Below are 55,430 nucleotides of genomic sequence, written 5' to 3'. Positions count from 1 at the left end.
AGTGCGCTCCCTGGCCGGTGGCATGGGCCGGATGGCCGCGCGCAGTTGCCAAGGTCAGCCATGATACCAGCAGGCCGGCCACGGTCAAGAACAGTAGCCATGGCAACGGCCCCCGTTCGGACAGGCCGGCCGCCAGCGGCGTGGCCAACGATGACAAGCTCATCTGGATGGCGCCCAGCAGGGCGGCCGTGGAGCCGAGCGCCTTGCGCTGCGAGCCCATGGCCATGGCCATCAGCGCCGCTTCCGCGATGCCCAGGCCAAACAGGGCCAGGAACATGCCGGGCACGACGGCCGTGATGCCGGCACCGGCCCACGCGCCCAGCAGGGCCAGCATGGCGCCGCACAGCATGGCGGCGCTGCCGGCAGCGCTCAGGCGCGCCACGCCGTACTTTTCCACCAGGCGCCCGCTGGCCATCGCGCCCAGCAGCACGGCCACGCCCGTGGCGCCGAAAACCAGGCCGAAGCTGCCGGTGGACAGGCCGAAATCGCGCTGGTAGACGAGCGAGGCGCCGCCGATATAGGCAAACAGGAAAAAGAAGCTGGCGGACAGGGCCAGCGCCGGCAGCAGGAAGGCGCGGTCGCGCGCGATGCGCGCATAGGTGCGGTGCATGCCTGCCGGCGAGACGCGGTTCGCCAGCGGCAGGGTTTCTGGCAAGAACAGCGCGCTGTTGAACAAGGTCACGCCGCCCAGCACGGCCAGGGCCAGCATCACGGCGCGCCAGCCGTAATGCGCGTCGAGCAGGCCGCCGACGGCGGGCGCCAGCACGGGCGCCAGGCCAACGATGGTCATCAACAGGGCAAACAGCTGCGCCGCCCGGACGCCATCGGCCACGTCGCGTACCATGCTCATCACCACCACCAGAGTCAAGGCCGCGCCCAGGCCTTGTACCAGCCGCGCCAGCAGCAGGGTGCTCAATTGATCCGCCTGCGACGCCCACACGGCGGCCAGCATGTAGACGGCAATGCCGGCCAGCAGCGGACGGCGCCGCCCCAGCATGTCGGTCAGCGGTCCGCACAGCAGTTGTCCGGCGCCCAGCGCCAGCAGGAAAACGGTCAGGCTCAATTGCACATTCCCATACGAGGTGTGTAGTTCGCGCGCCATGGCCGGCATCGAGGCCAGGTACATGTCGATGCCGGCCGGACCGAGCACGGCCACCAGGGCCAGGGACGCCGCCAGCCCGAGACTGGCGGCGGGGAGAGTGGTTTGCTGCTGCATTGCGATTCCTTTGATGGTCAAAAAACACGGCATGGACACCCTTGTCTTTTTTATTGTACACTTACTGCCTACCGGTAGGTAGCCACTATTTTTGCACAATTTATAAAGGATCCGTGATGACGATGCGAGACGAGATAAAAATGGCTGCGCCAGCGGCGTGGGGAGCACGCACATGACCGAAGTGGGAATCGCCCTCAGCGGCGTGGCCCTGGCCTTGCTGTTCGCCGCCTGGAGCTCGCACCGCGCCCGCTGCGAGCGGCGCGACGTCGTGTGCCTGACGATACTCGGCACGGCGCTGGGCTTGCCGGGTGCAGCCTTGCTGGCGTTGTAGGCGGGATTAGCACAGCGTAATCCGACACCACCGCGTACGCCAACCATGTAGTCGGATTACGCGCTTGCGCGCTAATCCGACCTGCGCAGCGATGTGCCTGCGGGCATAAAAAAAGCAGGCCGCGTGGCCTGCCTTTGTCGCTGGCACGCCCGCGGAAGCGGGCGCCTGGCAATTACTCTTCTTCGTATGAGCTGATTGGTGCGCAGCCGCAGAACAGGTTGCGGTCGCCGTACACGTTGTCGGCGCGGCCGACCGGTGGCCAGTATTTGCGCTGGCGCAGCGAGGCGACCGGGTAGGCGGCGATTTCGCGGCTGTACTTGCGTTCCCAGTTGTCCGACATCAACACCTGTGCCGTGTGCGGCGCGTTCCTCAGCGGGTTGTCGTCGTGGTCGAATTCACCGCTGGCGACCTTGGCGATTTCCGCGCGGATGGCGATCATGGCGTCGATGAAGCGGTCGATCTCCACTTTCGATTCGCTTTCCGTCGGCTCGATCATCAGGGTGCCCGGCACGGGGAAGCTCATGGTCGGCGCATGGAAGCCGAAGTCCATCAAGCGCTTGGCCACGTCTTCGTTGCTGATGCCGGTGGCGTCCGTGATCGGGCGCAGGTCCAGGATGCACTCGTGCGCGACCAGGCCGTCGTGGCCCGAGTACAGCACCGGGTAGTGCGGCGCCAGGCGGCGGGCGATGTAGTTCGCCGCCAGGATCGCCGTCTCGGTGGCTGCGGTTAATCCCTCTGCGCCCATCATGGCGATGTACATCCACGAAATCGGCAGGATGCTGGCCGAGCCGAATGGCGCGGCGCTGACGGCGCCGATGCCGGCAACGTCACGCTGGTAGCCCGAGGAGCGCTGGTTTGGCAGGAATTTAGCCAGGTGGGCGCCGACGCCGATCGGGCCGACGCCTGGTCCGCCACCGCCGTGCGGAATGCAGAAGGTCTTGTGCAGGTTCAGGTGCGAGACGTCGCCGCCAAACGAGCCGGGAGCTGCCACGCCAACCAGCGCGTTCATGTTGGCGCCGTCGATGTAGACCTGGCCGCCGTGCGAATGAATGATTTCGCACAGTTCCTGGATGCCTTCTTCAAACACGCCATGCGTGGACGGGTAGGTGACCATCACGCAGGCCAGGTTGGCGCTGTGCTTTTCCGCTTTCGCCTTCAGGTCGGCCAGGTCCACGTTGCCGTTGGCGTCGCAGCTGGTGACGACCACCTGCATGCCGACCATGTTGGCCGACGCGGGGTTGGTGCCGTGTGCCGACGATGGAATCAGGCAGATGTTGCGGTGGCCTTCGCCGCGCGATTCGTGATACGCCTTGATTACCAGCAGGCCAGCGTATTCGCCTTGCGAGCCGGCGTTCGGCTGCAGCGAGACGGCCGCGTAGCCCGTCAGCGCGCACAGCATTTCTTCCAGCTGCGAGATCATTTCGCGGTAGCCGACCGTTTGCGCATCCGGCGCGAACGGGTGGATGTTCGAGAACTCGGGCCAGGTCACGGGGATCATTTCCGACGTGGCGTTCAGCTTCATGGTGCACGAGCCGAGCGGGATCATGGTGCGGTCCAGCGCCAGGTCCTTGTCGGCCAGGCTGCGCAGGTAGCGCAGCATTTCGTGTTCCGAGTGGTAGCTGTTGAAGACCGGGTGCGTCAGATACGCGCTTTCACGCGCCAGATTCGCCGGCAGCGCGCTGGTCACGGCCGCTTCAACGGCGTCCAGCTCCGGGAAGGCAGGCGCGTTGGCCACGCCTTCGGCGAACACGGTCCACAGCAGCGCGATATCGTCGCGCGTGGTGGTTTCGTCGAGCGACAGGCCGACATGGGTGGCATCGACCTTGCGCAGGTTGACGCCGTGCTTGATGGCCGTCGCGTGCAGTTTGTCGGCATCGGCGACGTTGACGGTCAGGGTGTCGAAGTAGCTGGCGTTGGCGATGCCGTAGCCCAGGGTCTTCAGGTTGGCCGCCAGCACGCCCGTAAAGCGGTGCACGCGCCGGGCGATCTGCAGCAGGCCGGCAGGGCCGTGGTAGACGGCGTACATCGACGCCATCACGGCCAGCAGCACTTGCGCCGTGCAGATGTTGGACGTCGCTTTTTCGCGGCGGATATGCTGTTCGCGCGTTTGCAGGGCCAGGCGGTACGCCTTGTTGCCTTGCGCATCGACGGTCACGCCGACCAGGCGGCCCGACATATTGCGCTTGAACTCATCGCGCGTGGACAAATAGCCCGCGTGCGGGCCGCCGAAACCGAGCGGCACGCCGAAGCGCTGGCTGTTGCCGACGACGACGTCGGCGCCCCATTCGCCCGGTGGCGTGAGCATGGTCAGGGCCAGCAGGTCGGCCGCGACGATAACCATGGCGCCATTCGCATGCAGTTTTTCCACGCCGGCGCGGTAGTCGCGCACGACGCCGTTGACGCCAGGGTATTGCAGCAGCACGCCGAAGCAGGCGTCCAGCGACTCAATCTCCGCCGGGTCGAAGGTACGCACGTCGATGCCGATCGGCTGGGCGCGCGTCTGCACCACTTCCAGGGTTTGCGGCAGCACGTCGCTGGCCACATACAGCACGTTCGACTTCGACTTGCCCACGCGCTGGATCAGGGTCATCGCTTCGGCGGCGGCCGTGCCTTCGTCCAGCATCGAGGCATTCGAGATGCCCATGCCGGTCAGGTCGGTGATGACTTGCTGGAAGTTCAGAATCGCTTCCAGGCGACCTTGCGAAATCTCTGGCTGGTAAGGCGTGTACGCCGTGTACCAGGCCGGGTTTTCAAAGATGTTGCGCAGCACGACGCCAGGGGTGAAGGTGTTGTAGTAGCCCTGGCCGATCAGGGATTTGAGCACCTGGTTCTTGCCGGCGATGGCTTTCAGGCGCGACAGCGCTTCCTGTTCCGGCATCGGCTGCGAGTACGCGCCCAGCGGCAGGGCGCCCTTGTTGCGGATGTTGGCCGGTACCAGGGCATCGATCAGCGCGGCGCGCGATGGATAGCCGAGGGTCGCGAGCATGGCTTGCTGTTCGGTGTGGGAAGGGCCGATGTGGCGGGCGATGAAGGCATCGCGTGCTTCGAGTTGGGTCAGGCTGGTGCGGGTCATGATATAGAGGCCAAAAAAGACTGAAAAACCGGGATGCGGCGCGCGGGCGCGGCGCCGGGGCATAGCTACAAAATTAAATGCAAACGGGCCGCAATGGCGGCCGTGAGTCAAACGCGATTACGCGCCGGTGGTGGCGCCATAGGCGGCGGCGTCGAGCAAGCCGTCCAGGGCCGACACGTCGGCTGGCTTGATCTTGAACAGCCAGTTGGCGTAGGCGTCGGCGTTGATCGACTCTGGCGAGTTGACCACGGCGTCGTTGACGGCCACGACTTCGCCGGCGACCGGTGCGTAGATGTCGCTCGCTGCCTTGACCGATTCCACCACGGCGGCGTCGTCGCCGGCGCCGTAGGTATTGCCCACGCTTGGCAGTTCGACGAAGACGATATCGCCCAGCGCGTCCTGTGCGTATTCGGTGATGCCGACGGTGACGGTGCCGTCGCCTTCAAGGCGTACCCATTCGTGGGAAGCGGTGTACTTCAGGTCTGCAGGAATGTTCATGTGTGGCTCCAGATGGTAAGTGTTCGTTATTGATTATGTTTATGCAGTCTTGCGGGCGGCTCTAATACGCTTACGCAGCCAGGATTTTACCGTTACGCACGAAAGGCAGCTTGACTACCGAGGCGGCCAGCTGCTTGCCGCGGATTTCCACGTGCACGGTGTCGCCTACAGCGACGCCGTTCGGCACGCGCGCCAGGGCGATCGCTTCCTGCATGGTCGGGCTGAAGGTGCCGCTGGTGATTTCGCCCGCGGCGTCATTGCCGGCGACGATGACTTTCTGGTGCGCGCGCAGCACGCCGCCTTTTTCGCGCAGGATCAGGCCGACGAATTGCGCGTTCTGGCCCTTGGCCAGCAGGGCGGCCTTGCCGGTGAAGTCGCGTTCGCTGACCAGGTCGATGGTCCAGGCCAGGCCCGCGTCGAGCGGGTTGACGCTTTCATCCATATCCTGGCCGTACAGATTCATGCCCGCTTCCAGGCGCAGGGTGTCGCGTGCGCCCAGGCCGGCCGGCTTGACGCCCGCAGCTGCCAGGGCATTCCACAGCGCTTCAACCTGCGTGGCGGCCACGCCGATTTCAAAGCCGTCTTCGCCCGTGTAGCCGGTGCGCGCCAGCATGACTTCGCCGAAAGCCGTGTCCTTGACGATGACGACATTGAACGGCTTGATGGCTTCGGACGCGGCTTGCGTTTCCGGCAGCACCTGCCATACCTTGGCGCGCGCGTTCGGGCCTTGCACGGCCACCAGGGCCATGGCGTCATTGCCGTCGCGGCGCTGCGTGATCGTCAGGCCGCTGTTGCTGGCGGTATTTTGCTGCTGCATCCAGGCCACGTCTTTTTCCGCCGTGCCCGCGTTGACGACCAGGCGGAACCAGTTTTCGTTGAAGAAGTAGACGATCAGGTCATCGATGACGGTACCTTCGGCATTCAACATGCACGAGTACAGCGCCTTGCCCGACACTTGCAGCTTGTCGACGTTGTTGGCCAGCAGGCCGCGCAGGAAAGCGCGCACGTTCGGACCTTCGATATCGACCACGCACATATGCGACACGTCGAACATGCCGGCGTCGCCGCGCACGGCGTTGTGTTCTTCGATTTGCGAGCCGTAGTTGACGGGCATGTCCCAGCCGCCGAAATCAACCATGCGGGCGCCGAGGGCACGGTGGGCGTTATTGAGTGGGGTCGCTTTGAGCGTCATGGATTCCTCGGGACGAAGGTAAAAGGGGAGTTAACAAAACATAGAATAGCCAAACACGGCTTTCCAGCGTGATCACTGACCCCCCTGTCCTTTGTACCTGAGAGATTACGGGGGCTTGCCCCGTGCGCCCCTTCGGTGGGCCGCCGGCAATAGCCGCGGCCGCTCTCCAGAGTTGAGCTAAAACGTGTCGCCAAAGCAACAGCTTCAGTCCGCCTGATCGGTCCTTTTGCCTGAGAGTTTTTGGGTAGTGCCCCTTCGGCGGCAACGCTGGCGTTGCCCTCTCCCGATCAAGTGGGAGGAATATATGCCAGCAGGGTGCTTCTGTCAATCTGTAAAGGCGTGTCCCGGGCGCCCGAAAGCGCCTGTTTGCGGGGCTGGCAGGGGTGCGCGAACGCTGCAAAAGGGCGCCCGGCCGCGCAGGAATGCGCTATCATGAAATCCTGGCTTTCTTGCGGGTGCCTGCCATGAATACTACACAAAGCGAGACGCAAAACAACACTGAACAGCACGGTTACTTCACGCTCTCGGGCGACGTCAACAGCGATATGGTGCGGCGCGTGTTCAACGCCGTGGCCGACATCACGGAAGACAAGCTCACTACCGCGCATATCCTGATCCAGTCGAACGGGGGCTATGTCAGCGATGGCATCTGCCTGTACAACCTCCTGAGTAAATTGCCGCTCGACATCATCACCTATAACGCCGGCGCCGTGGCGTCCATCGCCGTGACCCTGTTCCTGGCGGGACGGCAGCGCCATGCCAGCGATACGGCGCGCTTCATGGTGCACAAGTCGCATGCGACGGCGTCGCCCGGTTCGCGCCCGGATGCGCTCAGCATCATCGTCGAAGGCTTGCGCGCCGACGACATGCGCACCGAGCGCATCCTGCGCAACCACGTCCGGCTGACGGAAGAGCAGTGGCAGGTGCACGCGTATTCCGACCTGCACCTGACGGCAGAGCAGGCGCTGGCGGTGGGCATGATCGATGCGGTCCGCGACTTCGCGCCGCCCAAGGGCAAGCGGCTGACGAATATCTGAGGCCGGTGCAAGGTGGCGGCGGCATGTTTCCGTGCATTTAATTTCCGCATGGAAATTTTGTAATGGAATGTAATTCTTTGCTGCTCTGCATCAAAAGGCGCGCGAAACGGGGCCATGTCGTGGCATAGTGCAGTCTGATCATGAAATAAGCGCTGGTACGATGACTTGGTGGAACGGGATTTCTTTTGCGGCCGACATGTCCCTGATGGGCCCGGCGGGAGTGGCGATTGCCCTGTGGCTGCTGGTGTCGCGCCAGTGGAAGCTGGTGCTCAGCTGGAGTCTGTGGTATGGCGCCGGCCTGGCGCTGGTGGTGCTGTCGAAGCTGGCCTTCATGACCTGGGGCGTGGGCAGCAGCAGCCTGGACTTTACCGGTTTCAGCGGCCATGCCATGCGCGCCGGCGCCGTCTTTCCCGTCCTGATGTATGTCTTGCTGCAGCGCGCCGCGCCGCGCTGGCGCCACGCGGGCGTGCTGGCGGGCGTGGCCTTTGCCGTACTGGTGGCCATTTCGCGCGTGGTCGTGCATGCGCACAGCGTGTCGGAAGCCGTCAGCGGCTGCGTGCTGGGCCTGGCGGTGGCACTGGGCTTCATGTGGAATGCCCGCGGCGCCGTGAATATTGCCGTCAGCCATGCTCTGGCCCTGGCCAGCCTGCTGCTGATGGTGATGCTCAGCTTCAAGGCGGAGCCGCTGCCGACCGAGCAGTGGCTGCAAAAACTGGCCATGAGCCTGTCCGGCCACGAGCGCGTTTTTTCCCGTGCGGACTGGAAACTGGCGCAGGATGGCCGTCCCGCCCGCTGACACAGGGGCGGGGGCTGTCTGGCGCTGCTGTTTTTTGGCCAGAAAAGCATCAGGAAATGGTATGATAAAGCACTCCCTGCGCACCCCGCGGTGAGTGGCCAGACTGCCGCCGCAAGGGCGGCATGGTGGCCATGCGCTGCATATGAACCGGGTTCACCCATAAATTAACCGCCAGCATAGGCCAGGAACTCTAAAACACGTGCGTCTCTCTTCCATCAAGTTGTCGGGATTTAAGTCTTTCGTCGATCCCACCAATTTCCAGGTGCCAGGCCAGCTCGTGGGCGTGGTTGGCCCGAATGGCTGCGGCAAATCGAACATCATCGACGCCGTGCGCTGGGTGCTGGGCGAATCGAAAGCGTCGGAGCTGCGCGGTGAATCGATGCAGGACGTCATTTTCAACGGCTCCACGCACCGCAAGCCGGCCGGCCGCGCTTCCGTGGAACTGGTGTTCGACAATAACGATGGCAAGGCGTCCGGCCAGTGGGGCCAGTACGCCGAGATCGCCGTCAAGCGCACCCTGACGCGCGACGGCACCTCCACCTATTACATCAATGGCCAGCCGGTGCGCCGGCGCGACATCCAGGATATTTTCCTTGGCACCGGCCTCGGCCCGCGCGCTTACGCCATCATCGGCCAGGGCATGATTTCGCGCATCATCGAATCGCGCCCGGAAGAATTGCGCGTGTTCCTGGAAGAAGCGGCGGGCGTATCGAAATACAAGGAACGCCGCCGCGAGACGGAAAACCGTTTGCAGGACACGCGCGAGAATTTGCTGCGCGTGGAAGACATCTTGCGCGAACTCAATGCCAACCTGGAAAAACTCGAAGCGCAGGCGGCCGTGGCCACGCGCTTCCACGCCTTGCAGGCGGACCAGGAAGAAAAGCAGAAGCTGCTGTGGCTGCTGCGCAAGAACGAGGCGCAAAACGAGCAGACGCGCTATTTCCGCGAAGTGGAACAGGCGCAGACAGACCTGGAAGAGCAGACGGCCAAGCTGCGCAATGTCGAGCTGACCCTCGAGCAGATGCGCCAGGCGCACTTTGCCGTGGGGGACCGCCTGCATACGGCGCAAGGCCATTTGTACCAGACGAATGCTGAAATCGGCAGCCTGGAAGCGCAGATCAAGTTCGTCATCGAATCGCGTGCCCGCCTGCAGGCGCAGCTGGCGACCCTGACGGCCCAGCGCGACCAGTGGACGCAGCAGGGTAGCGACTACCAGGAGCAGATCGAAGAGGCGGAATTCCACCTCGAGGAGCTGGCCGCCAAGGTCGAGCAGTCGCAGATGATGGCCGAGCAGAAGGGCGAGCAATTGCCCGAGCTGGACGCCGCCTGGCGCGCCGCGCAAAACAAGAGCACGGAATCGCGCGCGCGGATCATGCAGGCGCAGCAGCAGCTGGAGCTGGAATCGGCGCACCAGCGCAATGCCTCGAACATTCTGTCCAGCCTGTTGACGCGCCGCGAGCGCCTGCAGCAGGAAAAGAACAGCCTGAGTTTGCCCGACAGCAGCCACCTGGAAAACCTGAAACTGCAGCTGGAAGAAAAGCAGCAGGCGCTGGAAGAGCAGGGCTTCTACCTGGAAGAAGCACTGGAGCAGCAGCCCAAGCTGGAGCAGGAACGGGCCGAAGCACAGACGCAAGTCAACGCCGAAACGGCCGCCAACGCCCAGCTGGAAGCGCGTCTTTCCGCTTTGAAACAGTTGCAGGAGCGGGTGCAGACCCAGGGCAAGGTTCAGCCATGGCTGAAAAAGCACGAGCTCGACACCTTGCCGCGATTGTGGCAAAAGCTGCAGATTGAGGCGGGCTGGGAAGCGGCCATGGAGTCGATCCTGCGCGAGCGCACGTCGGCCCTGCAATTGTCGAATATCGACTGGGCCAAGGCCTTCTTTGCCGACGCGCCACCGGCCAAGCTGGCCCTGTACGCGCCATCGACCGTGGCGCCGCTGCCCGTGCCGGAAGTGCCTGGCCTGAAACCGTTTTTGAATTTGCTGAAACTCAACGACCCGGGCTTGCGCGGCTTGCTGCAGGACTGGCTGCACAATGCCTACGCCGTGGAAGACGCGGCCGAAGCCCTGGCGGAACGGGGTAAACTGCCGCCGGGCGGCTATTTCGTCACGCGCGCCGGCCACGTGGTCACGGCCACCAGCGTGCGCTTTTATGCGGCCGATTCGGAGCAGGAAGGCATGCTGGGCCGCCAGCAGGAAATCGACAATATCGGCAAGCAGCTGCGTGCCCAGCAATTGCTGGCCGAAGAGGCGCGCGCCCGTTCCGTGCGGGCCGACGCGGCAGTGGGCGCCCTGACGCGCAACCTGTCCGATTTGCGCCTGCGCATACAGCAGCTGACGTCCTCCGTGCATACCTTGCAGCTGGACGTGGTGAAACTGTCGGAAGTGGAAGCGCGTTTCAATCAGCGCAGCACGCAGATCGGTGCCGACCTGGCGGAAATCGCCGCGCAGGAAGCGGAACAGCAGCAGATCAAGGCGGAATCGGAAGAAAAATTCGAACAACTGGACATGGAGCTGGGCAACTTGCAGGAAGCGCACGAAGACGGCCATACGGATTTCCTGCAGAAGGAACAGCGTCTGGCCGAGGCGCGCGAAGCCTTGCGCGACCTGGAACGCGCCGCCAAGGATACGGAATACGCGGAAAAAGCCCACCGCGCGAAGATCGAGGAATTGCGCCGCAACATCGCGACGGCTAGCACGCAGGCGCAGCAAGTGTCGGAAAGCCTGCAGGCGGGACAGCTGGAACTGGCCAACCTGGAAAGCGGCGCTGCCGCCGACGGCTTGCAGGATCTGCTCGAGCGCCGCACCACGCAGGAACGGGCGCTGGCGGACGCGCGCCATGAACTCGATCAAATTACGCAGCAGCTGCGTTTGTCCGAAGATGCGCGTACGCAATCGGAACGCAGCCTGCAGCCGCAGCGTGACAAGATCATGGAAATGCAGCTCAAGGAGCAGGCCGCGCGCCTGAACCAGGAGCAATTCGCCCAGCAACTGCTGGAGTCGGGCGCCGACGAGGCCGCGCTGACGGAAAAATTGCACCCGGACATGCGCCCCTCGTATCTGCAGGGCGAAGTGACGCGCCTGACGAATGCCATCACGGGGCTGGGCGCCGTCAACCTGGCCGCGCTCGACGAGCTGGCGCAGGCTTCCGAGCGCAAAAATTTCCTCGACGCCCAGAATGCGGACCTGACGGAAGCGATCAACACGCTGGAAGACGCGATCCACAAGATCGACAAGGAAACGCGCGACTTGCTGCAAGACACGTTCGACAAGGTCAACCATCACTTTTCCGAGCTGTTCCCGATTCTGTTTGGCGGCGGCCAGGCCAAGCTCACCATGACGGGCGACGAAATTCTCGATTCCGGTGTACAAGTCATGGCGCAGCCGCCTGGCAAGAAAAATGCCACCATCCACCTGTTGTCGGGTGGAGAGAAAGCGCTGACCGCGACGGCCTTGGTGTTTTCCATGTTCCGCCTGAATCCGGCGCCGTTCTGCCTGCTCGACGAAGTCGATGCACCGCTGGATGATTCGAACACGGAACGCTTCTGCCGCATGGTTAAGCGCATGTCCGACCAGACCCAATTCCTTTTCATTTCGCATAACAAGATTGCGATGGAAATGGCCCATCAATTGATCGGTGTGACGATGCAGGAGCAAGGCGTATCGCGCATCGTGGCGGTGGACATGGAGTCCGCCGCAAATTTTGCTACCGAGGCACAAGCAGCATGACAGACCTTCAAATTACTTTGTTCGGCGCCGGCGGCGTCTTTATCGTCGGTGTTTTCTCCTACAACAAATGGCAGGAATATAAGGCCAAGAAAAGCGTGGAGCGGGCCTTTTCCACCGATCACGATGACGTGCTGATGCGCGAAGGCGAAGCGCCTGTGGCCGATGTCCAGGAACCCGTCCTGCGCCAGGAACCGCGTTTCGATGCGGCGCCGGCCGCCAAGGCCGAGCCGTCGTTTGGCGCACCCCCGGCCGCCGCCGTAACGGACGCGTCCGTGCACGCGGAACCGTCGCTGGGCGATGCCGCCGCGCCTGTGGTTTCGCCTGCCGCTGCGCCTGCCGCTGCCGCAGCGGCCGCTCCTGTGCGCGAAGAAGTCAGCGCCGCCAGCGAACAGGCTACCAGCCTCGTCGATCCGCTGATCGACTGCCTGCTGCCCTTGTCGCTGGAAGCGCCGGTACGCGGCGACAAGATTTTGCCCGTGCTGCAAACGCTGCGCCTGGTGGGCAACAAGCCCGTGCATTTCATCGGCCTGCATGTGAATGGCGACTGGGAACCGATCACGCATGGCGGTGTCTACACCAAGATGCAGGGCGGTGTGCAGCTGGCCAGCCGCAGCACGGCCCTGAATGAACTCGAGTACTCGGAACTGGTCACGCGCCTGCGGGGCGTGGCCGACGATATCGGCGCCGAGCCGGAAGTGCCGGACATGATGGAAGTGATGGCAGAAGCGCGCAATCTGCACCGTTTCGTGGCTGGCCACGACGCGCAGCTGGGTGTCAACCTGCACACGAATGGCGCGCCATGGGCCATTTCCACCTTGCTCGTGGCACTTGAAAAACAAGGTTTCGACGTGCGTCCCGACGGCCGCTTCGTCATGCCGGACGGCGATGGCAGCTATCTGTTCTCGTTGTCGACCAATGTCACGCTGGCCGAGGAAACCACGCCCCGCTTGACCCTGCTGCTCGACGTGCCTTGCGTGGCGCCCGCGCGCGACGGTTTTGGCGCCATGATCGCCTGTGCTAAATCGCTGGTGGGCCGCCTGGACGCGACCATCGTCGACGACTACAACCAGGCCCTGTCCGACGCGGCGCTGGCCGAGATCGCCGGCCAGGTGCAAGAGTTTTACCAGGAAATGGACGCGGCCGACATTCCGGCCGGCTCCACCCGCGCCCTGCGTTTATTTAGCTGAAGAATCCCGCAACAATGACTGATCTGACCAACCAGGACGCCGCAGCGCGGGTCCTGGCACTCACTGCCGAACTTAACCGGCATCTGCACGCCTACCACGTGCTTGACAATCCCACCATTCCTGACGCCGAGTACGACAAGCTGTTTATCGAACTGCAGGCGCTGGAAGCGGCCCATCCCGAGCTGCTGCAGCCCGATACGCCCACCTTGCGCGTGGGCGCGGCGCCTCTGCCGCAATTCGAGCAAGTCACGCACACGGTGCCGATGCTGTCGCTGAACAATGGTTTTAGCGACGACGACATCGTCAATTTCGACCGCCGCGTGCGCGAAGGCCTGGGCCTCGATGGACAGGACGTCGCCTATGCGGCCGAAGTGAAATTCGACGGCCTGGCCATCAACCTGCGCTATGAGAACGGCCTGTTCGTGCAAGCGGCCACGCGCGGCGATGGCGCCACTGGCGAAGACGTGACGGCGAATATCCGCACCATTTCCGGCATCCCGCTGCGCCTGCATGGCAAGACCGTGCCGGCGCTGCTCGACGTGCGCGGCGAAGTCATGATGTTCAAGGCCGATTTTGCCCGCCTGAACGAACGCCAGCGCGAGGCCGGGCAGAAGGAATTCGCCAATCCCCGCAACGCGGCGGCCGGCAGTCTGCGCCAGCTCGATTCGCGCATCACGGCCCAGCGCAAGCTGCGTTTCTATGCGTACGGCATCGGCGCCCTCGATGGCGCCGCCATGCCCGCGTCGCATTCGGCCTTGCTGGACTGGTACGAACTGCTCGGCATCCCCGTATCGAAAGAGCGCAAGGTGGTGCAGGGTGCGCAGGGCTTGCTCGATTACTACGCCGACATCGGCGCCCGGCGTCCCGCCTTGCCGTACGAAATCGACGGCGTGGTCTACAAGGTCAACGCCACGGAAGACCAGCAGGAACTGGGCTTTGTCTCGCGCGCGCCGCGTTTTGCGCTGGCGCACAAGTTTCCCGCCGAAGAAGCGCTGACGCAGGTGCTGGGCATCGATATCCAGGTGGGCCGCACGGGCGCCATGACGCCAGTGGCGCGCCTGGCGCCCGTTTCCGTGGGCGGCGTGACGGTCACCAATGCCACCTTGCACAATGAAGACGAAGTGCTGCGCAAGGATGTGCGCGTGGGCGATACCGTCATTGTGCGGCGCGCTGGCGATGTCATTCCGGAAGTGCTCGCCGTGGTGCTGGAGAAACGTCCAGACCCGGCGCCGCCGCTGTTCAAGATGCTGGAAGCATGCCCCGTGTGCGGCTCGCACGTGGTGCGCGAAGAGGGCGAGGCGATCGCCCGCTGCTCGGGCGGCCTGTTCTGTTCGGCGCAGCGCAAGGAGGCGTTCCGCCACTTCGCTGGCCGGCGCATGATGGATATCGACGGCCTGGGTGAACGTTATATCGATACCCTGGTCGAACTGGAATACGTGCATGGCCTGGCCGATCTGTACAGCCTGACCCTGGACAAGCTGCTGGAAATGAAGGTACGCGCCGATGAGCGCGATGGCTCCACGCCTGAGACAGTGCAACAAGGCAAGATTCCCACGAAGTGGGCGGAAAACCTGCTGGCTGGCATCGAAGCAAGCAAGCGGCCGCCGCTTGAGCGTTTCCTGTTTGCGCTGGGCATCCGCCACGTGGGTGAATCGACGGCGAAGACCCTGGCCGAGTGGCTGGGCAGCCTGGAATACGTGCGCCGCGCGCCGGCGGCCCTGCTGCGCGTGCTGCCCGATATCGGCGGCACGGTGGCCGAGTCCATCGCCGACTTCTTTGCGGAAGAAAAAAACCAGCAGGCGCTGCAGGCATTGCTGGACGCCGGGGTCGCGCCGCAAGGCGAACATGCGCCCAGCGCCAAGCTGCGCACGCAGCTGGAGCAAACCAAGCTGCTGGCCGCGCTGGGCATTCCCAAGCTGACCGAGCCGCGCAGCAAGCAGCTGGTGGAGCGGGGCGTCACCCTTGCCAGCCTGGCGGCGCAGGGTGCCAGCTTCCATGCGGGCTTGCCCGCTGCCGTGGCCGAGTCGCTGGCGCAATGGCTGTCTGTTGACGACAATGTCAAGCTGCTTGGTCAATTGGACGCCCTCAGAAATGAATTACTGTCACAATTGCCTGAAATGCCAGCCTCCGGCGGCAAGCTGGACGGCAAGACGTTCGTCTTGACGGGCACCTTGCCCACCATGGGCCGCGATGACGCGGCCGCGCTGATCGAGGCGGCTGGCGGCAAGGTCAGCGGTTCCGTGTCGAAGAAAACCAGCTATGTCGTGGCTGGCGCCGACGCAGGCAGCAAGCTGGCCAAGGCCCAGGAGCTGGGCGTGCCCGTGCTGGACGAGGCGGCCATGCTGGCGTTACTGGCACAGCAATAGCGGTATTTATTCAATATTTTGCAGATAGATCCATGAAAAAAATCCGAAAAGCAGTTTTCCCCGTCGCGGGCCTGGGCAGCCGTTTCTTGCCCGCCACCAAAGCGCAACCGAAGGAAATGCTGCCCATCGTCGACAAACCCTTGATCCAGTATGCGGTGGAAGAGGCGGTGGCGGCGGGCATCACGGAAATGATCTTCATCACGGGCCGCAACAAGCGCGCCATCGAAGACCATTTCGATACGGCCTACGAACTGGAAACAGAACTGGAAGCGGCAGGCAAGCGCCAGTTGCTGGAGATGGTGCAAAACGTCATTCCCAAGCACATCAATTGCATCTACATCCGCCAGTCGGCGCCGCTGGGCCTGGGCCATGCCGTACTATGCGCCCGTCCCGTGATCGGCGACGAGCCGTTTGCCGTGCTGCTGGCCGACGATTTCATGGATGTGGAAGAGGGCGTGCGTCCGGTGCTGGCGCAGATGGCCGATGTATACCAGTATGAAAACTGTTCCTTGCTGGCGGTGCAGGATGTGCCGCGCGCGGAGACCAAGCAGTACGGCATCGTCAGCGCCCAGCATTATCAGCCTGACCTGGAACTGGTTTCGGCCATCGTGGAAAAACCTGCCCCGGAAGAGGCGCCGTCGACCCTGGCCGTGGTCGGACGCTATGTGCTGACCAGCCGCATCTTCGAGCACCTGGAAAAAATCGGCACGGGCGCCGGCGGCGAAATCCAGCTGACTGACGGCATTGCCGCCCTGATGCGCGAGGAGCGCGTGCTGGCCTACCGCTACAAGGGCCAGCGCTATGACTGCGGCTCCAAGCTCGGCTACCTGAAGGCGACCACGGCGATGGGCATGAAGCATGCGGAAACGGGTGTCGCTTTCCGCAATTATCTGCAACAGCTGCAATCGACACTGGACGCCAAATGACGGTACGCGAGATTCTGAAGATGGGTGATCCGCGCTTGCTGCGGATGGCCGAGCCCGTGCGCGAATTTAATACGCCCGAATTGCACGCGCTGATCGCCGACATGTTCGACACCATGCATGCCGCCAATGGCGCCGGCCTGGCCGCGCCGCAGATCGGCGTCAACCTGCAGGTGGTGATCTACGGCTTCAAGCAGAATGCGCGCTACCCTGACGCGCCGCAAGTGCCGGAAACCGTGCTGATCAATCCGGTCCTGACGCCCTTGTCGGAATGCAAGGAAGAGGGTTTCGAGGGCTGCCTGTCCGTGCCCGGCCTGCGCGGCAGCGTGCCGCGCTGGAGCGAGCTGCACTATGAAGGGTTCGACCAGTTCGGCCAGCCCATCAGCCGCGACTGCGACGGCTTCCATGCAAGAGTGGTGCAGCATGAGGTCGATCATCTGCACGGCATTCTGTATCCTATGCGGATTGTCGACTTTACGCAGTTCGGTTATACCGAGGTCATGTTCCCGGACCTGGATCCGAACGACGACGATTGATCGGCCCCTGAGAAAACGCCCAAGGCTGCGTTGCCTTGCCGTACTATTCCGTACTGTCTTCGGCCATACGCCTTGCCCTGAACGTTTTTCAGGCGCCTCATACGTGTGACTGTCGAACATAAAATGGCCGCGCAGCTTGAGCTGGGCGGCCATTTTTTATGGGCAAGCGAGAAACTCAGCGTACCTTGCGGCTGCTGCCCATATTGTCGAGCAGCATTTTCAATTCATCCTGCATGGCTACCGACAGGTTCAGGAAGCGACAGCCGATCTGCACCTGTTCGCCCAGCAGGAAGGAGCGGAAGGTGCGCGACAAACGGATTTCCAGGTCGGCGATCATGACTTTGTCCGGCCCCAGCTCCAGGCGCACGCGCGACAGCTTGCGGCCCACGTACAGGCCCACCGTATCGCGCGGATGGGCGCGCATGCCGATGCCGCCGGCGGAAAAGTCATACAGCTGCAATTCGTAGGGGCGGCCTTCCAGCACGAACGCGGCCAGGTAGTACACACCCAGCGGCGTTTCCAAGCGCGTCGATTCGCGCCGCTCCAGCACCAGGCAGTGGCTGGGGAAGTTCGTCAGGTAGACGTTGGGCCGCTCGGGATAGGCTTCCCATTCGCCATTGATGGTGAATTGCAGCTTGGCGCTTTGCACCCAGGACACGAAGGTGGCGCCGCCCGGCGGCAGGGTGGCACCTTCATTGAGCTCCAGCACGAATTGCGGCAGGTCGTCATCGACCGACAGAATGCGCGCCATGATGACCTCTTCGCCACCGCTGGGGTAGATGGAGATGGCGTCACCGTTGTCTGCCAGGCTGCACAGGGTTTCGCCGATATCCCACGGATCGCTCATGTGGTGCGGCTTGGTGCCGGGCGCCATCGGCTCGGCCACGTCGGCCAGGCTGGGCGCGCCCTTGCGCAGGGGATTGGGGATGGGATCGTTCACGACGGCGTATCTCTTCTGTTCTAATGGGGAATAGTGTATAGGTTCACGGCAATATTTGCTAAGCAAATCACAATAATGATATTTATTGCACTATATTCCTGTTTCTTCTTGCGCAGTCTGGCATGCCGCAGGGCCTGCCGCCTTGATCTGCGTGCTTAAAACTGTTCGTCGGCACTCAGGTAGCGCCATTGGCCCGTCGGCAGGTCGCCCAGCTTGACCTTGCCGATGCGCACGCGTTTCAAGCCCAGCACCTTCAAGCCCACGGCTTCGCACATGCGGCGGATCTGGCGCTTCTTGCCTTCGCGCAGGGTAAAGCTCAGCTGGTCTTCATTCTGCCAGCGCACCTTGGCCGGCAGCAAGGGCTTGCCGTCGAGCCACAGGCCGTGGTTGAGCTTTTTCAGCTCGCTGTCGGGCAGGGTGCCGCCCTTGGTGTAGCTCACGCGCACCAGGTATTCCTTGTCGATATCGGTATCGTGGCCGATCAGCTGCTTGGCCACGCGGCCATCCTGCGTCAGCACCAGCAAGCCGACGGAATCGATGTCCAGGCGGCCGGCCGCCACCAGGCTGCGCAGCTGGGTCGGATGAAACTGTTCCGGGCTGCGGTCTTCCGCCCAGCGGTTTTCCGCCTTGATCAGGGCCACGGCGGGCGTGTAGCCATCTTCGGCCTGGCCGCTGACATAGCCGACGGGTTTGTTGATCAGGACGGTGACCCGCTTTGACTGCTCGGCCGCCGCCTGGCGCTCCACGGTGACGCGCTGGCTGGGGTAGACCTTGCTGCCCAGTTCGGATACCACTTTGCCATCTACGCGCACCCAGCCGCGCGCGATCCATTCATCGGCTTCGCGGCGCGAGCACAGGCCCAGTTCGGACATGCGTTTGGACAAGCGTAATAATTCTTCGGTCATGGTCTGTGTTTCACTAAATCAATAAGAGTGGACGCTGCGCTGGCGGCATTTACACCTTCAGCGCATCGAGTAAGTCGGTTTCCAGCAATATCTGGTTGCGGGCATTGTTGAGCGCGGGGCCATCGACAAGGAAGACGTCTTCGACCCGCTCGCCCAGGGTCATGATCTTGGCCGTATGCAGGTTGATGCGGTACTTGGTCAGCACATTGGCGATCGAGTACAGCAAGCCCGTGCGGTCGTTGGCGGCCACCGACAGCAGGTAGTACTGCCCCCTTTCGTCGGGCCGCAAGTCGACGGTCGGCTGGAAGGGGAAGGTGCGCGACAGACGCGACAGCCGGCCCTTGCCCGGCGGCGGCAGCGGCGCCTGCGACAGCAGCAGTTCGCCCAGTTCATGCTCGATCAGGCTGATGATGTCGCGGTAGCTCTTGGCGAAGTTCTGTTCCGTCACCAGGAAGGTGTCGAGCGCATAGCCGTTCTTCGTGGTATGGATCTTCGCGTCGAGGATGCTGAAGTTCTTGCGGTCGAAATAGCTGCAGATGCGCGCGAACAGGTCGGGCTGGTCGGGCACGTAGACGGCCACCTGCAAGCCTTCGCCAATGGGCGCCAGCCGGCATTTTACCACCGGCAACTTGCTGTCGAGCTTGTCATACAGCGAGCGCGTCTGCCAGGCGATGTCGGAGGCGTCGTGGCGCAGGAAATACGCCACGTCCAGCTGCTGCCACAGCTTGACATGCGCGTCTGGCGGCAAGCCGTACAGGCGCAGGGTGGCCAGCGCTTCCTGCTGGCGGTTCTTCAGCTCGCGGTCGGCCGTGTGCGGTTCGCCACCGAGAACGCGCAAGGTGACCTTGTACAGGTCTTCCAGCAGCTTGCCTTTCCACGCATTCCACACTTTCGGGCTGGTGCCGCGGATGTCGGCCACCGTCAGCAGGTACAGGCCCGTCAGGTGGCGCTCATCCTTGACCACTTTCGCAAAAGCGGCGATGACGTCGGGATCGGACAGATCCTGCTTCTGCGCCACCTGCGACATGGTCAGATGGTTTTCCACCAGGAAGGCGATGAGTTCCGTATCCTCGGCCGACAGGCCATGATCCTGGCAGAACTGGGTGGCGTCGGCCACGCCCAGCTTGGAATGGTCGCCGCCGCGGCCCTTGGCGATATCGTGGAACAGGGCCGCCACGTACAGCAGCCACGACTGCGAGAAATCGGCCATCAGCTGGCTGCAGAACGGGTATTCGTGCGCATGCTCGCTCATGGTGAAGCGGCGCATATTGCGCACCACCATCAGGATATGCTGGTCAACCGTGTACACGTGGAACAGGTCGTGCTGCATCTGGCCCACGATGCGGCGGAAATTCGGCAGATAGCGTCCCAGGATGCTCATTTCATTCATGCGCCGCAGCGCGTGGATGATGCCGACGGGCGCCTGCATGATGCGCAGGAAGAGGGCGCGGTTGACGGGATCCTGGCGGAAGGCGGCGTCGATCTTGAAACGCTCGTGCCACAGGGCCCGCGTGGCGCGCGAAGTCATGCCTTTCAGGGCCGGGCGTTCCGTCATCAGCACGAAAATTTCCAGCATGGCCGACGGGTATTGCTCGAACGTGTCGTCGGCGCTGATGTCGATCAGGCTGTTGACTTCATTGAAGCGCTCGTTGATGGGCACGGCCACATCGTCTTGCGGAAACAATCGCGCTTCGATGTTTTGCAGCAGAATCGTGTTGAGCTGGGTCACCGTCTTGGCGGCCCAGTAATAGCGCTGCATCAGGAATTCGCTGGCGCGGCGCATGTGCGGCCCGCTGCCCGTCGCTTGCAGGCCCAGCGATTCGGCGATGGCCGTCTGCACGTCGAACACCAGGCGGTCTTCGCGCCGGCCCGCATGCAGGTGCAGCCGCACGCGGATATCCTTGAAAGCGCGCTCCTTTTCCATCAGCTGGCGCGCTTCCGTCAGCGTGATCAGGCCGCCCGTGGCCAACGTGCGCCAGGAATTGGCCAGGCCGGCCGCCTTGGCCACCCATAAAATCACCTGCAAGTCGCGCAGGCCGCCGGGGCTCTCCTTGCAATTGGGTTCCAGGCTGAAGGCCGTGTCTTCATATTTGGCGTGGCGCTGGCGCATTTCCGCCGTTTTCGCCTGGAAAAACGCCTGCGGATCCATGGCCGCATCGTAGCGCTGCTGCAATTGCGCGAACAGCTCCGCGTTGCCGCACACCAGGCGCGCTTCGAGCAAGCTCGTTTGCACGGTGATGTCGGCTTTCGATTCGATCAAGCACTCATCGACGGTGCGGATGCTGTGGCCGATTTCCAGGCCCAGGTCCCACAGCAGTTGCACCAGTTCCTCGAGCTTTTCCTGCGTCGCCGCATCCGGCGATTGCTGCAGCAGGATCAGCAGGTCGACGTCTGAATAGGGAAACAGTTCGCCGCGGCCATAACCGCCGACGCCCACCAGTGAAGTGCCAGGCGGCAAGCCCGCTTCCTGCCACGCGCGCGCCAGCACGCCGTCGACGCTGTGGCGCAGGCTGCGCAGCAGTTTTTCAGGCTTGCCGTCGGCCTGGAAGGCCGCGATGACGACCTGGCGGTCGGCTTTCAGTTGCTGTTTCAGCTGTTCCCGAACTTGCTTTTTCATCTGGGCCCTGGGTGGCGGTGGGTCGGGTGGGGTCAGGCTAGGTCAATCAGGCGTGATCAGGCTTTTTTGGCGATGATGGCCGGCGGCGGCGGCATGCCCGGCGAAACGGTCAGCACTTCATAGCCCGTTTCCGTCACCAGCACCGTGTGTTCCCATTGCGCCGACAGGCTGCGGTCCTTGGTTTTGATGGTCCAGCCGTCGTTCATTTCGCGGATTTCGCGGCGGCCCGAGTTGATCATCGGTTCCACGGTGAAAATCATGCCCGCTTCCAGGCGCTCCAGGGTGCCTGGCTTGCCGTAGTGCAGCACTTGCGGTTCTTCATGGAACACCTTGCCGATGCCGTGGCCGCAGAATTCGCGCACCACGCTGTAGCCGGCTTTCTCGGCATGTTGCTGGATGGCATGGCCAATATCGCCCAGGTGGGCGCCCGGCTTGATCTGGTCGATTCCCAGCCACATGCATTCATAGGTGATTTCCGACAGGCGCTTGGCCAGGATGGTGGGCGTGCCGACCAGGAACATGCGGCTGTTGTCGCCGTGGTAGCCATCCTTGATGACGGTGATGTCGAGGTTGACGGCGTCGCCGCTCTTCAAGACCTTGTCGCCGGGAATGCCGTGGCAGATGACATCGTTGACGGACGTGCAGATGGCTTTCGGGTAGGGCGTGTAGCCTGGCGGGCAATAGTTCAGCGGGGCCGGGATGGTGCCTTGCACATTGACCATGTATTCGTGGCACAGGCGGTCCAGTTCACCGGTCGTGACGCCCACCTTGACGAAGGGGGTGATGTAGTCGAGCACTTCGGCGCCGAGTTTGCCGGCAACGCGCATGCCTTCGATGTCGGCGGCGGTATTGATACGGATGGTGGACATGATATGGTTCGCAATCTGCAAGAGGTTCGGCTGAAAAGCACAGACTTATCCTGCGCAAGGCGGAAAAGTCTGCAAATATGTCGAAATTATAAACGAGGCGCACCCGATCCGCCGCCTCCTTCCTATGGCCGGGAGGCGATTTGTGGGGGAAAAGGCGCCGCCGCCGCCCCTTGCACCAGCCTGGTGCGCCGGCCGCTTTCCCCCTGCGCGCGATTTGCGCCGCGCACTTGATGCAATGGGCATTTCAGTGTAGAATCCCGGGTTGCTTGAATTCTCTTTTAAGCAATGCAGTAAAACAGTGTCTTTAATTTATATAAACACGCGAATCCGGTCGACAAGGGTGCCTGTATGGTGACTGATCGGATTCCAGACCCAACCCTGGAGTTAATAATGTCCGTAACAATGCGCGAAATGCTGGAAGCCGGTGTCCACTTTGGTCACCAAACCCGTTTTTGGAATCCAAAAATGGCACCGTTCATCTTCGGCCATCGCAACAAGATCCACATCATCAACCTGGAAAAAACCATGGCGATGTACCAGGACGCAATGAAGCACGTGCGTCAACTGGCTGCAAACCGTGGCACCATCCTGATGGTTGGCACCAAGCGTCAAGCTCGCGAAATCATCGCTGCTGAAGCACAACGCGCTGGCGTGCCTTTCGTTGATCAACGTTGGTTGGGCGGTATGCTGACCAACTTCAAAACGATCAAAACCTCGATCAAGCGCCTGAAGGACATGGAAGCGATGGTCGAAGATGGTTCGATCGAGAAGCTGTCGAAAAAAGAAGCGCTGATGTTCTCCCGCGAAATGATCAAGCTGCAAAAATCGATCGGCGGCATCAAGGACATGGGCGGCGTTCCTGACGCAATCTTCGTCGTCGACGTCGGCTACCACAAAGGCGCGATCACCGAAGCAGCTAAACTGGGTATCCCGGTCATCGGCGTTGTCGATACCAACCACTCCCCAGAAGGCGTGAACTTCGTGATCCCAGGTAACGATGACTCCTCGAAAGCCATCATGTTGTACGCTCGCGGTGTTGCTGATGCAATCATCGAAGGCCGTGCAGCTGCCGGTAACGAAGTTGTTGAAATGGTTAAAGCAGCCGCTGGTGACGAATTCGTCGAAGTTAACGAACAGGCTTAATGGCCAGGCTATCGCAGGATAGCCGTTTGTAAGCACAGCAGTAAGGGAAAAGGGGTGGCAGCAGCTCCCCCTTTTTTTTAACAAAAAAACGATAGCGACCGCTGGCAAGGCGCAAGCCCGTGCCGCGACTATCGACTCACCGAATCAGGAGAAACACATGGCAGCGATTACAGCAGCGATGGTAGGCGAATTGCGCGGCAAAACCGACGCACCAATGATGGAATGCAAAAAAGCACTGACCGAAGCCGATGGCGACATGGCCCGTGCGGAAGAGATCCTGCGCGTCAAACTGGGCGGCAAGGCATCGAAAGCATCGGCACGCATCACCGCTGAAGGCGTAGTGGCAACCTACATCGCCAACGGCGTAGGCGCCCTGGTCGAAGTGAACTCGGAAACCGACTTCGTTGCTAAAAACGACGATTTCCTGGCACTGGCCAACAACGCTGCCCGTCTGGTAGCGGAACACAACCCGGCTGACGTAGCTGCCCTGCTGGCCCTGCCACTCGATGGCAAGACCCTGGAAGAAGTGCGCGCTGCCCTGATCGGCAAAATCGGCGAAAACATGACCATCCGCCGCTTCCAGCGTTTCGAGACCAGCGCCAAGCTGGCTTCGTACCTGCACGGTTCGCGCATTGGCGTGATCGTCGAATTCGACGGCGCCGATGAGCAAGTAGGCAAAGACGTGGCCATGCACATCGCTGCAATGAAGCCAGTGTCGCTGTCGTCGGAACAAGTTCCAGCGGAACTGATCGAAAAAGAGCGTTCGGTTGCTCAGCTGAAAGCTGAAGAAGACGCAGCCAAAGCTGCCGCCGAAGGCAAGCAAGCGCAATCGCCGGAAATCCTGGCCAAGCGCCTGGAAGGTTCCGTACAGAAGTACCTGAAAGAAGTTTCCCTGCTGAACCAAGCTTTCGTGAAAAACGACAAGCTGTCGGTTGAGCAAATGCTGAAGGCGGCTAACACCACCGTCAAGGGTTTCGCCATGTACGTGGTGGGCGAGGGCATTGAGAAGAAGCAAGACGACTTCGCAGCGGAAGTCGCAGCACAGATGGCTGCCTCCCAGGGAGCGTAAGTAAAGCGGGCCGAGAGGCCCGTTTTTTTGGCCCGCCCGCACCCGTCGTGCCGGGCGGCGGCATGGGCAGCTTCCTCCCGCCTATCCGGCGCTGCAAGGCGCTGCGCCATGTCATACTCGAATAACCTCATTTATGGAGCCCCAGCTCATGTCAAAACCAGCCTACAAGCGCGTCCTCCTCAAGTTGTCCGGCGAAGCCCTGATGGGCGATGATCCCTACGGCATCAACCGCGCCACGATCGAGCGCATGGTGGCCGATGTGGCCGAGGTGGCGAAGTTGGGTGTGGAACTGGCAATCGTGATTGGTGGCGGCAATATCTTCCGCGGCGTCGCGCCTGGCGCGCAAGGCATGGACCGTGCCACCGCCGACTACATGGGCATGCTGGCCACCGTGATGAATGCACTGGCCCTGGCCGATGCCATGCGCCACGTGGGTATCACGGCGCGCGTCATGTCGGCCATCGGCATCGAACAAGTTGTCGAGCCGTATGTTCGTCCGAAAGCCCTGCAATACCTGGAAGAGGGCAAAGTGGTTGTCTTCGCCGCCGGCACCGGCAATCCCTTCTTCACCACCGACACGGCTGCTGCCCTGCGCGGTTCCGAGATCAGCGCCGAGATCGTCCTGAAGGCCACCAAGGTCGACGGCGTCTACACGGCCGATCCGAAGAAGGATCCGAACGCCACCCTGTTCAACACCATCACGTTCGACGACGCCATCGCCAAGCACCTGCAGGTGATGGATGCCACGGCATTCGCCCTGTGCCGCGACCAGAAACTGCCAATCAAAGTGTTTTCGATTACGAAACCAGGCGCCTTGATGCGTGTCATCATGGGTGAAGACGAAGGCACGCTGGTCCACGTATAAAAATAAGGAGGACCAAAAAACCGTCCATGGCTGCGTCGCTCCACCTTGCCAGTACCATGCGTACTGGCTTCGGTGCGGCGCCTTGCCCTGAACGGTTTTCGGCACTCTTGACGGGCGCCAGCCGCGCGTCATATGGATGTAATTGCAAGATTAATTTATCACTAACAACGCCTGGCAAAACCGTCGCGAGCGGAAGGGAGTTGTGGCTGAGAAGCGCAACCGTACGAAGGTACGGTGAGCATCGCAGGCCGCAAATACCGACGCGCAGCAGGTTTTTGACAGGCGTCACTACAGGAGTACAGTAATGTCCTTAGCTGACGTTAAGAAAAACGCCCAGGAACGCATGACGAAATCGCTGGAAACACTGCGCGCCGACCTGGCCAAAGTGCGTACCGGCCGTGCCCATACGGGTATCCTGGACCACGTGATGGTCGACTACTACGGTTCGCCGACGGCGCTGACCCAGGTGGCCAACGTGACCCTGATCGATGCGCGCACCATCGGTGTGCAGCCATACGAAAAGAAGATGGCTTCGACCGTCGAAAAAGCCATCCGCGACGCCGACCTGGGCTTGAACCCGTCGGCACAGGGCGACCTGATCCGCGTACCGACGCCGCCCCTGACGGAAGAGCGCCGCAAGGAAATGGTCAAGCTGGTGAAAAGCGAAGCGGAAGACGCGAAGATTGCCGTGCGCAATATTCGCCGCGATGCGAACGAATCGCTGAAGAAACTGGTCAAGGAAAAAGCCTGCTCCGAAGACGACGAGCGCCGCTCGTCGGAAGAAGTGCAGAAGCTGACGGACAAGTTTATTGCCGACATCGACAAGATGGTTGTCGACAAAGAAAAAGAAGTGCTGACGGTCTAGTCTTCAGTCTTTTGCGCTGCCCGGGAAAGCATGGCTTTTCCGGGCAGTGCTATTTGGCGCATAATAACTATCTTTTATTTTTGGCATTAGTGTTTTCATGATCTATTCGAGTTCGACAACGGCAGTACCCGAGGTGGGCACGGTGCCGCGCCATGTGGCAATCATTATGGATGGCAATGGTCGCTGGGCAACCAAGCGCTTCCTGCCCCGGGTGGCTGGCCACGTCAAGGGCGCCGACGCCGTGCGCGGCATCGTCGAGACTTGCCTTACGCGCGGCGTCGAGTACCTGACCCTGTTTGCCTTCAGTTCGGAAAACTGGCGCCGTCCCGAAGAAGAAGTGTCGATGCTGATGCGTCTGTTCGTCACCATGCTGGAACGCGAAGTGGTGAAGATGCATGCCAACGACATCCGCCTGAAAGTGGTGGGCGACTTGTCGCGCTTCAATGAACAGTTGCAAACGCTGATTGCCGATGCCGAACGCAAGACGGCGCGCAACACGCGCCTGACGATGACCATCTGCGCCAATTATGGCGGCCGCTGGGACATCATGCAGGCAGTCAATAAAATGACGGCCGCAGCCATCGCCGCTGGCCAGGCACCCGGCCAGGCTTATACGGAAGAGCAACTGGCGCCCCATCTGGCCATGGCCTACGCGCCCGAACCCGACCTGTTCATCCGCACTGGCGGCGAACAGCGCATTTCCAATTTCCTGTTGTGGCAACTGGCGTACACTGAGTTGTTTTTCACCGAGACTTTCTGGCCTGACTTCAATGAAGAATGCCTCGACGCGGCAATCGCGTCTTACCAGCAGCGCGAACGGCGCTTTGGCCGTACCAGCGCGCAACTAACTGAAAAGAAAAACTGATGCTGAAAACACGGATAATCACCGCCCTGGTCTTGTTGGCGGTCTTGCTGCCGGTTCTGTATCTCAATTATTTCCCCGCATTCGCCGTGATCGTCACGCTGTTCTTCGGCGCCGCCGTGTGGGAAAGCTTCCGCCTTTTCAAGAATCGCCAGGCGCTGGTGATCGCGGCCGTCTGGACGGCCGCCTTCGCGTATACGTTTTTTGTCGGCAACGGCATGGCGCAGCTCAATTTCTGGTTCGCCCTGAGCGTGGCCATCTGGCTGATCCGCTTCGTGCCCTCGCTGGCGACGGGCCTGCCGCCCATGGAAGGGCTGGGCAACACCTTGCTCAGCCTGGTGTACCCGGTCACCATCGTCGGCTGCTTCGTTGCCATCATCGCCTTGTTCCTGCATAGCCCCCTGTACCTGCTGTCCGTCATGGCGCTGGTATGGATCGCCGACATCGGCGCGTATTTCTCGGGCAAGGCTTTCGGCAAGCGCAAGCTGGCGCCGACCATTTCTCCAGGCAAGTCGTGGGAAGGCGCGATCGGCGGCGGTATCGCCGTGCTGGTCATTTCCGCCATCACGATTCTCGCCGCGCCATCGCTGCCCGTCTTGCAGGACACCTTCGCCGTGCAACTGCAACTGCACCGCGGCTGGCTGGTGGCCCTGCTGATCCTGCTGGTGGTGGTGGCCGCCAGTGTCGTGGGCGACCTGTTTGAATCGCAATTGAAACGCCGCGCCGGCATCAAGGACAGCAGCAACCTGCTGCCTGGCCATGGCGGCGTACTCGACCGTATCGACGCCTTGATCCCGGTCTTGCCGTTTGCCGCCCTGGTGGCCAACTGGCTTTAAGGAATTAGTTCATGCAATACATCACCATCCTAGGCGCGACCGGCTCGATCGGCGTGTCCACCCTGGACGTGCTCGCGCGCCATCCAGAGCAGTACAGCGTCTACGCGCTGAGCGCCCACAGCCGCGTTGCCGAGCTGGCCGCCCAGTGCCTGCAATTTCGTCCCCAGCGCGCCGTCGTCGCCACGGCCGAGGCGGCCCTTGAACTGACGCGCTTGCTGCGCGGGCAGGGCGTGTCCACCGAAGTCGAGTACGGCGAGGCGGCCTTGTGCGCGATCGCCAGCGCGCCGCAGGTGACGGGCGTGATGGCCGCCATCGTCGGCGCCGCCGGCCTGGCACCCACCCTGGCCGCAGCCCGGGCCGGCAAGAAAGTCTTGCTGGCCAACAAGGAAGCGCTGGTGATGTCCGGCCAGCTGTTCATCGATGCCGTGCACGACAACGGCGCCGTGCTGCTGCCGATCGACAGCGAACACAACGCCATTTTCCAGTGCCTGCCGCATGCCTACGGCCGCGCGCCTGCAGCCTCGGGCGTGGCAAAGATCGTGCTGACGGCGTCCGGCGGTCCCTTCCTCACGCGCGACGTCGAGACGCTCGACAAGGTCACGCCTGACCAGGCGTGCAAGCATCCGACCTGGGCCATGGGCCGCAAGATCTCCGTCGATTCGGCCACCATGATGAACAAGGGACTGGAAGTGATCGAGGCGCACTGGCTGTTTGGCGCGCCTGCCGACAGGATCGAAGTGCTGATCCATCCGCAAAGCGTGATCCATTCCATGGTCTCGTACATCGACGGCTCCGTGCTGGCCCAACTGGGCAACCCGGATATGCGCACGCCCATCGCGCACGCGCTGGCGTATCCGCAGCGCATCGATTCCGGCGTGGCGCAGCTTGACCTGGTGCAAGTGGCCACCTTGCAGTTCGAACGTCCCGATTTCCGCCGTTTCCCTTGCCTGGCGCTGGCGTTCGACGCCTTGCGCGCGGGCGGCACGGCACCGGCCCTGCTGAACGCGGCCAATGAAGTGGCCGTGCAAGCCTTCCTCGAGGAACAGATCGGCTTCCGCCAGATCGATACCGTCATTGCCCACGTGATCGAGACGGTGGCGCATGGCGCCGCCTCCAGCATCGATGCCGTGATGGAACAGGACCGCCTGGCCCGCGTGGCGGCACAGGCGTATATCGCCGGCAGGCTGGCCGCATGACGCTCATTACCACCTTGCTGGCGTTTATCGTTGCGCTGGGCTCGCTGATTACCCTGCACGAGCTGGGCCACTACCTGGTGGCGCGCTGGTGCGGCGTGAAGGTGCTGCGTTTTTCCATCGGCATGGGCAAGGTCGTGTATTCGCGCAAGCTGGGCAAGGATCAAACGGAGTGGGCCATTTCCGCGCTGCCGCTGGGCGGCTATGTGAGCATGCTCGACAGCCGCGCGCAAGACCTCAGCGGCTTGCCGGAAAGCGAACTGCGCCGTGAATTCACGCGCCAGAGCGTGTGGCGCCGCATCGCCATCGTCGCTGCCGGCCCGCTGGCCAATTTCCTCGTCGCCATCGTGCTGTACGCAGGCCTGTTCATGTACGGCATCGAAGAGCCATCGAGCAAGCTTGGCCCCGTGGCCGAACAGACGGCCGCCTATACGGCCGGCCTGCAGCGTGACGATCTGGTCGAATCGGTCAATGGCAAGGCCGTGGGCAGCTGGTCCGACCTGCGCTGGGAGCTGATCCAGGCCGCGCTCGACAAGCAGCCGGCGCGCATCGAAGTGCGCCGCCCTGACCGCGGCGTGCAGGAAGCCATCCTGCCGACGGCCAGCCTGACGGAAACGGACCTCGAAGGCGACGTGCTGGGCAAGCTGGGCCTGACCCTGGCCCGCTCGGCGCCCACCATGATGGAAATCCTGCCCGGTGGTGCCGCCGAGCGCGCCGGGCTGCAAAAGGGCGATGAAATCCTCGCCATCGACGGCAAGCCTGTGCATGACGTGACCGCCATCATCGACACCCTGAGCCGGGCGCCCGGGCAAACCTTGCAATTGCAAATGTTGCGTCAAGGGCAAGATCTGACCCTGCCGATCACCCCCGACGCCGTGCCCGGTGCAGGGGCGGAGGGAGCTGTAACAGTTGGTAAGATCCAGGCCAAGCTGGGACAGGTGCCGGATATGATCACCGTGGCATCGGGACCGTTCGCCGCCGTCGGCAAGGCCAGCGTCAAGGTCTGGGATACCAGTGTCATGAGCCTGAAAATGCTGGGCAAAATGATCACCGGACAGGTGTCGCTGAAGAATGTGACGGGGCCGATTACCATCGCCGACTATGCGGGCCAGACGGCGCGCATCGGCCTGGTGAGCTACCTGAGCTTCATTGCCTTCATCAGTATCAGTCTTGGCGTGATGAATTTGCTACCCATTCCTGTTCTGGATGGCGGGCATTTGCTGTATTATTCGCTGGAAGTTTTGACCGGACGCCCCGTGCCGGAACGCGTAGGCGAGATTGCCCAGCGGCTGGGGATCGGTCTGTTGCTGACCTTGATGGTGCTTGCCGTCTTTAACGACGTCTTGCGGCTGCTGAATTAAGGCAATGGCTGATGCCATTGAGTGAGTCGCACAAGCAATCTTTTGTGTATGTTGTCCACTGATTTACCATTGAATAACCCCAATGAAATTACATTCTGCTCGTTTTGCCTTGCCTTCCTTTCGCCGTAGCCTGATCGGTGCTGCCGTCATGGCTTTCTGTGCCGGCCACGCGCTGGCCGTCCAGCCGTTCACTGTCAAGGACATCCGGGTCGAAGGGATCCAGCGTACCGAAGCGGGCACCGTGTTCAGCTACCTGCCGGTGCGGGTAGGCGAGACGTTCTCCGACGAAAAGAGTATCGCCGCCATCAAGGCCCTGTATGCGACGGGTTTCTTCAAGGATGTGCGCCTGGAAGTCGATGGCGACGTGCTGGTCGTGCTGGTCGAGGAACGCCCGGCCATCGCCGCGGTGGAATTCACCGGCACCAAGGAATTTGAAAAGGACGTGCTGGTCAAGGCATTGAAGGAAATTGGCGTGGGTGAAGCCAAGATCTTCGACAAGGCTTCGGTCGACCGCGCGGAACAGGAACTCAAGCGCCAGTACCTGTCGCATGGCCTGTATGGCGTGAAGATCACCACCACCGTCACGCCGATCGAGCGTAACCGCGTCAACGTGGTGTTCGCTGTCGACGAAGGCGACGTGGCCCGCATCAAGCAGATCAACATCGTCGGCAACAAGGCGTTCAAGGACAAGGAATTGCGCGAGCAGCTGGCCCTGAACACGGGCGGCTGGTTCAGCTGGTACACCAAGGCCGACCAGTATTCGAAGACCAAGCTGACGGGCGACATCGAGTCGCTGAAGTCGTTCTACCTTGACCGCGGCTATATCGAGATGCAGGTCGATTCGACGCAAGTGTCGATCACGCCCGATAAAAAAGACATCTACCTGACGATCAACATCACGGAAGGCGAGAAGTACAAGATCGCCGGCACCAAGTTCGAAGGCGAGATGTTTGGCCGCGAAGAAGAACTGAAGGCGCTGAACCTGATGCGCGAAGGCGAGATCTATTCGGGCGCGCGCCTGACGGCGACCAACAAGCGTATCCAGGACCGCCTGGCGACGTTCGGCTATGCGTTTGCCAACGTCAACGCCAATCCCGAGATCAATCGCGAAAAGCATGAAGTGGGCTTTACCTTCTTCATCGATCCGGGCAAGCGCGTGTACGTGCGCCACATGAATATCGCCGGCAACACCACCACGCGCGATGAAGTCATCCGCCGCGAATTCCGCCAGTTCGAGTCGTCCTGGTACGACAGCAACAAGATCAAGCTGTCGCGCGACCGTGTCGACCGCCTCGGCTACTTCAAGGACGTGACCATCGACACGCCGGAAGCGCAGGGCACGAACGACCAGGTCGACGTGAACGTGACGGTGGTGGAAAAGCCGACCGGTAACTTCCTGATCGGCGGCGCGTTCTCGCAGTCCGAGAAATTCACCCTGTCGGCTTCGATTTCGCAAGCCAACTTTGCCGGTAGCGGCAACACGGTGGGTATCGAACTCAATACCAGCCATTACAGCCGCACCATCGCATTTTCGCAAACCAATCCGTATTTCACGGACGACGGCATCTCGCGCAGCTTTGAAGTCTATCTGCGGACGACGGAACCGCCGGCGCTGAACATCGGCAGCTACAAGATCAAGCAGACCGGTGGCCGCGTCAGTTTCGGCGTGCCGTTCTCGGAAATGGATACCGTCTTCTTCGGTATCGGCGCCGAGCGCTCGCGCATCGAAACGGATGCCACCAGCCCGGTGCGCTTCAAGCAATACGTGATCGACAACGGCGGCCCGTCCGACGGTATCGGTTCGGCCACCACCAATTCCATCCCGCTGACGGCGGCATGGCAGCGCGACAGCCGCGACAGCGCGCTGACGCCATCGATTGGCCGCTACCAGCGCGTCAACCTCGAGGCTGACCTGGTCGGCGACCAGAAATACTTCCGTGCCATCTATGAGCACCAGTATTTCCGTCCGTTGTTCAGCAAGGTCACCCTGGCGCTGAAAGGCGAGATCGATTACGGCCATGGTATCGGCAACCACGTGTATCCGGTTTTCAAGAACTTCTACGGCGGCGGCATCGGTTCGGTGCGCGGCTACCTGAGCTCTTCGCTGGGCGCTGTTGAACCAAGCACCAACGACGCCCTCGGCGGCGCGTCGCGCCTGATCGGTAACGCGGAACTGCAAATGCCATTCCCCGGTTCGGGCAATGACCGCAGCCTGCGCTGGTTCGGTTTCCTCGACGGCGGCCAGGTCTACCAGGAAGGCGAAAAAATGCGAATCTCGCAATTGCGCTATTCTGCAGGTCTGGGGATCAGCTGGATTTCGCCGGTGGGCCCGCTCAAGCTGAGCTATGCCAAGCCGTTGAACGCCAAACCGACAGACCGCCTGGAGCGCTTCCAGTTCCAGATGGGTACCGGTTTCTGACCGGGCCCTCTGCAGCAGGGCGCCAGCTTACACTTTTTGACCATGGAGTATCATGAACACCGCATCCGCTACCCTGCCCAAGACCCTTGCCGCGCTTGCATTGTGCTGGAGTTCGCTGTTGCCGGTGCAGGCGCAGGCTCAGGAGTCGAAGATCGCCTGGATCAGCAGCGAACGTATTTATAACGAATCGAAGCTGGCGAAACAGGCCAGCGCCAAGCTGGCCGAGGAATTCCGTTCGCGGGAAAAGGCCGTGCAGGAATTGGCCGCCCGTTTCAAGGTGGCCAACGAGGCGCTGGAAAAGGACATGCCGACCCTGAGCGAGGCCGACCGCGCCAAGCGCCAGCGCGAATTTTTCGAACTGGACAAGGAATTGCAGCGCCGCCAGCGCGAATTCCGCGAAGACCTGAGCCAGCGCACGAACGAAGAGCGCAGCGCCATCGCGGAAAAGGCCAACACCATCATCCAGCAGATGGCGCATATCGAAGGATATGACATCGTGCTGCAGGAAGCCCTGTGGGCCAGCCCGCGCATCGACATTACCGACAAGGTCTTGAAGGCGCTGGACAAGTAATCGAAACGGTTTTAAGCCTGACAGTGCCGTAGCGAGCGGATGTGAGTGGTGCTTGAAAAGCGGCGCCGTGCGAATGCACGGGGCCGCCCGAGGCAGCGAGCATCGCAGACCGCACATCGCGCCGCGCGGTACGCATAGTCAGGCGTTCTTATAAAAAGGTAAAAGATGGGCACTCGACTAGGAGACTTGGTCGAACGCTTCGGCGGGCAGTTGGCGGGCGATCCCAACCTGGAAGTCACAGGGATCGCACCGCTGGCCGACGCCGGCGCTTCGCACATCAGCTTTCTCAGCAACAGTAAATTTCGCGCACAGGCGGCCCAGAGTGGCGCTGCCGCCCTGATCCTCACGCCGGCCGACGACGCGCTGATCGGCGTTGAGTACGCGGGCGCGCGCATCGTCACACCGAATCCCTATGTGTATTTCGCGCGCGCGGCGCAGTATTTCGCCGCCCTGCATGAAATCAAGGCCCCGCCGGGCATCCATGCCAGCGCCGTGGTCGACGCCAGCGCGCAGGTCGACGCCAGCGCCTCCGTCGGCGCCAATGCCGTCATCGAGGCCGGTGCCGTGATTGGCGCCGGCTGCGTGATCGGCTCAGGCTGCGTGGTGGGGCGCGACGCCGTGATCGGCGCCGGCACGCAGTTCTTCGCCAACGTGACCTTCCACGCGCGCTGCGTGATCGGCCAGCGCGGCATCATCCATTCGGGCGCCGTGATCGGCACCGACGGCTTCGGCTTCGCCAACGAAGGCGGCGTGTATATCAAGATCCCGCAAACGGGCAGGGTGGTGATCGGCGACGATGTCGATATCGGCGCCAACACCACCATCGACCGTGGCGCACTGGCCGACACCATCATCGAAGACGGCGTCAAGCTGGACAACCAGATCCAGATCGGCCACAACTGCCATATCGGCGCGCACACGGCCATGGCCGGCTGCGTCGGCGTGGCGGGCAGTGCCGTCATCGGCAAATACTGCACCTTTGGCGGCGCCGCCATGGTGCTGGGCCACCTGACGATCGCCGACCGCGTCCACGTCGGCTCGGGCAGCATGGTCTCGCGTTCGATTCTTGAAGCGGGCCAGTACACGGGTTTCTACCCGCTGGCCAAGAACGCCGACTGGGAAAAGAGCGCCGCCATCGTGCGCAACCTGTCAAGCATGCGCGAGAAAATCCGCGCGCTTGAAAAAACAATTAAAACACTGACCACGCAAGACGAAAAATGACTACTGAAAAAAAGACCCTCGACATCCTGGCCATCAAATCGCTGCTGCCGCACCGCTACCCGCTGCTGCTGGTGGACCGCGTGCTGGACTGGGAAGCGAACAAAACCATCACCGCCATCAAGAACGTGACGGTCAACGAAGAATTCTTCCAGGGCCACTTCCCGCACAAGCCAGTCATGCCTGGCGTGCTGATGATCGAAGCGCTGGCGCAGACGGCGGCCTTGCTGTCGTTCCTGTCGATGGGCGTGAAACCGGACGAGAACTCGGTGGTGTACTTCGTCGGCATCGACAATGCGCGCTTCAAGCGTCCCGTCGAACCGGGCGACCAGCTGAAGATGGACGTGGAAATTCTGCGCGTCTCGCGCGGCATCTGGAAGTACAAGGCGGTCGGCTCGGTCGACGGCAAAGTGGCGCTGGAAGCGGAGCTGATGTGCACCATCCGCAGCGCGCAGGATGCCAGCCAGTCTGCGAGCCAGCCTGCGGGACAGTAACATGGCGGCCATCCACTCCACGGCAGTGATCGACCCGAAGGCCGAGCTGGACAGCTCGGTCGAAGTCGGTCCGTATTCCATCATTGGCCCGCACGTGCGCATCGGCGCCGGCACCAAAGTCGGCCCGCACGTGGTGATCGACGGTCACACGACGATCGGCACGGACAATCACCTGTTCCAGTTTTCTTCCATCGGCGCGCAGCCGCAGGATAAAAAATGGGCAGGCGAGGCGACGCGCCTGGACATCGGCGACCGCAACACCATCCGCGAATTTTGCACCTTCAACACCGGCACGGTGCAGGGCGGCGGCGTGACGCGCCTGGGCAATGACAACTGGATTTCGGCGTATGTCCACCTCGCGCACGACTGCCTGGTGGGCAACAACACCATCTTTTCGAACAACGCGCAGCTGGCGGGCCACGTGGAGATCGGCGACTGGGTCATCATGAGCGGTTTCGCCAATGTGCACCAGTTCTGCAAGATCGGCGCGCATGCCTTCGTCGGCATGAGCACCAGCCTGACGCAGGACGTGCCGCCGTTCGTGCTGCTGAGCGGCAATCCGGCGCAGGCGCATGGCGTGAATATCGAGGGCCTGAAACGGCGCGGTTTCACGCGCGAGCAGATCAACGGCATCCGCACCGCCTATAAACTGATCTACCGCTCGGGCCTGACCCTCGATGAGGCCAAGGCGGCGCTGTTCGAAGAAGAGCAGGCTTCCTCGCCCGAGGTGGCCGAACACATTCGCGCCATGCGCGAATTCCTGGGCGTGGCGTCGCGTGGCATCGTCCGCTGACCAGGCAGGCGGCCTGTCGGTCGCCATCGTCGCCGGCGAGGTGTCGGGCGACCTGCTGGCCAGCCGGCTGCTGTCCGGCCTGGTGCCGCAGCTGCCCGGTGCGCGTTTCCATGGCATCGGCGGCGAGCACATGGCCAGGCAGGGTTTTGTTTCCGACTGGCCGCTGGACAAGCTGACGGTGCGCGGCCTGTTCGAGATCATTCCCCGCTACCGCGAAATCAAGGGTATCCAGAACGCGCTGCGCGACCAGCTGCTGGCCGAGCGTCCCGCCGTCTTCATCGGCGCCGACTATCCCGGCTTCAACCTGGGGCTGGAACAGCAGCTGAAGGAAGGCGGCATCCCCACCGTGCATTACATCGGGCCGCAGATCTGGGCCTGGCGCGGTGGACGCATCAAGAAAATCATCAAGGCTGTCTCGCACATGCTGGTAATCTTCCCTTTCGAGGAAGAGATCTACCGCAAGGCTGGCGTGCCCGTCACGTATGTCGGCCATCCGCTGGCCGAGATGATTCCCGTGCAGCCTGACGAGGCGGCCGCGCGCCGTACCTTGGGCTTGCCGGAAGATGCCAACGTCGTGACCCTGATGCCGGGCAGCCGCATGGGTGAGCTCAAATACAATACGGTGGCCTTTGTCAGCGCCTGCAAGCTGCTGCTGGCGCGCGACCGTTCGCTGAAATTCGTCGCGCCCATGGCCGGCGAAAAACAGCGCCAGTACTTCCTGCAGCTGATCGCGCAAGCTGGCTTGCAGGACGTCGAGATCCTGCTTACCGATGGCGGCTCGCATACGGCCATCTGCGCCGCCGATGCGGTGCTGGTGGCATCCGGCACGGCTTCGCTGGAAGTGGCGCTATACAAGAAGCCGATGGTCATTGCCTACAAGATGATGCGCGCCTCGTGGGAAATCATGCGCCACATGGGCTACCAGCCGTGGATTGGCTTGCCCAACATCCTGGCGCGCGACTATCTGGTGCCCGAGCTGCTGCAAAACGCGGCCAGCCCCGAAGCGCTGGCCGAAGCCATGTGGCAGCAGCTGAGCGACGTGCCAGGGCGCTTGCGCCTGGTGCAGCGCTTCACGGACATGCACCACAGCCTGCTGCGCGACAGCGCGCGCGAGAGCGCCAACGCGGTGATGCAAGTTATCGCCGCCAACCGCAAGTAGTTCCGCTCACCGCTTCAACCGCAGTACCAACCAAAGATTTAACGTGAAAAATATCTATCCCGGCCTGTTTGACGACTTGCCATTCTCGCTCGATGAAATCGTCTGTGGCGTCGACGAGGCAGGGCGCGGTCCGCTGGCCGGCCCCGTCTTCGCCGCTGCCGTGATCCTCGACCCGAACCAGCCAATCGACGGCTTGCGCGACTCGAAGAAACTCACTGAAGCCAAACGCGACTTGCTGGCGCCGCAGATCAAGGCCAAGGCCCTGGCCTGGGCCATCGCCGAAGCGTCGGAAGAGGAGATCGACAGCCTGAATATCCTGCAGGCGTCGATGCTGGCCATGCGCCGCGCCGTCGAGGCGCTGGCGACCGTACCGACCCTGGCCCTGATCGATGGCAACCGCTGCCCCGTGATGCCGGTACGCGGCATGGCGATCATCGGTGGCGACGACAAGGTCGACTCCATTTCCGCCGCCTCGATCCTGGCCAAGACGGCACGCGACGCCGCCCTCGTGCACCTGCACGCGGCGTATCCTGAATACTGCTTCGACCAGCACAAGGGCTACGGCACCAAGCTGCACCTGGAACGCCTGCACCTGCACGGCGCCTCGCCCGTGCATCGCCGCTCGTTCGCGCCCGTACGTAACGTGATCGCCCTGTTTGGCGGACAGGAGGTGGCGGCATGAAGACGATCACCTCGCGCGACAACGCGCAGTACAAGGACCTGCTGAAACTGGCGGGCAGTTCGCAGGCGCGCCGCAAGTCAGGCCGCACCTTGCTCGATGGCGTGCACCTGTGCCAGTCCTACTTGCAGCTGCGTGGCATGCCGGAGCAGTGCATCGTCAGCGAAAGCGCCTTGCAGAATCCGGAAGTGGCGGACATCGTCGGCCAGCTCGAAAGCCAGCGCGCGCACGTGCTGGGTTTGCCCGATGCGCTGTACCACGCCGTGAGCCAGGTCGAACACGGCGTCGGCGTGATGTTCCTCATCGGGACGCCGGAACGGGCCGTCACGGCGCCCGTCAGCGTCTCGGCCGTGCTGCTCGATAACCTGCAGGATCCGGGCAACGTCGGCTCTATTTTGCGCAGCGCGGCCGCCGCCGGCATCACGCAGGTGTATTGCAGCGCCGGCACGGCATTCTGCTGGTCGCCGAAAGTGCTGCGCGCGGCCATGGGTGCGCACTTCGTGCTCGATATCTTTGAAAATGTGGATCTGGCGGCGCTCGTTGCCGGCGCCAAGGTGGCGACCCTGGCCACCAGCGGCTACGCCACGCAGCGCCTGTACGATGTCGACCTGCGCCAGCCCGTGGCCTGGCTGTTCGGCCATGAAGGGCAGGGCGTCGCTGACGATTTGTTGTCGATGGCCACGCACCAGGTGGTCATTCCCCACCTCGGCCAGATCGAATCGCTGAACGTGGCCGCCTGCGCCGCCGTATGCTTCTTCGAGCAGGTGCGGCAGGGCCTGCAATAGGCGCCTGGCCGTACCGGGGTCAGACCCGCCGGGTCTGACCCCGTGCCAACTAGTACTCGCGGCGGTTCGGCTTGATCTCCTGCAAGATCGTCGTGGAGATCTCTTCGATCGACTTGGTGGTCGAGGACAGCCAGCGGATACCCTCGCGTTTCATCATCTTTTCCGCCTCGTTGACTTCGTAACGGCAGTTTTCAATCGCCGCATACTTGCTTCCAGCCCGTCTTTCGTTGCGTATTTCCGACAAACGTTCGGGCGTAATGCTCAATCCAAAAATTTTATTCTTAAATTCGTACAGCGCCGTCGGCAGCTTGTCGCGCTCGAAATCATCGGGTATCAGCGGATAATTGGCCGCCTTGATGCCGTACTGCATGGCCAGGTACAGGCTGGTCGGGGTCTTGCCAGAGCGCGACACGCCCACCAGAATGACATCGGCCGACGACAGATTCTTGTGCGACTGGCCATCATCGTGCGCCAGCGAATAGTTGATCGCCTCGATGCGGTTCTTGTATTCCTCGCTGTCGACGATGTTGTGCGAGCGGCCGATGGTATGCGTCGACATCACGCCCAGCTCCTGCTCCAGCGGGGCGACGAAGGTCTGGATCAGGTCCATGTGCATGCCGCTGGACTTGCGGATCACGGCCGACAGGTCGCTTTTCACCAGGGTCGAGAAGATGATGGGCTTCTGGCCGTCGGTGGCGAAGGCTTCGTTGATCTTGCGCGCCGCGTCATGGGCCTTGTCCATGGTATCGATGAAGGGCAGGCGGATCTGGCGGAAGCGCAGCTCGAATTGTGTCAGCACGGAATGGCCGAAGGTTTCGGCGGTGATGCCGGTACCGTCAGAAACGAAGAAAACAGTGCGGGCCGCAGGGGGCAGGGGAGGGCGTGGTTCTTGTGTCATGGGTCTTCGGATCGAGATTGTGCGTCGTCAATTTGCGCCGCACAAGGTAAAATGGCTGTAACGGTATGATTGTGCTGCACGACGCCAAGAATAACAAGAAGACAGTCTGTGCGCCGCGCGTAAAGATTTCTATCATCAGTAAGGGTGTCATTATGACCAACGCAGTATCGCAACAGCAGGAAGACAAGGACGCGGTGTATGTTGCCTCGTTCGAGCATTTGCGCATGACGGATGTCGAATCCGTCGGCGGCAAGAACGCCTCCCTGGGCGAAATGATCAGCCAGTTGGCGGAAGCCGGCGTGCGCGTGCCCGGTGGCTTTGCCACCACGGCGCAGGCGTTCCGCGATTTCCTGTCGTATAGCGCCAATGGCGGCTTGCCGCTGGCCGAACGCATCGCCCAGCGCCTTGAAGGGCTGGACATCGACGACGTGCGCTCGCTGGCGCAAGCCGGTGCCGAGATCCGGCAATGGATCGTGGAAACGCCGTTCCAGCCGCGCCTGGCCGCTGAAATCGACCAGTTCTACGCCAAGCTGGTGGCCGATTCCGACACGGAAATGTCGTTTGCCGTGCGCTCCTCGGCCACGGCGGAAGATTTGCCGGATGCCTCTTTTGCTGGTCAGCAAGAAACCTTCCTCAACGTGGTCGGCATCGACAACGTGCTCGACGCCATGAAACAGGTGTTCGCATCGCTGTATAACGACCGCGCCATCTCGTATCGCGTACATAAAGGCTTTACGCACGCTGAAGTGGCCTTGTCGGCCGGCGTGCAGCGCATGGTGCGCTCCGACCTGGGCGCTGCCGGCGTGATGTTTACCATCGATACGGAATCGGGCTTCAAGGACGTGGTTTTCGTCACCTCCAGCTATGGCCTGGGCGAAACCGTGGTGCAGGGCGCCGTCAATCCCGACGAATTCTATGTGCACAAGCCGATGCTGGAAAAGGGCAAGTCGCCCGTGATCCGCCGCAATATCGGCTCGAAGCTACTGAAGATGGAATTCACCAATGAAGCGAAAGCTGGCCGCTCCGTAAAAACCGTCGACGTGCCCGTCGAAATGCGCAACCGCTACTCGCTGAACGACAGCGAAGTGGTGGAGCTGGCGAAATACGCCGTCATCATTGAAAACCACTACGGCCGTCCGATGGACATCGAGTGGGGCAAGGATGGCCGCGACGGCAAGCTGTACATCCTGCAGGCGCGTCCTGAAACCGTCAAGTCGCAGCAAAAGGCGACCGATGTGCAAGAGCGCTTCAAGCTGAAAAGCACGGGCACCGTGCTGACGTCCGGCCGCGCCATCGGCCAGAAGATTGGCGCCGGTCCCGTGCGCGTGATTCACGACCCGGCCGACATGGAACGCGTGCAGCCGGGCGACGTGCTGGTTGCCGACATGACGGACCCGAACTGGGAACCGGTCATGAAGCGTGCTTCGGCCATCGTCACCAACCGTGGCGGCCGTACTTGCCACGCGGCGATCATCGCGCGTGAGCTGGGCGTGCCGGCCGTCGTCGGCTGCGGCGACGCGACCGACGTGCTGAAAGATGGCACCTTCGTCACCGTCGTGTGCTCCGAAGGCGACGAAGGCAAGATCTACGATGGCTTGCTGGAAACGGAAGTATCGGAAGTGTCGCGCGGCGAATTGCCCAAGCTCGACACCAAGATCATGCTCAACGTGGGCAACCCGCAGCTGGCCTTTGATTTCCAGTCCGTGCCGAACGCCGGCGTGGGCCTGGCGCGCCTGGAATTCATCATCAATAACAATATTGGTGTGCATCCGCGCGCGATCCTGGAATACCCGAACATCGATGCCGACCTGAAAAAGGCCGTGGAATCGGTGGCGCGCGGCCACGCCTCGCCGAAAGCGTTCTACATCGACAAGCTGGCCGAAGGCATTGCCACCATCGCCGCCGCGTTCTGGCCGAAGAAAGTCATCGTGCGCCTGTCGGACTTCAAGTCGAACGAGTACAAGAAGCTGATTGGCGGTTCGCGTTACGAGCCGGACGAGGAAAACCCAATGCTGGGCTTCCGCGGCGCGGCGCGCTACCTGTCGGCCGACTTCTCCGAAGCGTTCAACATGGAATGCGAAGCGATGAAGCGCGTGCGCAATGACATGGGCCTGACCAACGTGGAAATCATGGTGCCATTCGTGCGTACCCTGGGCCAGGCCGAGAAAGTCATCGACCTGCTGGCAAAGAATGGCCTGAAGCGCGGCGAGAACGACCTGCGCGTCATCATGATGTGCGAAGTGCCGTCGAACGCCATCCTGGCCGACCAGTTCCTTGACCATTTCGACGGCTTCTCGATCGGCTCGAACGACCTGACCCAGCTGACCCTGGGCCTGGACCGCGATTCGGGCATGGAATTGCTGGCCGCCGACTTCGACGAGCGCGATCCTGCCGTGAAAGCCCTGCTGGCCCTGGCCATCAAGGCCTGCCTGGCACGCGGCAAGTACATCGGCATCTGCGGCCAGGGTCCTTCGGACCACCCTGACTTCGCCGTCTGGCTGATGGAGCAGGGCATCGAATCGATGTCGCTGAATCCTGATTCGGTCATCGACACCTGGCAGAAACTGGCCGCGCTGAAAGCGTAAGCCGTTTCCATGCCTAGTAAAACCCGCTGCCAGCGAACCTGGCAGCGGGTTTTTTTATGCCTGTTTTGAGCCGGGCGAAGATAAGCGTGGCGCGCACGCCTGCATGCGATGGGTTTGCGCCAGATCAGCTAAAATGATTTGACCAATACATTGAAACGGGAGTTCACATGGCAAGCAAGAAACCGACCAAAGCTGCAAAGATCGACATCGGCATTTCCGAAGCGGACCGCGCGAAGATCGCGGAAGGCCTGTCCGGCCTGCTGGCCGACAGCTACACCTTGTACCTGATGACCCATAATTTTCACTGGAACGTCAAGGGGCCGATGTTCAACACCCTGCACCTGATGTTCATGACGCAATACACGGAGCAGTGGGGCGCGCTGGACCTGATCGCCGAGCGCATCCGCGCGCTCGGCTACCCGGCGCCGGGCACCTACAAGGAATTCGTCAAGCTCGCTTCGATCAAGGAAATCGACGGCGTGCCGCCGGCGCTGGACATGGTCAGCCATCTGGTGGCGGCACAGGAAGCGACCGCGCGCACGGCGCGCCGTTTGTTCCCGCTGCTGGAAAAGGCCAATGACCAGCCGACGGCCGACCTGATCACGCAGCGTCTGGACTTGCACGAAAAAACCGCGTGGATGCTGCGCAGCTTGCTGGAAGAATAAACGCCTGGCCTGGAAGGGCTAATTCGCCCCAGGCTATTGACGCCATCAGGAATTGCGTTAGACTGCTTGTATATAGGTGTATGGCAGGAATAATATCAGGCAGTGTTGCGCATCAAACCCCGTCGCTTATATAGGCTGCGGGGTTTTTTATTTTCAGATTCAAAAGATGGAGGCATCATGGCTGAATGGGTAGGCTGGTTCGTGGCAGCTGGCGCGGTATTAATCCTGGAACTGTTTACGGGCACGTTTTATTTGCTGATGATAGCCATCGGTATCAGTGCCGGTGGGCTGGTGGCGCTGGCTGGTGGAAATGGCAGCTGGCAGGCCTTGACGGCGGCGATAGTCGGCGTGGCGGCTACCCTGTTATTGCGGCGCAGCCGTTTTGGCAAGGCGGCACGGCGCGACGCGGCGCAGGATCCGAATGTGAATCTGGATATCGGCCAGAACGTGGCAGTGTCGCACTGGGTCGATGGCGTGGCGCGGGTCATGTATCGTGGCGCCTTGTGGGATGTGGAATTGGCACCCGGCGGCGATACGCAAGCTGGCCATTACACCATACGCGCCGTGCGCGGTAGTCGTTTGATTGTTGGATAACCTGGAGAGTAGATTATGGAAGTAAGCATCGGAAGCGTATCGCTTATCTTGTTATTGCTGGCATTGGTTTTTGTCTTCAAGACGGTCAATGTCGTGCCGCAACAGCACGCCTGGGTCGTCGAGCGCCTGGGAAAATTCCACGCGGTACTGGGTCCCGGCTTGAATATTGTCGTGCCTTTTGTTGACCGCATTGCTTACAAGCACGTGCTCAAGGAAATCCCGCTCGATGTGCCGCCGCAAGTCTGCATTACGCGTGACAATACGCAATTGCAGGTGGACGGTATCCTGTATTTCCAGATCACGGACGCGATGCGCGCTTCGTATGGTTCCTCGAACTATATTGCCGCCATCACGCAATTGGCGCAAACCACCTTGCGCTCGGTGATCGGCAAGATGGAACTCGACAAGACATTTGAAGAGCGCGACCATATCAATACGGCTATCGTGAATGCCATCGATGAATCAGCGGCGAATTGGGGCGTGAAGGTATTGCGTTATGAAATCAAGGATTTGACGCCGCCTAAGGAAATTCTGCATGCGATGCAGGCGCAAATTACGGCGGAACGGGAAAAGCGTGCCTTGATCGCTGCCTCGGAAGGGCGCAAGCAGGAGCAGATCAATATTGCCAGCGGCGAGCGCGAAGCGGCGATTGCACGCTCGGAAGGCGAGAAGCAGGCTTCCATCAACCGTGCTGAAGGGCAAGCCACCGCCATCGTGGCCTTGGCGCAAGCCAGTGCCGAAGCGCTGCGCCAGGTGGGCGCCGCCATTCGCGAGCCGGGTGGCGAAGATGCGGTCAACTTGAAAGTTGCAGAACAGTATGTGGGCGCGTTCGCGCAATTGGCGAAAACCAATAACTCGATTATCGTACCGGCCAATCTGGGCGACATGAGCGGCTTGATCGCGACAGCGATGCAGGTAGTGAAAACCCAGAAGCCGAAGGGCGGCGTGGCGCTTCCCTGAGTATGGGCTGGACTAGTTAAACCATAGTAACTGTGTAGTAACTGGATGCGAATGCCTGCCCGCTTTATAGCGGGCAGTTTGCATTGGGCGGTGCATGTTTATGTTGTGGTGTCATGCGGGCCTATCCTGCCGCAATGCTGTGCGGAGACTATTTTATGTTTATGTTATGCTGTGCGTGCTTTGGATATTAAGCTTGGATGAAACGCCTGTTTTTTTATAAAGTTGAGCTCGCTGAGTGTGCCGGTTGCGGCTGCGAAAGAATGCAGTGGTTATTGAGGTTTGTTTGTGATTGATAAACGGCTACGATAGCATTGCTCCCATGTATTTTTTGAATTGCAATTTATTATTACTATAAATTGCAATGAAACGAGAAGTGCTGCAGAATAAATACTGCACCTGGCACCGCAATTGAATTGTGAACAGAACCAGCGGTGGCATGGGCGACCTGACCGCGTGCCGCATCACCTGCGCGGCATCGTTTCAAGGCCAGCAAAAGTAGGTTTTTGGGTAAAAGAATTGTAAAAAACAATCAAAATTCAAGAAAAATCACCTCAGCCGCGTTACAATTGGATAGAATTTAACTGTTCAGTTATATTTTTCAACTCACACAAAGGAAATATCATGGATCTGTCCAGCTTATCCCTGTCCGAACTGCGTACCTTGCAGGATGACATCAAGAAGCAAATGAAAAAACGCGAACAGGACGATCTGTCCAAGGCGCGCGAGCAAATCCTGGCAATCGCCCAAAGCGTTGGTGTTTCCGTTAAAGACCTGGTGGGTACGGGCATCCGCGCTAAAACCGGTACCGTGGCCGTACGCTATCGCAATCCTGATGATCCGACGCAGCAATGGACTGGCCGTGGCCGTCAACCGAAATGGGTCAAGGAATGGACTGATTCGGGCAAGTCGCGTGATCTGCTGAAGGTTTAATCGACCATTCATTCGGATGCTTGTCCTGTGCAGTGGCAGGTGTGGTAGTGAGCAGCATACAAGCATCCGGAACTTTGTTTATCTGAACGTCTTTGGCCTGCCTGGCCAGCCGCAATTCTTCCCAGTATATCTATTTGGCTTTTTTGATAATGCCACTGTCTGCTTTCGCCTTATATATTTTGCATTCTGTTTGAGCGCATGCGCCGCGCCTTATTTGCCTGCGCGTGATTGGCCATAGCCAAAAATAAAACCCGGCATATGGCCGGGTTTTTGTATTGCTGGCGCACGCATGCGTGCCTGCCGTCCGTGATTAACGGCGGTGAGACTTCATTGCCGCCTGGACTTCGCGCGCGCCGTCGCGGTCGCGTTCGGCGGCCCGCTTGTCGTGCTGTTTCTTGCCCTTGGCCAGGCCGATTTCGCATTTCACGCGGCCGCCTTTGTAATGCAGGTTCAATGGCACCAGCGTGTAGCCCGAGCGCTCGACCTTGCCGATCAGTTTATCCATTTCCGCCCGGTGCAGCAGCAGCTTGCGCGTGCGCACGGCTTCCGGGTGGATATGGGTGGAGGCGGTCGGCAGGGCGCTGATGTGCGCGCCGAACAGGAACAGCTCGTCGCCGCGGACGACAACGTAGGCTTCCTTGATTTGTACGCGGGCGTCGCGGATGGCTTTGACTTCCCAGCCTTCCAGCACGATGCCCGCTTCGTAGCGATCCTCGATAAAGTAGTCGTGGAAGGCTTTTCTGTTGTCTGCTATGGTCATGAGATGGTAAATGTGCGCGGGTCGGTTAAACTACTGTCTCGCGCAAGCGCGATAAAATCAAATGTATCCAACATCATAGCAAATGGTTCTTCAATGGCAGTAGTACATAAATCAGTTTTTCTCGGCTATAGCGCCGAACAAATGTTCGCGCTGGTGGCGGCGGTGGAAGATTATCCCAAATTTCTGCCGTGGTGCGGTGCGGTCGAGATACGCGAGCGCGGCGAGAACACGGTCGTCGCCAGCGTGGGCATACAGTACCACGGCGTGCGCCAAAGCTTCACCACGTCCAACGAGAACGTGCCGCCGAGCTCCATCAAGATGAAGCTGGTGGACGGTCCTTTCAAGACCCTCGATGGCGTGTGGACTTTCAAGGCCCTGCGCGAGGACGCCTGCAAGATCGAACTGGATCTGCACTACGAGTTTTCCAGCCGCGTCCTGGAGCAGATCATCGGCCCCGTCTTCGGCATGATCGCCAACAGCATGGTCGATTCCTTCTGCAAGCGTGCGGAGACTGTGTATGGCTGAGGCCAATACACCCCGCATCCAGGTGCAGGTTTGCCACGCCTTGCCGGACAGCAGCTTCCTGCGCGCCCTGACGGTGCCTGCGGGCACGACCATCGGGCAGGCGGTGGAGCAGAGCGGCTTGCTGCAGGAAATCCCCGGCATCGACCTGGCCGTGAATGTAGTCGGCATCTATGGCAAGAAGAAGCCCCTCGATACCGTTTTGCGCGAGTATGACCGCATCGAGGTGTACCGGCCGCTGCAGGCTGACCCGAAAGAGGCGCGCCGGCGACGTGCCAGCGGCAAGCCAGCCAAGGCGTGACGGGTCAGGGTTGGGAGCAATAGGCGGACAAGGATGCGGCTGGCGGCCTGACCTGGCGGGACATTTTTTTGCTATTTCCAAATATCTTTTCTATGCTGCAAGGACGGAGGGCCGGTTTTTCTGTATAACTTGCTTTTATTCTTCGCAAGCAAGTATCCATGCGGGTTACAGCCATTTCTCATTATGCATGGGCGAAACGTGGGCGAAAATCTAAGCGATTCCTGCCTTTAGCCCATCTGTCATTTTGCAGTATTGATCAGGCAACACACCGCCTTCCTGCTCAACCCAGCGTCCGTAAGTTCTCGTGATCATCGTCGTATCGGTATGCCCCATTTGCTTCGCCACGTACATCGCGTTGGCTCCCGTCGAGAGCAGGGTCGACGCGAACGTGTGCCTTGTTTGATACGGATTCCGGTAGCGGACCTGGGCCTTCTTGATCATTGCCGCCCAGAAGAGGCTCAGGCGCTGCGTGTTGTCCCAGCCTTGGCCGGTGGCCGGATCAAGGAACACCAGGCCGCCAGCGAGGAAGCTATGTTGTTTCTGCGCAACCAGCGCCTCGACGGCACTGCGCCGCAGGTCGACCAGGCGGCGCCCGGCGCGTGTCTTCAGCTCCTCTCGCGACTCACCCATCACGCGCGAACGCTCCACCTTCGCCTTGAATCCGGTCCAATCGATCGATTCCCAGCGCAGCGCGATGTATTCGCTCGGGCGCATGCCCGTGTAGAAGGCAAATTGAAAGACGTTCCTGGCCTGGCCCTGGGCGGCCCCGAGGATTGCGGCAATCTCCTGCGCTGAGAACGGGTCCACTTCGTATTCAGCCTTATACGCGTCGCGGTCTAGCGTTTTTTGCAATTTGACGCGGTCCAGCGGATTGCTTTCGATCAGGTCGTCGTTTATTGCAAGCTCGAGCGCGCCGCGCAAGGGGATGAGAATTTGCCGAACCGAGGTTGCCTTCAGGGACAGATCGACAATCCACGTGCGCAGCGCGGCCGGCGTAAGGTCGGTGAGCAGGGTATCGCCCCATTGCCCCATCAGAATTTTGTTGAGCACGCGCTTGTAGCTTTTCAACGTGCTGGGCGCGAGGATACGCTCGTAGATGGCGAATTGCTTTTCAAGCAGATCGCCAACGGTTACATCCTTGGCCCGGGGTTGCAAGCCGAACTTCTTCAGCTGCGTCGATTCTGGAAAATACTTGGCATAGTTGAAATTGCCCAGCGCAATCGCGTTCAGGATCTCGCCGCGCAGCCGCTCGGCGTATTTGATGTTTGCCTTGCTGTGCGCGAGCTTCAGCGTTTCCCTGCACTCGGTGCCCCGGTACATAAATTTTATGCGGATCGATTCGCTTTGGACGCCCGACCGGAGTTCGACGCCTGGCGGGCTGGACTTGTTTGTTCCCATTTTGCTACCCATTCTTCTACTGCCGGCAGGTTGATCCACAGCCGGCCATCCACAATTTTGCATTGATTGCCGTCGAGCCATTTGCCTGCCTTGCGGCGGGCCTGCACGGAATCGACGGAATCGCCTGATATTTCGACGTAGCGCTCCAGCTTTACCCAGGTAAGGGGCTGGTGCGCACGCTCGATTGCGGCAACCATCCTGGCCACCACGTCGTGCTCGCTCATGTTCATGGCGCGCTCCCGTCCGCCTTATGGACGGCAATAGCGGCCAAGCCAACAACTTGCGTTGGCGTCTTGATGTACCCGCTGTTCATTTCCACGTTTTCCAGGTTCTCGTGGCTGTAGACGACGCGGCTATTCAGATCTAGCGCTGCGTAAAGAACGGCTTGTGGTTTTGCCTCGTCCTGCATTGCTGGGCCGGCCGGCGCCGCCGCGAGCATGGCGCGGAACACAGCATTACCGGTCCAGATTTTATTGAGCGCCGTGGTGTCAATCCGTATCGCCTGCGCGCCAGCGGCTTGCATCGCGTCATTTGGCTCTGCCGGCACCAGCTTCCAACCATCCGGCACGGCGGCGGGCTGCTCCGACGGGGCAGCCATGCCCGAAACGGCCAGGCCATCGCCGGTATAGCCGCGCTCTACGCAGGCCTGGCGCACGCTGGCCAGCAGTGGCGAGCCTTGGCTGCAGGGGGAGGGGTAGTGCTTGTTTTCGGCAGCGCGCGCCGCGGCGGCGGCAATGCTGCGGACAAGGTCTAATAGGTCGATCATTCTGCTTGCTCCACAAAGGTTATATCGCCGGGCTGGCGCGGTGTCGCGTCGCCCATCAGGTAGATCACGGACGACACGCCGCCGCCCAGCACTTGGGCGCCCATGGCGCGCAGCTGGTGCTGCTTGCCCTCGAACAGCACGGGCTGGCAGGTGTGGATCGCGCGCAGCACGGCCCGGTCCAGCTTGTATGCCGCCTCGGCAGGGGTTTCCGGCGCTGGCGCTGGGTTGCGGCTGCTCATTGCGCTGCCTGCTCGCGACGGCCCCACACCCAGTACGGGCCATCTTCGGAGTCGTGAATGGAGAGCGTGAACCAGCCATCACCAGCAGGTGGCGCCGGGTTCCAGTCGGAGACGTCCGTTCCAGCCTGGTCGAAGTAGGCAATATGGGCTGGGTGCGTATCATCCTCGGATTCCAGGCTGGCGTAGGTAGTGTCCAGACCCTGGGCAGCGAGCCACGCGTGATATTCCGCCTCTTGATCTTCATCGAAATCTGGCATATCAGGATGTCTATACCACCCTTCGGCATCGCGCACGACCGGCGCCCATTCAATAAAGTTTGTCATTTCCACCTTTCAGGTCGTCGAGGCCAGGACGCCCGCCAGGGTCGCCGCCACGTAAATCAGGATCAGGGCCGCCGCCACGCGCGCGGCGCAGGCACTGCGCTCGCTGTTCGGCAATTTGTCGTTGTCGGTCATGTTGCCTCCGTGGGGGGCATCTTGATGTCGCGCCAGGCGTAGAAGGCTGGCCTGTCATCAGGCGAGATGCGCATACAGTCTTCGCCGAACGTAAAGGTGGCGTCGTGCTGCGCCCCTGGAAACCGGAAGTAGAGGAGCGCCTGGGCATGTCCAAGCCTGTCACGCCCCTGCAGCGGCGCGCGGCTTACCCAGATGCTGCCGATCTTGCAGTCTGGATACTTAACCGAAAAGAACTCGATCAAGGCCGCCTGTGCTGACTTTTGCGCGCGCCGCTCGACAAACTCCACCATCACGCAGCTGTGGCTGCAGTAGACGGCATCGCCTTCAGTGACAACTTCCAGGTGCTCGTGCTCTTCTCCTTCACCCTCGACTTCTTGCGGCATGTCGCCGTTGACGCGCCGGCTGCAGTGATGGCACTCGAACCACCAGCCATGCTTAATCAGCACGGTCTTCGGTACCGGGCCGGGAGCGTACTGATCGAACTGCGGGCGGCGGTTGCAGGATTCGACTTCGTTGAACGAGCAGTCCAATTCGTTCCCGCCCTCGCGCCGCGCTGTAGCATTGTTGGTGGCAAAAGCGATGACGCAATGGCCCTCACCAGGCTCGCGCACCTCATAGGCAAGCAGCGGCTTCATGGCGCCACCCGCTCGAACTCGATCACCCACACCCACGGGTTGGCTGCCCAGCTGCCGGCGCCGTTGATAGCTTCCCACATGTGGCTGTAGTGCTCGCTCGGCGTCGCATTGTAGTTATAGCTCGGGATGACACCATGGCCGCCAGGCGTCCCCTCGGCGCGTGCATCGGCGTCGCTGCAGTCGTTCAGCCGCTCGACGCGCACCGATACGATCTCCAGTAGGATCCTGCTTGCCCAGTGCGGCATGTGAATGGATGGGCGCCATATTGGCTGCTCAGCCTCGTATGGGTGCTCACCGTCCGCACGGTAGACCAGCAGATCACGCGCCTCCGGCACTTCCATGTATGGACCTTTCTGCACCTCGAAGTGGTCGCAGTACCATGTTTCGCGCACCCATAAGCGGTCACCAGGTTGGCCGTGCGGACAGTGGATTTCCTCGCTGATGTATGCGCCACCACCGGCCGCCTCGGCGCTGAAGCGCGCCGGTGATGGGCCTCCTTCGCGCGGAATGCGGAATCCGTCGAATTCAACGCCGGCGGCACCGCCCGAGAAGTGATTGCCAGCGAGCCGCTGCAGCTTCACAACGCGCCGTGTTTGTGTCTTGCTGCCGTCGAGCACGGCGCGTACCATAGCGCCGTTCATGAGGATAGGGCCCTCTTTCATGCTTTCTCTCCAGCGGCCGGCGCGGCCGCAAACATATCGACGGTTTTGGTATCGCGCACCACCAGCGGCGGCAGCACGTCCAGGAATTCGCCGATGGTCAGCACGTTGTCGCGCGGCCCATACGGTAGGCAATCGACGGTCCAGTCGTCCGGAAGGTCGTCCTCTGTGCGAATTTCCTCGTCGGCCACCGCGTCGATGGGCTGGTCTTTGATCTCGCCAAATTCCGACTTAAAGCGGATTTCGGCTTCGCGCTCGCTGGTGGCCATGATGACGGCCGTCAGAGTGGCGCTGACGGTGTAAAGGCGGTTGATCATGTGGCGCTGCCTTTCAAGACTTCGCGCACACCGACCATCACCTCATCGAACTCGGCCGATGTGCAAGGCATGCCTTCGTCGTGATCGGTGATGCCATCGCTGTCGTCGAGCTTCTTGATCGCCAGGAGCAGTGCGCTCGCCGCGCGCAGCTTTTCTTCCAGGCCTTTGGCGTAGGCGCTCATGCTGCGCACGTTCCAGCCGCCATCGAGCGCGCCGTCGGGCAGGCCATCGAGCGCATTCCAGCAGGCGACCAGGTGCTGCGCGTTTGCCTCCCGCATGCCGGGATTGTTCGCGCCGAAGTCGATGGCGACCGCAACGCCAGCACGGCCGCCCATTCCACGGATCACGGTTTCAGGGCTACAGCCGTCATCCTGGCCCGTTTCGGCAACGAAAAGCAGGCCAGGGGTGCGCACGCCGCTCATGCTGCCGCTCCCGTCACCGTCGCCACCGTATAGACGCCTTGCGTGCCCTTGACCACGCCGGCGGCCTCCATCGACTCTATCAGCCGGGCCGCACGGTTGTAGCCGATGCGCAGGTGGCGCTGCACCAGCGAGATCGACGCGCGCTGGTTTGTGCGCACCACCTCGACGGCCTGGTCGTACAGTGGATCGGTCGCGCTGCCGTCGCCGGGCGGCACGGCGCCTGCCGCTTCGCCGTTCAGCGACAGCACCGGGCGCTGTTCGCGCACGGGCTCGTGGCCATTGGCTGGCCGTGGGCTTGGTTCCATGATCTCAACGGCGGCTACCAGCAGCAGGTCGGCGGATTGCGAGCCGCCAGGCAGTTCCTTGGCCAGCGTCAGCGCCGATTTAATCGCGCCCTCGGCGGTTTGCGCCATGTGCTCGCGCACACGGGCAACGGCCGGCTGCACGGTGCTGTCATACAGTTCGTTGAGGACATCGCGGTAACGGGCGCGCAGCTTATACAGATCAGCAGTCAGGTTCACCGCGCGCTCGACCTTCTGCTGGCCGTCCACAGCTGGGCTCGCCGACGGCGTCGCCGCGTCGGCATCGCCGCCCAGCGCCTCTACCAGGTCGGTCAGCATCTTGGCCAGCTCGCCGGTCATCAAGGTGAAGTCGCTGTCGAAGCGTTCGTCGGCCGCTTCGCCAATCGCACATTCCCGCAGTATGTCCAGCGCTTTCACCGACTTGATTGCCAGGCTCTCGTCCAGCACGAAGGAAATCTTGTCGTTCCAGGTCATGGCCAGGCGCGTGCACTGCTTGCCGGCGGCAATGTGGCGGCGGATATCATCCGCTTCCAGGGTGTGGCGCTTGTACGCCACTTGGGCCTTGCTCTCGCCCGTGGCGCGCATGATCGCGTCCTGGTCGACCGTGAAGCCGGCAGGGGATTCGTCCGCCTGCAGCCATTCAGTCATGGCGCCGACCGGCGAGCGCCGCACGCGTAGGCTTTCCAGCGGCAACTTGTCGACGGATTTCAGCAGCAGCTTGATCACTTCATCGGCCTTGGCCGGGCTGGCCGCGTCCACCACCAGCCAGCCATTGACCGGATCGATCCACACGGCCGTGGTGGTGAGAATGGCGAAGGCGCGCGGCAGCAGTTCGTCGGTGACGCGCTCCTTCAATTCCTTCATGGCCTTCTTGCCGGGCGCGAAGCCCTGGGCTTCTTCCATTTCCAGCGCGCGGGCGGCGGCCACTTGGTTGACCACGGTCGACGGAAGCAGCTTCTTCTCGGTTTTCAGCTGCAGCAGGAACTGGCCGCCCACGGCGTGCACCAGCGGCGCGCCGGCGCCGCGCGGTGCGGCCCAGCCCTGGCGCACCAGGTCCATGCTGGTGGCGGGCGTGAACTGCTGAGGCACCAGCGCCTGCTCGAGCATGGCGGCCGTCATGGCCCAACGGGCGGGAAGGCGGTAAATCTGGAGGTTTTTGAAAAACATGGCGCTTCCTTATTCTGAGAACACGACGCCGCGCGCGGCACCGAAGGCATACAAAAATTCAATGAACTGTGCGGCTTCCTTCACGTAGAAGTCGCTGGTCTGGACACCCAACTGCACGATCCGGCGCCCGTCGAAGCTGGGCGTCACTCGCCCGTCGTGGTGCAGCGGTGTGCCGGCCAGGCGCATTTCGTCGGCAAATTCGTCCACCAGCAGCCGCTTCATATCGTCCGCATCCCACTTGCGCCCAATGTGCTCCACCTGCTTGGCGATCTCGCCGATCATCGCGTGATACTTTTCTTCCTGGGCCCGCTTTTTCTTCGGCTCGGAAAACACCACCATCCAGCCAGGCGGCGCGGTCTTGGCGAATTCAACCGCCCGGCGCCGCGCCTCGTCGTGCACGAGGAAGTAGGTTTGCTTCGTCATGGCGGAACTCCCGCCGCGCGGCGCGCCGTCATGCTGGCACCGCCTCGGCCGCCAGCCGCTGGGCCGCGTCGTATTGCTCGATGCCCCACGCCAACGCGTAGCAGCACCAGAGGAAGCGGGGCGTGTATTCCTTCGTATTGACCTCCCAAAAATCGGTGAACTCGAACTTTGCATCCGGGCCATGGAATGCCTTCCAGGCATCGCCGGCGTGCGCGAAGTCGTTTGCGGCGTCGAAGCATCGCACCTCGTTGCTGTCCGCGCTCAGCACCTCCGACTCGACCTCGGCGCGCAGCTCGGCATAGGCTGCAGCCCACAGCACAAGCTGCTCAGGCTCGTCGTCGCCCGGCTTGTCGCCTTCTGCTTGCTGGTCCACCCAGTCATTTATCTGGCACGTGAACTCATCGTGGCTGTGTCTTGTCACGCCGGTGTTATCGGCTGCCGCGATTTTCTCGGCCCAGTAGCGCCGATCTATGCCGTCCAGGCGTCCTTTCTTGCGGAAGAAGCCAAACATGTCCTGCGTGCGCTGGAAAACGTAGGTGCCCATGTCGCCGCTGTAGCACAGGAAACCCGGCCAGGTGACCAGATCGAAGAACATGTTGCTGCTGTCCAGCTGCTTGAACCGGATGTGGCGGTGCACGCCGTCATCGCGGATCACCGTCATTTCGTGCTTGGCTACGTCGCGCAGGAACCGTTCTTCGGAACAGGCGGCGCTCATGCTTTTGCCGCCTTCAAAGCCGTCACGCGCTTCAGGTCATAGCAGCCGCGAATGCCATCCAGCCAGATGACTGCTGTGTGGCCGCTGAGCACCTGCGCCGCGCTGGTCGTAACCGTCTCGCGGACCTCGCCACTATCCAGCTCGACGCTGACGGCGGCGCCAACCTGGTGCGAAGCGTTGAACTTGTCGCAGGCCGCTTGAAGCTGCGCGGCGGACTTGCGGGCCGGGCGGCCGGTCACGCCGTACCGCCCAGGTCGGCAACGTCGATCACGATGCCGCGGCAGTATGGCTCGCCGTCTTCAACGATTTCGAACGTGGCGTGTGGCACGTCGGTGCGGTAAGTCCAGCTGTAGCCTTCTTCCTTACCCCACAGGGCATCTACGGCGCGCACCTGCGGCGCCCGGGCGAAATAGTCCTTGAGTACATCGTCGTCGTGTTGGATATCCTCGCGGAACGGCAGCAGGCCCTTGGCATCAATCAACGCAACCGTCGGTGCGTCGCGCTCGTCGTTCACAAAGCCGCGAAATTCCATCAAGTCGTCGCTGGCGCCAAAGATCACGATCAGGCCGGCCACCTTGGCCTGTTGCTCTTCTTCCTTCGCCATTTCCTTGCCGTATTCGCGGCCAGTCAGCAGGCCGGCCAGCAGTTCCTTGCTCAGCTTGACTGGCGCCAGCTCGGCGACCGGCGTGCCCATGTTCGTGTATGGGTGCTTGTCGGCATGCGGCTTGATGTGCGCGTAGAAGTGCTTGCCGATGGACTCGGCGCTGGCGAAAGCTGCGTATTCGGTGGCCGAGACGTTGGCGTAGTGGTACACGTCCGCCGGCGCGCCCTTGCGGAAGAACTGCACGGCCAGGGTCTCGGTAGCCGGGCAGTGTCCGATGGCGGCAATCTGCGAGGATTGGATGGCTTGCAGGGTGATTTGTGATGCTGCGACTGCTGTATTCATAGTTTTCTCCAGGTGGTGGGCGGGCTGTTACGCGGCTTCGGCGACCAGGCCGGCGCGCGCGGTGGCAAAGTCGAACTTGGCTAGGCGGTCGATGGCCTCGGCCGGCGTCAGGCCGAACTGATCGAAAAACACATCGAGGATGTCGATGTCGGATGGGTAGAGGTCATCGGCAGCGGCGTCGAGCAGGTCAGGTGCTGGCGCTGGGCGGCTCGCGGCCGGCGCGAAGGCGGCGGGCGCGCGGCGGAT

At 61.6% G+C, this 55,430-nt stretch carries 57 protein-coding genes, 1 pseudogene and 2 riboswitches (1 of these 60 running past the window's edge); of the genes and pseudogenes, 31 read left to right on the top strand and 27 right to left on the bottom strand.

Going from position 1 to position 55,430, the window contains the following annotated elements:
• Positions 1–1,216, bottom strand: the 5' portion of a protein-coding gene (locus tag JaAD80_RS09010; protein WP_102293865.1) for a multidrug effflux MFS transporter. It extends 2 nt beyond the left edge of the window; the window shows 1,216 of its 1,218 coding nt (coding positions 1–1,216); its start codon is at positions 1,214–1,216; only part of the stop codon is in view: it crosses the left edge, with 1 base visible at position 1.
• 172 nt (positions 1,217–1,388) lie between these two features.
• Between JaAD80_RS09010 and JaAD80_RS30615 the strand changes: the two genes are divergently transcribed.
• A complete protein-coding gene (locus JaAD80_RS30615) occupies positions 1,389–1,547 on the top strand; it encodes a hypothetical protein (RefSeq protein ID WP_180979352.1) in 159 nt (52 codons plus the stop codon).
• A gap of 172 nt (positions 1,548–1,719) precedes the next feature.
• Here JaAD80_RS30615 and gcvP read toward each other — a convergent pair whose 3' ends face one another.
• From gcvP to gcvT, 3 genes are all read right to left on the bottom strand, one after another.
• The gene (gene gcvP / locus JaAD80_RS09005) at positions 1,720–4,620 is read right to left on the bottom strand and encodes an aminomethyl-transferring glycine dehydrogenase (RefSeq protein WP_102293887.1); all 2,901 of its coding nucleotides are present in this window, start codon (positions 4,618–4,620) and stop codon (positions 1,720–1,722) included.
• 117 nt (positions 4,621–4,737) lie between these two features.
• Positions 4,738–5,118: a glycine cleavage system protein GcvH gene (gene gcvH, locus JaAD80_RS09000; RefSeq protein ID WP_102293864.1), complete on the bottom strand. Its 381-nt coding sequence runs from the start codon at positions 5,116–5,118 to the stop codon at positions 4,738–4,740.
• 70 nt (positions 5,119–5,188) lie between these two features.
• On the bottom strand, positions 5,189–6,310 hold the full coding sequence (gene gcvT / locus JaAD80_RS08995) for a glycine cleavage system aminomethyltransferase GcvT (RefSeq protein ID WP_102293863.1): 1,122 nt from the start codon (positions 6,308–6,310) through the stop codon (positions 5,189–5,191).
• A 74-nt stretch (positions 6,311–6,384) separates the two neighbouring features.
• Positions 6,385–6,490, bottom strand: a riboswitch (glycine riboswitch).
• Between the two features lie 28 nt (positions 6,491–6,518).
• Positions 6,519–6,606: riboswitch (glycine riboswitch) on the bottom strand.
• A gap of 168 nt (positions 6,607–6,774) precedes the next feature.
• Here gcvT and JaAD80_RS08990 point away from each other — a divergent pair.
• From JaAD80_RS08990 to def, 7 genes are all read left to right on the top strand, one after another.
• Entirely contained in the window at positions 6,775–7,347 is a 573-nt protein-coding gene (locus JaAD80_RS08990) for an ATP-dependent Clp protease proteolytic subunit (RefSeq protein ID WP_258002887.1), read from the top strand.
• A gap of 196 nt (positions 7,348–7,543) precedes the next feature.
• Positions 7,544–8,143 (top strand): phosphatase PAP2 family protein, encoded by a 600-nt coding sequence (locus JaAD80_RS08985; RefSeq protein ID WP_102293861.1) that lies wholly within the window; start codon positions 7,544–7,546, stop codon positions 8,141–8,143.
• Positions 8,144–8,342: 199 nt separating this feature from the next.
• Positions 8,343–11,870, top strand: coding sequence for a chromosome segregation protein SMC (smc, locus tag JaAD80_RS08980; protein WP_102293860.1), 3,528 nt, complete (start codon positions 8,343–8,345; stop codon positions 11,868–11,870).
• Complete coding sequence (locus tag JaAD80_RS08975; protein ID WP_102293859.1) at positions 11,867–13,057, top strand: cell division protein ZipA C-terminal FtsZ-binding domain-containing protein; 1,191 nt, start codon at positions 11,867–11,869, stop codon at positions 13,055–13,057. The genes smc and JaAD80_RS08975 overlap by 4 nt, the downstream gene beginning before the upstream one ends.
• Positions 13,058–13,071: 14 nt before the next feature.
• Entirely contained in the window at positions 13,072–15,423 is a 2,352-nt protein-coding gene (gene ligA / locus JaAD80_RS08970; protein ID WP_102293858.1) for an NAD-dependent DNA ligase LigA, read from the top strand.
• Positions 15,424–15,455: 32 nt separating this feature from the next.
• Complete coding sequence (gene galU, locus JaAD80_RS08965) at positions 15,456–16,349, top strand: UTP--glucose-1-phosphate uridylyltransferase GalU (RefSeq protein ID WP_102293857.1); 894 nt, start codon at positions 15,456–15,458, stop codon at positions 16,347–16,349.
• Positions 16,346–16,882, top strand: a complete 537-nt coding sequence (gene def, locus JaAD80_RS08960; RefSeq protein WP_102293856.1) for a peptide deformylase — start codon at positions 16,346–16,348, stop codon at positions 16,880–16,882. Before galU ends, def begins: the two co-directional genes overlap by 4 nt.
• A gap of 175 nt (positions 16,883–17,057) precedes the next feature.
• On the opposite strand, the gene JaAD80_RS08955 is transcribed toward def, so the two are convergent.
• The 4 genes from JaAD80_RS08955 to map form a co-directional block, all read right to left on the bottom strand.
• Entirely contained in the window at positions 17,058–17,822 is a 765-nt protein-coding gene (locus tag JaAD80_RS08955) for a flagellar brake protein (RefSeq protein WP_102293855.1), read from the bottom strand.
• A 155-nt stretch (positions 17,823–17,977) separates the two neighbouring features.
• Positions 17,978–18,727, bottom strand: coding sequence for a pseudouridine synthase (locus JaAD80_RS08950; protein ID WP_034752263.1), 750 nt, complete (start codon positions 18,725–18,727; stop codon positions 17,978–17,980).
• Positions 18,728–18,776: 49 nt separating this feature from the next.
• The gene (locus tag JaAD80_RS08945) at positions 18,777–21,344 is read right to left on the bottom strand and encodes a [protein-PII] uridylyltransferase (protein ID WP_102293854.1); all 2,568 of its coding nucleotides are present in this window, start codon (positions 21,342–21,344) and stop codon (positions 18,777–18,779) included.
• A gap of 56 nt (positions 21,345–21,400) precedes the next feature.
• Positions 21,401–22,213 (bottom strand): type I methionyl aminopeptidase, encoded by an 813-nt coding sequence (gene map / locus JaAD80_RS08940; protein WP_102293886.1) that lies wholly within the window; start codon positions 22,211–22,213, stop codon positions 21,401–21,403.
• A gap of 390 nt (positions 22,214–22,603) precedes the next feature.
• On the opposite strand from map, the gene rpsB reads away from it, so the two are divergent.
• The 16 genes from rpsB (at position 22,604) to JaAD80_RS08860 (ending at position 38,525) form a co-directional block, all read left to right on the top strand.
• On the top strand, positions 22,604–23,356 hold the full coding sequence (gene rpsB, locus JaAD80_RS08935) for a 30S ribosomal protein S2 (protein ID WP_086145236.1): 753 nt from the start codon (positions 22,604–22,606) through the stop codon (positions 23,354–23,356).
• Positions 23,357–23,513: 157 nt separating this feature from the next.
• Positions 23,514–24,425: a translation elongation factor Ts gene (gene tsf / locus JaAD80_RS08930; protein WP_102293853.1), complete on the top strand. Its 912-nt coding sequence runs from the start codon at positions 23,514–23,516 to the stop codon at positions 24,423–24,425.
• A 148-nt stretch (positions 24,426–24,573) separates the two neighbouring features.
• The gene (gene pyrH / locus JaAD80_RS08925) at positions 24,574–25,290 is read left to right on the top strand and encodes a UMP kinase (RefSeq protein WP_092715775.1); all 717 of its coding nucleotides are present in this window, start codon (positions 24,574–24,576) and stop codon (positions 25,288–25,290) included.
• Positions 25,291–25,594: 304 nt separating this feature from the next.
• Positions 25,595–26,155 (top strand): ribosome recycling factor, encoded by a 561-nt coding sequence (gene frr / locus JaAD80_RS08920; RefSeq protein WP_092802600.1) that lies wholly within the window; start codon positions 25,595–25,597, stop codon positions 26,153–26,155.
• Between the two features lie 97 nt (positions 26,156–26,252).
• A complete protein-coding gene (gene uppS, locus JaAD80_RS08915) occupies positions 26,253–27,020 on the top strand; it encodes a polyprenyl diphosphate synthase (protein ID WP_102293852.1) in 768 nt (255 codons plus the stop codon).
• On the top strand, positions 27,020–27,853 hold the full coding sequence (locus tag JaAD80_RS08910; RefSeq protein ID WP_102293851.1) for a phosphatidate cytidylyltransferase: 834 nt from the start codon (positions 27,020–27,022) through the stop codon (positions 27,851–27,853). Before uppS ends, JaAD80_RS08910 begins: the two co-directional genes overlap by 1 nt.
• 11 nt (positions 27,854–27,864) lie before the next feature.
• Positions 27,865–29,049, top strand: coding sequence for a 1-deoxy-D-xylulose-5-phosphate reductoisomerase (gene ispC / locus JaAD80_RS08905; protein WP_102293850.1), 1,185 nt, complete (start codon positions 27,865–27,867; stop codon positions 29,047–29,049).
• Positions 29,046–30,407: an RIP metalloprotease RseP gene (gene rseP / locus JaAD80_RS08900; protein WP_102293849.1), complete on the top strand. Its 1,362-nt coding sequence runs from the start codon at positions 29,046–29,048 to the stop codon at positions 30,405–30,407. The genes ispC and rseP overlap by 4 nt, the downstream gene beginning before the upstream one ends.
• 82 nt (positions 30,408–30,489) lie before the next feature.
• Positions 30,490–32,826, top strand: coding sequence for an outer membrane protein assembly factor BamA (gene bamA / locus JaAD80_RS08895; RefSeq protein WP_102293848.1), 2,337 nt, complete (start codon positions 30,490–30,492; stop codon positions 32,824–32,826).
• A gap of 52 nt (positions 32,827–32,878) precedes the next feature.
• On the top strand, positions 32,879–33,397 hold the full coding sequence (locus JaAD80_RS08890) for an OmpH family outer membrane protein (protein ID WP_102293847.1): 519 nt from the start codon (positions 32,879–32,881) through the stop codon (positions 33,395–33,397).
• A gap of 165 nt (positions 33,398–33,562) precedes the next feature.
• Entirely contained in the window at positions 33,563–34,618 is a 1,056-nt protein-coding gene (gene lpxD, locus JaAD80_RS08885) for a UDP-3-O-(3-hydroxymyristoyl)glucosamine N-acyltransferase (protein WP_102293846.1), read from the top strand.
• Complete coding sequence (gene fabZ, locus JaAD80_RS08880; RefSeq protein ID WP_071077748.1) at positions 34,615–35,109, top strand: 3-hydroxyacyl-ACP dehydratase FabZ; 495 nt, start codon at positions 34,615–34,617, stop codon at positions 35,107–35,109. The genes lpxD and fabZ overlap by 4 nt, the downstream gene beginning before the upstream one ends.
• Before the next feature lies 1 nt (position 35,110).
• Positions 35,111–35,902: an acyl-ACP--UDP-N-acetylglucosamine O-acyltransferase gene (gene lpxA, locus JaAD80_RS08875; protein WP_102293845.1), complete on the top strand. Its 792-nt coding sequence runs from the start codon at positions 35,111–35,113 to the stop codon at positions 35,900–35,902.
• Positions 35,886–37,061 (top strand): lipid-A-disaccharide synthase, encoded by a 1,176-nt coding sequence (gene lpxB, locus JaAD80_RS08870; RefSeq protein WP_102293844.1) that lies wholly within the window; start codon positions 35,886–35,888, stop codon positions 37,059–37,061. Before lpxA ends, lpxB begins: the two co-directional genes overlap by 17 nt.
• 43 nt (positions 37,062–37,104) lie before the next feature.
• A complete protein-coding gene (gene rnhB, locus JaAD80_RS08865) occupies positions 37,105–37,743 on the top strand; it encodes a ribonuclease HII (protein WP_102293843.1) in 639 nt (212 codons plus the stop codon).
• Positions 37,740–38,525, top strand: coding sequence for an RNA methyltransferase (locus JaAD80_RS08860; protein WP_102293842.1), 786 nt, complete (start codon positions 37,740–37,742; stop codon positions 38,523–38,525). The genes rnhB and JaAD80_RS08860 overlap by 4 nt, the downstream gene beginning before the upstream one ends.
• Positions 38,526–38,574: 49 nt before the next feature.
• Here the strand turns inward: JaAD80_RS08860 and JaAD80_RS08855 are convergent, their stop codons facing one another.
• The gene (locus JaAD80_RS08855; RefSeq protein ID WP_102293841.1) at positions 38,575–39,423 is read right to left on the bottom strand and encodes a pyruvate, water dikinase regulatory protein; all 849 of its coding nucleotides are present in this window, start codon (positions 39,421–39,423) and stop codon (positions 38,575–38,577) included.
• 152 nt (positions 39,424–39,575) lie between these two features.
• Here JaAD80_RS08855 and ppsA point away from each other — a divergent pair, with 152 nt between their 5' ends.
• The 5 genes from ppsA to JaAD80_RS08830 all read left to right on the top strand — a co-directional run bounded on the left by ppsA (position 39,576) and on the right by JaAD80_RS08830 (position 45,157).
• Positions 39,576–42,008 (top strand): phosphoenolpyruvate synthase, encoded by a 2,433-nt coding sequence (gene ppsA / locus JaAD80_RS08850; RefSeq protein ID WP_046685533.1) that lies wholly within the window; start codon positions 39,576–39,578, stop codon positions 42,006–42,008.
• Positions 42,009–42,175: 167 nt separating this feature from the next.
• Complete coding sequence (locus JaAD80_RS08845; protein WP_071324012.1) at positions 42,176–42,673, top strand: Dps family protein; 498 nt, start codon at positions 42,176–42,178, stop codon at positions 42,671–42,673.
• Between the two features lie 177 nt (positions 42,674–42,850).
• The gene (locus JaAD80_RS08840) at positions 42,851–43,267 is read left to right on the top strand and encodes an NfeD family protein (RefSeq protein ID WP_102293840.1); all 417 of its coding nucleotides are present in this window, start codon (positions 42,851–42,853) and stop codon (positions 43,265–43,267) included.
• A 15-nt stretch (positions 43,268–43,282) separates the two neighbouring features.
• On the top strand, positions 43,283–44,227 hold the full coding sequence (locus JaAD80_RS08835; RefSeq protein ID WP_102293839.1) for an SPFH domain-containing protein: 945 nt from the start codon (positions 43,283–43,285) through the stop codon (positions 44,225–44,227).
• A 621-nt stretch (positions 44,228–44,848) separates the two neighbouring features.
• A complete protein-coding gene (locus JaAD80_RS08830; protein ID WP_076569808.1) occupies positions 44,849–45,157 on the top strand; it encodes an H-NS family nucleoid-associated regulatory protein in 309 nt (102 codons plus the stop codon).
• Between the two features lie 310 nt (positions 45,158–45,467).
• Here JaAD80_RS08830 and smpB read toward each other — a convergent pair whose 3' ends face one another.
• Positions 45,468–45,917, bottom strand: a complete 450-nt coding sequence (gene smpB, locus JaAD80_RS08825) for an SsrA-binding protein SmpB (protein ID WP_034784131.1) — start codon at positions 45,915–45,917, stop codon at positions 45,468–45,470.
• A gap of 93 nt (positions 45,918–46,010) precedes the next feature.
• Between smpB and JaAD80_RS08820 the strand changes: the two genes are divergently transcribed.
• Both JaAD80_RS08820 and JaAD80_RS08815 read left to right on the top strand, forming a co-directional pair.
• On the top strand, positions 46,011–46,442 hold the full coding sequence (locus JaAD80_RS08820; RefSeq protein WP_102293838.1) for a type II toxin-antitoxin system RatA family toxin: 432 nt from the start codon (positions 46,011–46,013) through the stop codon (positions 46,440–46,442).
• Positions 46,435–46,740 carry an RnfH family protein gene (locus JaAD80_RS08815; protein ID WP_102293837.1) on the top strand — a complete coding sequence of 102 codons (306 nt, stop codon included), beginning with the start codon at positions 46,435–46,437 and terminating at the stop codon, positions 46,738–46,740. The genes JaAD80_RS08820 and JaAD80_RS08815 overlap by 8 nt, the downstream gene beginning before the upstream one ends.
• 210 nt (positions 46,741–46,950) lie before the next feature.
• Here the strand turns inward: JaAD80_RS08815 and JaAD80_RS08810 are convergent, their stop codons facing one another.
• The 17 genes and pseudogenes from JaAD80_RS08810 to JaAD80_RS30610 all read right to left on the bottom strand — a co-directional run.
• Positions 46,951–48,060 carry a tyrosine-type recombinase/integrase gene (locus JaAD80_RS08810; RefSeq protein WP_258002883.1) on the bottom strand — a complete coding sequence of 370 codons (1,110 nt, stop codon included), beginning with the start codon at positions 48,058–48,060 and terminating at the stop codon, positions 46,951–46,953.
• A 5-nt stretch (positions 48,061–48,065) separates the two neighbouring features.
• Positions 48,066–48,368, bottom strand: coding sequence for a hypothetical protein (locus JaAD80_RS08805; protein ID WP_219726802.1), 303 nt, complete (start codon positions 48,366–48,368; stop codon positions 48,066–48,068).
• Positions 48,365–48,904 carry a hypothetical protein gene (locus tag JaAD80_RS08800; protein WP_102293835.1) on the bottom strand — a complete coding sequence of 180 codons (540 nt, stop codon included), beginning with the start codon at positions 48,902–48,904 and terminating at the stop codon, positions 48,365–48,367. Before JaAD80_RS08800 ends, JaAD80_RS08805 begins: the two co-directional genes overlap by 4 nt.
• Positions 48,901–49,143, bottom strand: a complete 243-nt coding sequence (locus tag JaAD80_RS08795; RefSeq protein WP_102293834.1) for a hypothetical protein — start codon at positions 49,141–49,143, stop codon at positions 48,901–48,903. The genes JaAD80_RS08800 and JaAD80_RS08795 overlap by 4 nt, the downstream gene beginning before the upstream one ends.
• Positions 49,140–49,466, bottom strand: coding sequence for a hypothetical protein (locus JaAD80_RS08790; RefSeq protein ID WP_102293833.1), 327 nt, complete (start codon positions 49,464–49,466; stop codon positions 49,140–49,142). The genes JaAD80_RS08795 and JaAD80_RS08790 overlap by 4 nt, the downstream gene beginning before the upstream one ends.
• A gap of 9 nt (positions 49,467–49,475) precedes the next feature.
• A complete protein-coding gene (locus tag JaAD80_RS31425) occupies positions 49,476–49,598 on the bottom strand; it encodes a hypothetical protein (RefSeq protein WP_258002882.1) in 123 nt (40 codons plus the stop codon).
• Complete coding sequence (locus JaAD80_RS08785) at positions 49,595–50,233, bottom strand: hypothetical protein (protein WP_102293832.1); 639 nt, start codon at positions 50,231–50,233, stop codon at positions 49,595–49,597. The genes JaAD80_RS31425 and JaAD80_RS08785 overlap by 4 nt, the downstream gene beginning before the upstream one ends.
• Positions 50,230–50,895 (bottom strand): hypothetical protein, encoded by a 666-nt coding sequence (locus JaAD80_RS08780; protein ID WP_102293831.1) that lies wholly within the window; start codon positions 50,893–50,895, stop codon positions 50,230–50,232. Before JaAD80_RS08780 ends, JaAD80_RS08785 begins: the two co-directional genes overlap by 4 nt.
• On the bottom strand, positions 50,892–51,209 hold the full coding sequence (locus JaAD80_RS08775; protein WP_102293830.1) for a hypothetical protein: 318 nt from the start codon (positions 51,207–51,209) through the stop codon (positions 50,892–50,894). Before JaAD80_RS08775 ends, JaAD80_RS08780 begins: the two co-directional genes overlap by 4 nt.
• Positions 51,206–51,631 carry a hypothetical protein gene (locus JaAD80_RS08770; protein ID WP_102293829.1) on the bottom strand — a complete coding sequence of 142 codons (426 nt, stop codon included), beginning with the start codon at positions 51,629–51,631 and terminating at the stop codon, positions 51,206–51,208. The genes JaAD80_RS08775 and JaAD80_RS08770 overlap by 4 nt, the downstream gene beginning before the upstream one ends.
• Positions 51,628–51,936: a DNA translocase FtsK gene (locus tag JaAD80_RS31840; protein ID WP_308410574.1), complete on the bottom strand. Its 309-nt coding sequence runs from the start codon at positions 51,934–51,936 to the stop codon at positions 51,628–51,630. Before JaAD80_RS31840 ends, JaAD80_RS08770 begins: the two co-directional genes overlap by 4 nt.
• 270 nt (positions 51,937–52,206) lie before the next feature.
• Positions 52,207–53,100: pseudogene (locus JaAD80_RS08765) on the bottom strand (recombination-associated protein RdgC); the annotation flags it as partial.
• Positions 53,101–53,109: 9 nt separating this feature from the next.
• Positions 53,110–53,523, bottom strand: coding sequence for a recombination protein NinB (locus tag JaAD80_RS08760; protein ID WP_099376061.1), 414 nt, complete (start codon positions 53,521–53,523; stop codon positions 53,110–53,112).
• A gap of 28 nt (positions 53,524–53,551) precedes the next feature.
• Entirely contained in the window at positions 53,552–54,238 is a 687-nt protein-coding gene (locus tag JaAD80_RS08755) for a hypothetical protein (protein WP_102293827.1), read from the bottom strand.
• Positions 54,235–54,477: a hypothetical protein gene (locus JaAD80_RS08750; RefSeq protein WP_102293826.1), complete on the bottom strand. Its 243-nt coding sequence runs from the start codon at positions 54,475–54,477 to the stop codon at positions 54,235–54,237. The genes JaAD80_RS08755 and JaAD80_RS08750 overlap by 4 nt, the downstream gene beginning before the upstream one ends.
• Complete coding sequence (locus JaAD80_RS31190; RefSeq protein ID WP_219726801.1) at positions 54,474–55,184, bottom strand: KTSC domain-containing protein; 711 nt, start codon at positions 55,182–55,184, stop codon at positions 54,474–54,476. Before JaAD80_RS31190 ends, JaAD80_RS08750 begins: the two co-directional genes overlap by 4 nt.
• A 27-nt stretch (positions 55,185–55,211) precedes the next feature.
• The coding region (locus JaAD80_RS30610; RefSeq protein ID WP_180979351.1) for a hypothetical protein at positions 55,212–55,430 on the bottom strand (219 nt) is incomplete at its 5' end.

Origin of the sequence: Janthinobacterium sp. AD80 (genome assembly GCF_002878455.1) — a bacterium.
Taxonomy (GTDB): Bacteria; Pseudomonadota; Gammaproteobacteria; order Burkholderiales; family Burkholderiaceae_D; genus Janthinobacterium.
The sequence above is the reverse complement of the archived record's forward strand: the minus strand, read 5'-3'. Positions and strand labels throughout refer to the sequence as shown.

Bases quoted from the DNA above. Each gene is read 5' to 3' on its own strand.
- JaAD80_RS30615 (WP_180979352.1), top strand. From the start codon at position 1,389: ATGACCGAAGTGGGAATCGCCCTCAGCGGCGTGGCCCTGGCCTTGCTG.
- gcvP (WP_102293887.1), bottom strand. From the start codon at position 4,620: ATGACCCGCACCAGCCTGACCCAACTCGAAGCACGCGATGCCTTCATC.
- gcvH (WP_102293864.1), bottom strand. From the start codon at position 5,118: ATGAACATTCCTGCAGACCTGAAGTACACCGCTTCCCACGAATGGGTA.
- gcvT (WP_102293863.1), bottom strand. From the start codon at position 6,310: ATGACGCTCAAAGCGACCCCACTCAATAACGCCCACCGTGCCCTCGGC.
- JaAD80_RS08990 (WP_258002887.1), top strand. From the start codon at position 6,775: ATGAATACTACACAAAGCGAGACGCAAAACAACACTGAACAGCACGGT.
- JaAD80_RS08985 (WP_102293861.1), top strand. From the start codon at position 7,544: ATGTCCCTGATGGGCCCGGCGGGAGTGGCGATTGCCCTGTGGCTGCTG.
- JaAD80_RS08975 (WP_102293859.1), top strand. From the start codon at position 11,867: ATGACAGACCTTCAAATTACTTTGTTCGGCGCCGGCGGCGTCTTTATC.
- ligA (WP_102293858.1), top strand. From the start codon at position 13,072: ATGACTGATCTGACCAACCAGGACGCCGCAGCGCGGGTCCTGGCACTC.
- galU (WP_102293857.1), top strand. From the start codon at position 15,456: ATGAAAAAAATCCGAAAAGCAGTTTTCCCCGTCGCGGGCCTGGGCAGC.
- def (WP_102293856.1), top strand. From the start codon at position 16,346: ATGACGGTACGCGAGATTCTGAAGATGGGTGATCCGCGCTTGCTGCGG.
- JaAD80_RS08950 (WP_034752263.1), bottom strand. From the start codon at position 18,727: ATGACCGAAGAATTATTACGCTTGTCCAAACGCATGTCCGAACTGGGC.
- JaAD80_RS08945 (WP_102293854.1), bottom strand. From the start codon at position 21,344: ATGAAAAAGCAAGTTCGGGAACAGCTGAAACAGCAACTGAAAGCCGAC.
- map (WP_102293886.1), bottom strand. From the start codon at position 22,213: ATGTCCACCATCCGTATCAATACCGCCGCCGACATCGAAGGCATGCGC.
- rpsB (WP_086145236.1), top strand. From the start codon at position 22,604: ATGTCCGTAACAATGCGCGAAATGCTGGAAGCCGGTGTCCACTTTGGT.
- tsf (WP_102293853.1), top strand. From the start codon at position 23,514: ATGGCAGCGATTACAGCAGCGATGGTAGGCGAATTGCGCGGCAAAACC.
- pyrH (WP_092715775.1), top strand. From the start codon at position 24,574: ATGTCAAAACCAGCCTACAAGCGCGTCCTCCTCAAGTTGTCCGGCGAA.
- frr (WP_092802600.1), top strand. From the start codon at position 25,595: ATGTCCTTAGCTGACGTTAAGAAAAACGCCCAGGAACGCATGACGAAA.
- uppS (WP_102293852.1), top strand. From the start codon at position 26,253: ATGATCTATTCGAGTTCGACAACGGCAGTACCCGAGGTGGGCACGGTG.
- JaAD80_RS08910 (WP_102293851.1), top strand. From the start codon at position 27,020: ATGCTGAAAACACGGATAATCACCGCCCTGGTCTTGTTGGCGGTCTTG.
- ispC (WP_102293850.1), top strand. From the start codon at position 27,865: ATGCAATACATCACCATCCTAGGCGCGACCGGCTCGATCGGCGTGTCC.
- rseP (WP_102293849.1), top strand. From the start codon at position 29,046: ATGACGCTCATTACCACCTTGCTGGCGTTTATCGTTGCGCTGGGCTCG.
- bamA (WP_102293848.1), top strand. From the start codon at position 30,490: ATGAAATTACATTCTGCTCGTTTTGCCTTGCCTTCCTTTCGCCGTAGC.
- JaAD80_RS08890 (WP_102293847.1), top strand. From the start codon at position 32,879: ATGAACACCGCATCCGCTACCCTGCCCAAGACCCTTGCCGCGCTTGCA.
- lpxD (WP_102293846.1), top strand. From the start codon at position 33,563: ATGGGCACTCGACTAGGAGACTTGGTCGAACGCTTCGGCGGGCAGTTG.
- fabZ (WP_071077748.1), top strand. From the start codon at position 34,615: ATGACTACTGAAAAAAAGACCCTCGACATCCTGGCCATCAAATCGCTG.
- lpxA (WP_102293845.1), top strand. From the start codon at position 35,111: ATGGCGGCCATCCACTCCACGGCAGTGATCGACCCGAAGGCCGAGCTG.
- JaAD80_RS08860 (WP_102293842.1), top strand. From the start codon at position 37,740: ATGAAGACGATCACCTCGCGCGACAACGCGCAGTACAAGGACCTGCTG.
- JaAD80_RS08855 (WP_102293841.1), bottom strand. From the start codon at position 39,423: ATGACACAAGAACCACGCCCTCCCCTGCCCCCTGCGGCCCGCACTGTT.
- ppsA (WP_046685533.1), top strand. From the start codon at position 39,576: ATGACCAACGCAGTATCGCAACAGCAGGAAGACAAGGACGCGGTGTAT.
- JaAD80_RS08845 (WP_071324012.1), top strand. From the start codon at position 42,176: ATGGCAAGCAAGAAACCGACCAAAGCTGCAAAGATCGACATCGGCATT.
- JaAD80_RS08840 (WP_102293840.1), top strand. From the start codon at position 42,851: ATGGCTGAATGGGTAGGCTGGTTCGTGGCAGCTGGCGCGGTATTAATC.
- JaAD80_RS08835 (WP_102293839.1), top strand. From the start codon at position 43,283: ATGGAAGTAAGCATCGGAAGCGTATCGCTTATCTTGTTATTGCTGGCA.
- JaAD80_RS08830 (WP_076569808.1), top strand. From the start codon at position 44,849: ATGGATCTGTCCAGCTTATCCCTGTCCGAACTGCGTACCTTGCAGGAT.
- smpB (WP_034784131.1), bottom strand. From the start codon at position 45,917: ATGACCATAGCAGACAACAGAAAAGCCTTCCACGACTACTTTATCGAG.
- JaAD80_RS08820 (WP_102293838.1), top strand. From the start codon at position 46,011: ATGGCAGTAGTACATAAATCAGTTTTTCTCGGCTATAGCGCCGAACAA.
- JaAD80_RS08815 (WP_102293837.1), top strand. From the start codon at position 46,435: ATGGCTGAGGCCAATACACCCCGCATCCAGGTGCAGGTTTGCCACGCC.
- JaAD80_RS08810 (WP_258002883.1), bottom strand. From the start codon at position 48,060: ATGTACCGGGGCACCGAGTGCAGGGAAACGCTGAAGCTCGCGCACAGC.
- JaAD80_RS08805 (WP_219726802.1), bottom strand. From the start codon at position 48,368: ATGAACATGAGCGAGCACGACGTGGTGGCCAGGATGGTTGCCGCAATC.
- JaAD80_RS08800 (WP_102293835.1), bottom strand. From the start codon at position 48,904: ATGATCGACCTATTAGACCTTGTCCGCAGCATTGCCGCCGCCGCGGCG.
- JaAD80_RS08795 (WP_102293834.1), bottom strand. From the start codon at position 49,143: ATGAGCAGCCGCAACCCAGCGCCAGCGCCGGAAACCCCTGCCGAGGCG.
- JaAD80_RS08790 (WP_102293833.1), bottom strand. From the start codon at position 49,466: ATGACAAACTTTATTGAATGGGCGCCGGTCGTGCGCGATGCCGAAGGG.
- JaAD80_RS31425 (WP_258002882.1), bottom strand. From the start codon at position 49,598: ATGACCGACAACGACAAATTGCCGAACAGCGAGCGCAGTGCCTGCGCC.
- JaAD80_RS08785 (WP_102293832.1), bottom strand. From the start codon at position 50,233: ATGAAGCCGCTGCTTGCCTATGAGGTGCGCGAGCCTGGTGAGGGCCAT.
- JaAD80_RS08780 (WP_102293831.1), bottom strand. From the start codon at position 50,895: ATGAAAGAGGGCCCTATCCTCATGAACGGCGCTATGGTACGCGCCGTG.
- JaAD80_RS08775 (WP_102293830.1), bottom strand. From the start codon at position 51,209: ATGATCAACCGCCTTTACACCGTCAGCGCCACTCTGACGGCCGTCATC.
- JaAD80_RS08770 (WP_102293829.1), bottom strand. From the start codon at position 51,631: ATGAGCGGCGTGCGCACCCCTGGCCTGCTTTTCGTTGCCGAAACGGGC.
- JaAD80_RS31840 (WP_308410574.1), bottom strand. From the start codon at position 51,936: ATGGAACCAAGCCCACGGCCAGCCAATGGCCACGAGCCCGTGCGCGAA.
- JaAD80_RS08760 (WP_099376061.1), bottom strand. From the start codon at position 53,523: ATGACGAAGCAAACCTACTTCCTCGTGCACGACGAGGCGCGGCGCCGG.
- JaAD80_RS08755 (WP_102293827.1), bottom strand. From the start codon at position 54,238: ATGAGCGCCGCCTGTTCCGAAGAACGGTTCCTGCGCGACGTAGCCAAG.
- JaAD80_RS31190 (WP_219726801.1), bottom strand. From the start codon at position 55,184: ATGAATACAGCAGTCGCAGCATCACAAATCACCCTGCAAGCCATCCAA.